The sequence below is a fragment of the Paraliobacillus sp. PM-2 genome, from assembly GCF_001368815.1.
Taxonomy (GTDB): Bacteria; Bacillota; Bacilli; order Bacillales; family Amphibacillaceae; genus Paraliobacillus.
The window spans coordinates 115,343-173,013 of sequence record NZ_CTEI01000001.1; the positions used below are offsets into that span (position 1 = coordinate 115,343).

The 57,671-nt window shown below is 35.4% G+C and carries 52 protein-coding genes and 1 riboswitch (2 of these 53 running past the window's edge); of the genes, 37 read left to right on the forward strand and 15 right to left on the reverse strand.

What is annotated here, in order from left to right; translation table 11 throughout:
* Window positions 1–681, forward strand: partial view of a site-specific DNA-methyltransferase gene (locus BN1058_RS00525; protein WP_090851307.1) — the 3' portion only. 627 nt of this gene lie to the left of the window's left edge; only the last 681 of its 1,308 coding nucleotides appear in the window; its start codon lies beyond the left edge, outside the window; it ends in the stop codon at window positions 679–681.
* Window positions 682–718: 37 nt separating this feature from the next.
* Here BN1058_RS00525 and BN1058_RS00530 read toward each other — a convergent pair whose 3' ends face one another.
* The gene (locus BN1058_RS00530; protein ID WP_090851310.1) at window positions 719–1,591 is read right to left on the reverse strand and encodes a hypothetical protein; all 873 of its coding nucleotides are present in this window, start codon (window positions 1,589–1,591) and stop codon (window positions 719–721) included.
* A gap of 295 nt (window positions 1,592–1,886) precedes the next feature.
* Here BN1058_RS00530 and BN1058_RS00535 point away from each other — a divergent pair, with 295 nt between their 5' ends.
* From BN1058_RS00535 to BN1058_RS00570, 8 genes are all read left to right on the forward strand, one after another.
* Window positions 1,887–2,321: a hypothetical protein gene (locus BN1058_RS00535; protein WP_090851313.1), complete on the forward strand. Its 435-nt coding sequence runs from the start codon at window positions 1,887–1,889 to the stop codon at window positions 2,319–2,321.
* A 125-nt stretch (window positions 2,322–2,446) separates the two neighbouring features.
* Entirely contained in the window at window positions 2,447–3,979 is a 1,533-nt protein-coding gene (istA, locus tag BN1058_RS00540; RefSeq protein WP_141652093.1) for an IS21 family transposase, read from the forward strand.
* A 1-nt stretch (window position 3,980) separates the two neighbouring features.
* Window positions 3,981–4,748, forward strand: a complete 768-nt coding sequence (gene istB / locus BN1058_RS00545) for an IS21-like element helper ATPase IstB (protein WP_090851316.1) — start codon at window positions 3,981–3,983, stop codon at window positions 4,746–4,748.
* Window positions 4,749–4,785: 37 nt separating this feature from the next.
* Window positions 4,786–4,977 (forward strand): hypothetical protein, encoded by a 192-nt coding sequence (locus BN1058_RS00550; RefSeq protein WP_141652094.1) that lies wholly within the window; start codon window positions 4,786–4,788, stop codon window positions 4,975–4,977.
* Window positions 4,977–5,189, forward strand: coding sequence for a hypothetical protein (locus BN1058_RS00555; RefSeq protein WP_090851322.1), 213 nt, complete (start codon window positions 4,977–4,979; stop codon window positions 5,187–5,189). Before BN1058_RS00550 ends, BN1058_RS00555 begins: the two co-directional genes overlap by 1 nt.
* An 80-nt stretch (window positions 5,190–5,269) precedes the next feature.
* On the forward strand, window positions 5,270–5,788 hold the full coding sequence (locus BN1058_RS00560) for an HGGxSTG domain-containing protein (RefSeq protein ID WP_090851325.1): 519 nt from the start codon (window positions 5,270–5,272) through the stop codon (window positions 5,786–5,788).
* A 471-nt stretch (window positions 5,789–6,259) separates the two neighbouring features.
* A complete protein-coding gene (locus BN1058_RS00565; protein WP_090851328.1) occupies window positions 6,260–7,408 on the forward strand; it encodes a phage/plasmid replication protein, II/X family in 1,149 nt (382 codons plus the stop codon).
* 129 nt (window positions 7,409–7,537) lie between these two features.
* Complete coding sequence (locus tag BN1058_RS00570) at window positions 7,538–8,323, forward strand: recombinase family protein (RefSeq protein WP_090851331.1); 786 nt, start codon at window positions 7,538–7,540, stop codon at window positions 8,321–8,323.
* Here the strand turns inward: BN1058_RS00570 and BN1058_RS00575 are convergent.
* Window positions 8,288–9,399, reverse strand: a protein-coding gene (locus tag BN1058_RS00575; protein WP_255306921.1) for an IS3 family transposase whose coding sequence is annotated in 2 segments (ribosomal slippage) — window positions 8,288–9,117 and window positions 9,117–9,399 — 1,113 coding nt in all. Because the reading frame shifts where the segments join, the coding sequence is not laid out codon by codon here. The two genes, BN1058_RS00570 and BN1058_RS00575, sit on opposite strands and share 36 nt — an antisense overlap.
* A gap of 162 nt (window positions 9,400–9,561) precedes the next feature.
* Between BN1058_RS00575 and BN1058_RS14410 the strand changes: the two genes are divergently transcribed.
* The 3 genes from BN1058_RS14410 to BN1058_RS00585 all read left to right on the forward strand — a co-directional run bounded on the left by BN1058_RS14410 (window position 9,562) and on the right by BN1058_RS00585 (window position 12,188).
* Window positions 9,562–9,684, forward strand: coding sequence for a hypothetical protein (locus tag BN1058_RS14410; RefSeq protein WP_255306922.1), 123 nt, complete (start codon window positions 9,562–9,564; stop codon window positions 9,682–9,684).
* Between the two features lie 51 nt (window positions 9,685–9,735).
* Window positions 9,736–11,271, forward strand: coding sequence for a recombinase family protein (locus tag BN1058_RS00580; RefSeq protein WP_090851336.1), 1,536 nt, complete (start codon window positions 9,736–9,738; stop codon window positions 11,269–11,271).
* Window positions 11,272–11,396: 125 nt separating this feature from the next.
* Window positions 11,397–12,188, forward strand: coding sequence for a DUF2935 domain-containing protein (locus BN1058_RS00585; RefSeq protein ID WP_090851338.1), 792 nt, complete (start codon window positions 11,397–11,399; stop codon window positions 12,186–12,188).
* 134 nt (window positions 12,189–12,322) lie between these two features.
* Here BN1058_RS00585 and BN1058_RS14240 read toward each other — a convergent pair whose 3' ends face one another.
* A complete protein-coding gene (locus tag BN1058_RS14240; protein WP_176694402.1) occupies window positions 12,323–12,490 on the reverse strand; it encodes a hypothetical protein in 168 nt (55 codons plus the stop codon).
* Between the two features lie 493 nt (window positions 12,491–12,983).
* On the opposite strand from BN1058_RS14240, the gene BN1058_RS00590 reads away from it, so the two are divergent.
* Both BN1058_RS00590 and pntB read left to right on the forward strand, forming a co-directional pair.
* A complete protein-coding gene (locus tag BN1058_RS00590) occupies window positions 12,984–14,531 on the forward strand; it encodes a Re/Si-specific NAD(P)(+) transhydrogenase subunit alpha (protein WP_090851341.1) in 1,548 nt (515 codons plus the stop codon).
* Between the two features lie 3 nt (window positions 14,532–14,534).
* Entirely contained in the window at window positions 14,535–15,941 is a 1,407-nt protein-coding gene (gene pntB / locus BN1058_RS00595; protein WP_218054207.1) for a Re/Si-specific NAD(P)(+) transhydrogenase subunit beta, read from the forward strand.
* Between the two features lie 225 nt (window positions 15,942–16,166).
* On the opposite strand, the gene BN1058_RS00600 is transcribed toward pntB, so the two are convergent.
* The 3 genes from BN1058_RS00600 to BN1058_RS00610 form a co-directional block, all read right to left on the reverse strand.
* On the reverse strand, window positions 16,167–17,027 hold the full coding sequence (locus BN1058_RS00600; protein ID WP_090855833.1) for a YitT family protein: 861 nt from the start codon (window positions 17,025–17,027) through the stop codon (window positions 16,167–16,169).
* Window positions 17,028–17,250: 223 nt separating this feature from the next.
* Entirely contained in the window at window positions 17,251–18,861 is a 1,611-nt protein-coding gene (locus tag BN1058_RS00605; RefSeq protein WP_255306923.1) for an amidohydrolase, read from the reverse strand.
* Between the two features lie 141 nt (window positions 18,862–19,002).
* Window positions 19,003–19,899 carry a glycine betaine ABC transporter substrate-binding protein gene (locus BN1058_RS00610; protein WP_090851347.1) on the reverse strand — a complete coding sequence of 299 codons (897 nt, stop codon included), beginning with the start codon at window positions 19,897–19,899 and terminating at the stop codon, window positions 19,003–19,005.
* A 616-nt stretch (window positions 19,900–20,515) separates the two neighbouring features.
* Here BN1058_RS00610 and BN1058_RS00615 point away from each other — a divergent pair.
* Window positions 20,516–22,615: a tetratricopeptide repeat protein gene (locus BN1058_RS00615; RefSeq protein WP_090851350.1), complete on the forward strand. Its 2,100-nt coding sequence runs from the start codon at window positions 20,516–20,518 to the stop codon at window positions 22,613–22,615.
* 151 nt (window positions 22,616–22,766) lie between these two features.
* On the opposite strand, the gene BN1058_RS00620 is transcribed toward BN1058_RS00615, so the two are convergent.
* Window positions 22,767–23,957: an MFS transporter gene (locus BN1058_RS00620; RefSeq protein WP_090851353.1), complete on the reverse strand. Its 1,191-nt coding sequence runs from the start codon at window positions 23,955–23,957 to the stop codon at window positions 22,767–22,769.
* 74 nt (window positions 23,958–24,031) lie between these two features.
* Window positions 24,032–24,129, reverse strand: a riboswitch (purine riboswitch).
* Between the two features lie 312 nt (window positions 24,130–24,441).
* On the opposite strand from BN1058_RS00620, the gene BN1058_RS00625 reads away from it, so the two are divergent.
* Both BN1058_RS00625 and BN1058_RS00630 read left to right on the forward strand, forming a co-directional pair.
* Entirely contained in the window at window positions 24,442–25,443 is a 1,002-nt protein-coding gene (locus BN1058_RS00625; protein WP_090851356.1) for an LLM class flavin-dependent oxidoreductase, read from the forward strand.
* 236 nt (window positions 25,444–25,679) lie between these two features.
* Window positions 25,680–28,559: a DEAD/DEAH box helicase gene (locus tag BN1058_RS00630; RefSeq protein WP_090851359.1), complete on the forward strand. Its 2,880-nt coding sequence runs from the start codon at window positions 25,680–25,682 to the stop codon at window positions 28,557–28,559.
* Between the two features lie 13 nt (window positions 28,560–28,572).
* On the opposite strand, the gene BN1058_RS00635 is transcribed toward BN1058_RS00630, so the two are convergent.
* The 4 genes from BN1058_RS00635 to BN1058_RS00650 all read right to left on the reverse strand — a co-directional run bounded on the left by BN1058_RS00635 (window position 28,573) and on the right by BN1058_RS00650 (window position 31,891).
* A complete protein-coding gene (locus BN1058_RS00635; RefSeq protein WP_090851362.1) occupies window positions 28,573–28,986 on the reverse strand; it encodes a (deoxy)nucleoside triphosphate pyrophosphohydrolase in 414 nt (137 codons plus the stop codon).
* 293 nt (window positions 28,987–29,279) lie between these two features.
* Window positions 29,280–29,780 (reverse strand): hypothetical protein, encoded by a 501-nt coding sequence (locus BN1058_RS00640; RefSeq protein ID WP_090851365.1) that lies wholly within the window; start codon window positions 29,778–29,780, stop codon window positions 29,280–29,282.
* Between the two features lie 202 nt (window positions 29,781–29,982).
* Complete coding sequence (locus BN1058_RS00645) at window positions 29,983–30,717, reverse strand: hypothetical protein (protein ID WP_090851368.1); 735 nt, start codon at window positions 30,715–30,717, stop codon at window positions 29,983–29,985.
* Window positions 30,718–30,979: 262 nt separating this feature from the next.
* Window positions 30,980–31,891: a hypothetical protein gene (locus BN1058_RS00650; RefSeq protein WP_090851371.1), complete on the reverse strand. Its 912-nt coding sequence runs from the start codon at window positions 31,889–31,891 to the stop codon at window positions 30,980–30,982.
* Between the two features lie 169 nt (window positions 31,892–32,060).
* Between BN1058_RS00650 and BN1058_RS00655 the strand changes: the two genes are divergently transcribed.
* The 7 genes from BN1058_RS00655 to BN1058_RS00685 all read left to right on the forward strand — a co-directional run bounded on the left by BN1058_RS00655 (window position 32,061) and on the right by BN1058_RS00685 (window position 40,340).
* A complete protein-coding gene (locus tag BN1058_RS00655; RefSeq protein ID WP_090851374.1) occupies window positions 32,061–32,741 on the forward strand; it encodes a response regulator transcription factor in 681 nt (226 codons plus the stop codon).
* Window positions 32,738–34,093, forward strand: coding sequence for a sensor histidine kinase (locus tag BN1058_RS00660; protein WP_090851377.1), 1,356 nt, complete (start codon window positions 32,738–32,740; stop codon window positions 34,091–34,093). The genes BN1058_RS00655 and BN1058_RS00660 overlap by 4 nt, the downstream gene beginning before the upstream one ends.
* 7 nt (window positions 34,094–34,100) lie before the next feature.
* The gene (locus BN1058_RS00665) at window positions 34,101–34,700 is read left to right on the forward strand and encodes a PepSY domain-containing protein (protein WP_090851380.1); all 600 of its coding nucleotides are present in this window, start codon (window positions 34,101–34,103) and stop codon (window positions 34,698–34,700) included.
* Between the two features lie 463 nt (window positions 34,701–35,163).
* Entirely contained in the window at window positions 35,164–36,339 is a 1,176-nt protein-coding gene (locus BN1058_RS00670) for a M20 metallopeptidase family protein (RefSeq protein WP_090851383.1), read from the forward strand.
* Between the two features lie 100 nt (window positions 36,340–36,439).
* Window positions 36,440–37,615 (forward strand): M20 metallopeptidase family protein, encoded by a 1,176-nt coding sequence (locus BN1058_RS00675; RefSeq protein ID WP_090851386.1) that lies wholly within the window; start codon window positions 36,440–36,442, stop codon window positions 37,613–37,615.
* A gap of 209 nt (window positions 37,616–37,824) precedes the next feature.
* Complete coding sequence (locus BN1058_RS00680; RefSeq protein ID WP_090851389.1) at window positions 37,825–39,054, forward strand: MFS transporter; 1,230 nt, start codon at window positions 37,825–37,827, stop codon at window positions 39,052–39,054.
* A gap of 89 nt (window positions 39,055–39,143) precedes the next feature.
* Window positions 39,144–40,340, forward strand: coding sequence for an MFS transporter (locus BN1058_RS00685; RefSeq protein WP_176694403.1), 1,197 nt, complete (start codon window positions 39,144–39,146; stop codon window positions 40,338–40,340).
* A gap of 54 nt (window positions 40,341–40,394) precedes the next feature.
* Here BN1058_RS00685 and BN1058_RS00690 read toward each other — a convergent pair whose 3' ends face one another.
* On the reverse strand, window positions 40,395–41,042 hold the full coding sequence (locus tag BN1058_RS00690) for a TetR/AcrR family transcriptional regulator (protein ID WP_090851395.1): 648 nt from the start codon (window positions 41,040–41,042) through the stop codon (window positions 40,395–40,397).
* A 297-nt stretch (window positions 41,043–41,339) separates the two neighbouring features.
* On the opposite strand from BN1058_RS00690, the gene BN1058_RS00695 reads away from it, so the two are divergent.
* The 7 genes from BN1058_RS00695 (at window position 41,340) to BN1058_RS00725 (ending at window position 48,809) form a co-directional block, all read left to right on the forward strand.
* The gene (locus tag BN1058_RS00695) at window positions 41,340–41,717 is read left to right on the forward strand and encodes a GntR family transcriptional regulator (RefSeq protein ID WP_255306925.1); all 378 of its coding nucleotides are present in this window, start codon (window positions 41,340–41,342) and stop codon (window positions 41,715–41,717) included.
* Between the two features lie 3 nt (window positions 41,718–41,720).
* On the forward strand, window positions 41,721–42,833 hold the full coding sequence (locus BN1058_RS00700; protein ID WP_255306927.1) for a DUF1648 domain-containing protein: 1,113 nt from the start codon (window positions 41,721–41,723) through the stop codon (window positions 42,831–42,833).
* Between the two features lie 323 nt (window positions 42,834–43,156).
* Entirely contained in the window at window positions 43,157–44,410 is a 1,254-nt protein-coding gene (codB, locus tag BN1058_RS00705; RefSeq protein WP_090851400.1) for a cytosine permease, read from the forward strand.
* A 3-nt stretch (window positions 44,411–44,413) separates the two neighbouring features.
* Window positions 44,414–45,676, forward strand: a complete 1,263-nt coding sequence (gene codA / locus BN1058_RS00710) for a cytosine deaminase (RefSeq protein ID WP_090851402.1) — start codon at window positions 44,414–44,416, stop codon at window positions 45,674–45,676.
* Window positions 45,677–46,088: 412 nt separating this feature from the next.
* Window positions 46,089–47,165: an ethanolamine utilization protein EutH gene (eutH, locus tag BN1058_RS00715; RefSeq protein WP_090851405.1), complete on the forward strand. Its 1,077-nt coding sequence runs from the start codon at window positions 46,089–46,091 to the stop codon at window positions 47,163–47,165.
* Between the two features lie 36 nt (window positions 47,166–47,201).
* Complete coding sequence (locus BN1058_RS00720; RefSeq protein ID WP_255306928.1) at window positions 47,202–47,690, forward strand: hypothetical protein; 489 nt, start codon at window positions 47,202–47,204, stop codon at window positions 47,688–47,690.
* Between the two features lie 198 nt (window positions 47,691–47,888).
* Window positions 47,889–48,809, forward strand: coding sequence for a DMT family transporter (locus BN1058_RS00725; protein ID WP_255306929.1), 921 nt, complete (start codon window positions 47,889–47,891; stop codon window positions 48,807–48,809).
* Between the two features lie 84 nt (window positions 48,810–48,893).
* Here BN1058_RS00725 and BN1058_RS00730 read toward each other — a convergent pair.
* Both BN1058_RS00730 and BN1058_RS00740 read right to left on the reverse strand, forming a co-directional pair.
* Window positions 48,894–50,452, reverse strand: a protein-coding gene (locus BN1058_RS00730; protein ID WP_090851412.1) for an IS3 family transposase whose coding sequence is annotated in 2 segments (ribosomal slippage) — window positions 48,894–49,810 and window positions 49,810–50,452 — 1,560 coding nt in all. Because the reading frame shifts where the segments join, the coding sequence is not laid out codon by codon here.
* Window positions 50,453–50,805: 353 nt separating this feature from the next.
* Window positions 50,806–51,525: a MurR/RpiR family transcriptional regulator gene (locus BN1058_RS00740; protein ID WP_090851418.1), complete on the reverse strand. Its 720-nt coding sequence runs from the start codon at window positions 51,523–51,525 to the stop codon at window positions 50,806–50,808.
* A 90-nt stretch (window positions 51,526–51,615) separates the two neighbouring features.
* Here BN1058_RS00740 and BN1058_RS00745 point away from each other — a divergent pair, with 90 nt between their 5' ends.
* The 6 genes from BN1058_RS00745 to BN1058_RS00770 all read left to right on the forward strand — a co-directional run bounded on the left by BN1058_RS00745 (window position 51,616) and on the right by BN1058_RS00770 (window position 56,776).
* Window positions 51,616–52,227: an AAA family ATPase gene (locus BN1058_RS00745; protein WP_090851421.1), complete on the forward strand. Its 612-nt coding sequence runs from the start codon at window positions 51,616–51,618 to the stop codon at window positions 52,225–52,227.
* 143 nt (window positions 52,228–52,370) lie between these two features.
* Entirely contained in the window at window positions 52,371–52,709 is a 339-nt protein-coding gene (locus BN1058_RS00750) for a PTS sugar transporter subunit IIB (RefSeq protein ID WP_090851424.1), read from the forward strand.
* A 15-nt stretch (window positions 52,710–52,724) separates the two neighbouring features.
* Window positions 52,725–54,035 (forward strand): PTS sugar transporter subunit IIC, encoded by a 1,311-nt coding sequence (locus BN1058_RS00755; protein WP_090851427.1) that lies wholly within the window; start codon window positions 52,725–52,727, stop codon window positions 54,033–54,035.
* Between the two features lie 96 nt (window positions 54,036–54,131).
* Window positions 54,132–54,455, forward strand: a complete 324-nt coding sequence (locus tag BN1058_RS00760) for a PTS sugar transporter subunit IIA (protein WP_090851430.1) — start codon at window positions 54,132–54,134, stop codon at window positions 54,453–54,455.
* A complete protein-coding gene (locus BN1058_RS00765; RefSeq protein WP_090851433.1) occupies window positions 54,452–55,297 on the forward strand; it encodes a Cof-type HAD-IIB family hydrolase in 846 nt (281 codons plus the stop codon). The genes BN1058_RS00760 and BN1058_RS00765 overlap by 4 nt, the downstream gene beginning before the upstream one ends.
* 213 nt (window positions 55,298–55,510) lie before the next feature.
* The gene (locus tag BN1058_RS00770; RefSeq protein ID WP_255307030.1) at window positions 55,511–56,776 is read left to right on the forward strand and encodes an NCS2 family permease; all 1,266 of its coding nucleotides are present in this window, start codon (window positions 55,511–55,513) and stop codon (window positions 56,774–56,776) included.
* Between the two features lie 530 nt (window positions 56,777–57,306).
* Here the strand turns inward: BN1058_RS00770 and mnmH are convergent.
* On the reverse strand, window positions 57,307–57,671 hold the 3' portion of the coding sequence (gene mnmH / locus BN1058_RS00775; RefSeq protein ID WP_090851439.1) for a tRNA 2-selenouridine(34) synthase MnmH. The gene runs 658 nt beyond the window's last position; only the last 365 of its 1,023 coding nucleotides appear in the window; the start codon falls outside the window, past its right edge — the gene reads right to left on this strand; it ends in the stop codon at window positions 57,307–57,309.

Below are 57,671 nucleotides of genomic sequence, written 5' to 3' on the forward strand. Positions count from 1 at the left end.
GCAATGAAAAGAGAATATCAATATATAGAAGAAGAGACGGGGAGAAGATATAAGAAAGTTCCGGTACATGCTCCCGGTGTAAGAAATGGTGCAACAGGGGGCAAATGGAAAGGTAAATACCCTCCGAAAGGTAAACATTGGCAGTACACTCCAGAAAAGCTTGACGAATTAGATGCCAAAGGAGAAATTTATTGGTCTCCAACAGGTAATCCAAGGAGAAAAGTTTACTTTGAAAATAGTAATGGACTGCCTGTTCAAGACATTTGGATGGACTTTAAAGATGCACATAACCAGAATATTAAAGTAACAGGATATCCAACAGAAAAAAACATTGATTTACTGGATAGGATTGTATTGGCATCCTCGAATCCAGGTGATATTGTACTTGATTGTTTTGCTGGCTCTGGTACTACTCTTGTATCTGCTGAAAATAACGCGAGAAAGTGGGTTGGTGTGGATTCAAGTTTCCACTCCATAGAAACAGTAGCTAAGAGGTTTGCAAAAGGTTCAAAACCCATGGGGAACTTTGCAGAAAAAGAAATTCAAGAAGAGCAACTCTCATTTATTGAAGATGATTCTGATAAATCGGTACTGAAGACATCATTAGAGTTCTTTTCTAAAGAGAATGAATTAAGCGATGAAAAAATCAGGGAGTTTAAAGACCTATTTTATGTTAAATAAATTATTAAGGCGATGGAGTTTATCCATCGCCTGTTTTTTACTCTTCTATCCAGTCCTTTGTAACCCTCTCTTCTAGCATTTTAAGAGTGACCACCCTAACGTTTTCTTCACCGTAGTCCTCGAGACTAGAATAATCATCCCACATCGAGCCAAGTGTAAGACCTGGTCCGTCATTTAGTAAAAGTACTTTCAATGTTTTATTGGTATCCCTAGAATATTTAATCATTTCAGTGACATTATCTCTATTACCTTTTATTCTATCGTCTTCTTGGGATCCCCCTCTATCTGAGTCGTATCTAGCAAAACCGACTACTTTAGGCTCTTTTGTATTTTTATTTCTTATGAGAAAATCGGCAGGTACTTTGTTACTAAAGCCTTCAAGATATTCACTAAGTATAATATCTCTACCAGCCTTTATCGGACCTAGAATTTCATACTCATCTCCAAATTTTTCTTCAAACCAGTTAAAGAAAGCTTCGGTAAGCAAGTATCCTTTTTCACCTCGATTAGCATATTCAAAAAACATTGCGGCAAGTGTTTCATCAGGAAAAGGTCGAGAATTATACCTTTCTCTTACAAGCTCTAGTTCTCTAAACCTATCTCCGAAATCTCTTATAATCTCTGGTATTTTGGTCTTCTTTTTTAGCATTTCGACTGAAGTATCTGGTGAAACAAATTTTCGAAATACTCTCATAAGCTGAGTTCTAATTGGATTTGACTCTTTTCCAATCAATTCTAATAAATTGCTTGAGTTTTCAGCTTCTTCTAGCAATTCTCCAAATTGCTCAAATACGGGTTTATATACCTGTAATGCTGCTTCAAGGTAGTCAGGATAGTATTCACTATCAAAAAAAGTTATGTACTGGGCATTATTTTCTTTGATTTTGTAATCCCTGAATTTTTTTGTCATTTTACCACTCCTATTGTCTAGTATGCGTAATCACCATTATAATTCTTTGTTACCATAAAGTGAACCATTTGGTGGAAGAATATCGGCCATAATAAACTATAGAAGTAGCGATTTAATAAAAATATATTAACAGACTCACAATAATGTGTTACTATATAACTGAAGTTGTAATTTTCAGAAAAATTACCGATCTTTCATCCACTTAATACTTTCAAACTTATAAGCCTTATCTCGCTTTATTGCATCGCGAGGTAGGGCTTTTTTTATTTTTTATATCATACTAGGAGGTTTAAAAGTGGCAAAAAAGAAAAAAAGTAAAATTCAAGTTGCACAGGAAGAAGTACAGAAAATTAAAGAGAGAATTGATGTTAATACAAAAGAGTATAAGCACCTATGGGATAGGCATGTAAAGGCGTTGGATAAAGGTGATGTTCTAGAAGCTAAACAGTTAGAACACCGTTATTATTACCTGCAGAGTACAGTAGCAGATCAGTTAGATCGAGAACGTGTTGAAGCACTTAATGTATTAGAAGGCTTGTTAGGCTATAAAGCACGGCTAGAACATAAACTACCACGTGAAAGGCGTAGCTTAGAACGTAAAAAAGGAGAGTTGGAGTCTGTTAAGGAAGAAGCAGACCGCATGATACAACACCAGAGACAACTAATTGTTAATGCAGAGCAGGTAGTAGAAGACACAGAACGCCAATTAGATGAATTAGGTGAAGGATAATGTCTATGAGTGTATATGGTAACTTAAAAGTGAGCCACATTATTAATTGAAAATAGAGCCACTCTGACGGAAAATAACCCTAATATACTATGAAAATATTAGGGGGAATTTTAGGAGTGATCACCTTGAACAAGAAACAGGAAATATTAAAAAGATATTTAGATGGTGAGAGCCAACGAAGTATTGCGAAAGAATTAAAAGCTTCTAGAAATACGGTGAGGAAATATATCGAAGTATTTGAGAAGAGTAAGCAACAAGACGTACGGAAATTACCTATACCTGAAAATATGATAAGTGCACCTCGCTATAAACCGAGGCTAAACCCAAAAAGAGTATTAACGAAAGAAATTCAGAAATTATTACAGCAATATATTGCGGAGAATCAATGGAAACAACAACATTACATGGCAAAGCAACAGATGAAAATCATAGATATGCATGAAGCTTTATTAGACAAAGGGTACACCATTAGTTATACGACAATAAGGAACTATGTAAATAAAGAAATAGTGAAGAAAAAAGAAGTATTTATTCGAAAGTATTGTGAGCCTGGTGCCGAGATCGAGTTTGATTGGGGAGAAGTGAAGTTAGAAGTGCAGAGGAAAATAAAAAGTTTTTCATTAGCTGTTTTCACATTACCTTATAGCAATTATCGGTTCGCAAGGTTGTATGAGTCCGAAACACAAATATGTGTTTTAGATGTTCATACCAAATTAGTAGACCACTTGGATTTTATTCCAGAGGTGTTCACATATGATAATATGCGAACAGTTGTCAAATCATTTGTTGGTAAGGAAAAGACTATCACCGAGCCAATGAAACAACTAGCTGACTATTATCAATTTCGTATCCGGTTATGTGAGATAAGAAAAGGAAATGAAAAGGGACATGTGGAAAGGAGTGTAGAATTCGTTCGGCGAAAAGCTTTTTCCACCGCATATAAGTTTCCAAACATACAAGAAGCCAATCAGCACCTAATAACAGTTTTAGAGACTCTTAACCAGCGTTTTCACCATGAACACAAAATAAAACATGTGGACTTAATGAAAAAGGAAAAGGAAGCAGCAGGACCAACATCCTTTCAACCATTTGATGTGGCAGAACTAATCGAGTGTCGTGTGGATAAATACAGTACGGTTGTCCTTAAACAGAATCATTATTCTGTCCCAGAGGGACACGTGGGGAAATATATACGTGCTAAAGTAGGAGCAGAGCACATTCGGTTATTTATTGACGGAGAATACGTAGCAACACATTCCCGAAATTGGGGACTTCACCAATGGGAAATGAATATCTACCACTATTTACAAACATTTGAAAAGAAAAAGGGTGCCATGATCCAAAGTCAATGTTTGAAACAGGCACCAACACATATAAAAAATATCTATCATCAATATTATATCGGAAAAGAGAAAGAATTCATAGCATTACTCCATTATATAAAGGAAAATAATAACCTTCAGGATGTATTAAAGGCGATCCATCAATTAAAAAAAGTGCGTTCCAATTATGTTTCGCTCGATCGAATCCAGTTTATCTGTGATCAACAGGAAGAGGAACCTATGGTGGATGAGCGAGATGATATAACGAAGCAAGCTGAATCGAATTTACAAGCCTATCAAAAACTATTTTATCTGACAGAAGAAGGAGTAATGTAATATGGATCAACAAACGCAACTTATTCAATTATGTAAAGAATTAAGATTGCCAACTATTCGCAAAATGGTTCAGGACCAAGATGCATTCAAACAACCGAAACAAGCTTATGATGTATTACTACAAGTTTTAACACAGGAAAAAGAAGATCGTATGGTTCGTGCAAAACAGACTCGCATCCGGGCTGCAAATTTCCCCCAGAAAAAGCTGTTGGAAGAATTAATAGAAGAAGCATTACCAGAACAAGCAAGACAAAAGTTACCTCAATTAAAGACATTATCTTTTATTCAGGAGGGTCAAAATGTTATTTTGACAGGCCCTCCCGGCACGGGAAAATCCCATCTGGCTATCGGATTAGGGATGGAAGCATGCTTAGCTGGTTATCGTGTGTTTTTCGCAACGGTTCCCTCTTTTATTAATCAATTAAAAGAGCATCGCTCGGAGCGTACGTTACGGTCATTCGAATTAAAGTTTGAAAAGTATGACCTTGTCATTTTAGATGAATTGGGCTATATATCTTTTGATAAAGAAGGAGCTGAATTATTATTTTCGCATTTATCGCTACGAGCAGATAGAAAATCTACGATTATTACTAGTAATTTATCTTTTTTAAAGTGGCAAGATATTTTTCATGATGCCGTACTAACCGCAGCTTTAACAGATCGCTTAACACATAAATCTCATGTTTTAAACATGAGTGGAGCATCTTATCGAATGAAAGAAACAGAAGAATGGATGAGAAATAGTAATGATCAAGTGGCTCTAAATTAAATTGCGATATGGCTCACTTTTCACTTGCGAAATACATATGAGTGAAAAGGCTAAAGAAGCAAGGCGTAAATATATGCGTGAGTATTTAAGACAGTGGCGGCAGAAACCAGAAAACAAAGCTAAAATACGTAAGTACCAAAAACGCTACCAAAAAAGTGCAAATGGCTTAGAGAAACAAAAGCAAGCAGAAGAAAGATTCTATCAACGAAAAGCTGAGGAGGAAGAATAATGTCAAAAACAGTTGAACAACTAGAAAGAGAATTAGCACAATCTAATGAGGATTTTGAACAAGTAGCTGGTATAGCAGAAAGGCGTTTTTTGTCGTCTTTAGCATTTAGAGCATTTCTAGGGAAAAAAGGATTAACTGAAGAATTTGAAAAATATGAGAAACAATTTAGCGAAAACATCCAAGATTATTTGAATGGGGATATAGAAATCTAATGTTTTAACAAAGGGGGAAGATTAGTTCCCCCTTCATTTGAAAACGATACTCTATGCACACGAGGTAGGAGGGGGAATTGATGGAGCAAAAAGGAATCTGTGGGGCTAGAAAGAAAAAAAGTAAGGAGCCTTGCAGAAATAGACCTCTTGAGAATGGGCGTTGCAGATTTCACGGTGGCTTAAGTCGTGGCCCAATAGATAAAGAAAAACATCGAAAGAGCTTGGAAGGTAATAAAAACGCTATAAAGACTGGAGAATATGAAACAATCAGCTATGATACATTGACTGAGGATGAGAAGGTATTGTTTGAAATGGTTCCTGAAGATGTGGAAAAGCAAGTTAAGGGACGGTATAAATTACTTGAAATACGGACTAGGCGATTAATGAAACGTTATAACGAAGAATTTTTAAAAGCAAAGCCTAATTACAAATTTATTGACCGCTTAGAAGAAGCCTTAACTCGTATAGACTCCAGAGCATATGAATTAATAAGGGAGAATAGGGAGTTTTCAGCTAATGAATCAGAAGGTGATACAAGCTCCTTGGATAACCTAGTTTATATTATCTCTAAAGCAAGGGAACAACGACAAAAGTCATAAACAGGTGATTTTGGCTTTTTTAGTCTATGAGGTGTCAAACTACTCACATTTAAAGATAAACGCGCACACGAAGGGACAACCACTAAAAATGGTTGTTCTTTTTTATATTTTTACTTAAAAAACAGTGGATTTAATTTATATATCAAACGTAACCGTTAATCACGGAAGATAAACGAGGTGATATTTAGAAAGGGTTCGTTAGTATTACGGTACAAAACTATGTTAAAAGAACAGATTTTTTTTAATTCTACTTAAAAAGGGTGCAATTTTATATATACGTATATGAGAGCACTTTTAAGTAGCTTGAAATGATCATTCTAGCAATTTAAAGACTACTTAAAATTTACAAGAGTTTCTATATAAGTCGTATGTAGATACTTTGCTTTCAATTAGTACAAGGGGGTGCTCAAATATGTGATAGCACATAAAGGTTACTGCGAAACCAATTTATAAATACAAGGAGGACTTATTATGGCAATCGACACTGTTACACTACGTTCACCATTTATAGATGAAGATATGGCAAAACGTATAGAAGAACAGAGCATTAAAAGGCAAGGATTGGATATGAAATCAGGAGAGCTTTTATACTCTCTAACAACTGCAAGGTTACAAGGTTCATACGATTCTCGTATTTCGGTAAAGATAGAACGAACACAAAGAGGCTTTGAGAATGGTATGCCTTACGAGAAGTCATGTAACCCTTATATAACATTGGAATGTAGTGTTCACAAAGCATTGGTGGGTCATAATGTCTTTGGAGGACCAGAAGACTTTATATCTTCTATTAAATGGCTTATTGATTTTACTGGCGGGTTATTAGGAGTAGAGCTACCTTATGCAGAGTTATGGCAAGTGAGAAGAGTTGATATTGCTGAAGTATTTGAGTTTCAAGATAAGAGCGAGATATTTAATTGGTTTAGTGGTTTGCAAATTAACGGTCTCAGCTATAAACACAATGTAAATAGATTTGGCTCGCACGGTATTCAGCTCAAAAAAGCTGCCACACGAATCAAATTTTATCATAAAGGGACAGAGTTCAAGAAACATGACATGAAAAGGCTGGGTAAGTTCATGGATCGATTTGATTTAATGGAGCTAGAATTTAAAGCTGATTATTTATTGCGTGGCGAGGTTGAGTTAAAAGCAAGAAAACTAAAAGAAGACTTCGGTCAAATACCTAAAGTGTCTGAAATATCAAATGAATATTTAGAGCGTTCTTATGATATACAAGTCGAAAAGTTTTTAATGGAGTCTGGTGATAACTATAAAATTGTCAGAAACATTAATACAGTTCAAGAAAGGTTGTGCATTGTGTACGGTGCGAGAAGGTCTATAGGTTTATTTAGCACCTGGAACTTACTTGCGACAATTGGGGAGGACTTTGTTAAGAAAGTGCTTCAAATATCAACTTTTTATGAGCACAAAAGGTTATTAAGAAGAGCTGGTTGTTCTTGGCATAATACAAATATAAATGGCGAATCTGCATTTCCAGAAAGTTTTACACCAGTTAGAAGTGACAAAAACAGACTTAATGAAAAATTGCATTCTGTTTCAAATAAATTGAAATATTATAGATCTGACTCAAAAATCCTGAATGAAGAAGAAAGCTTACTTTAAACAATATTGCCTGCGTTACAAAAATATATAGTGTAGCAGTTGTAAGCCCTATAGGGAAGGTCGTATAGTGTTAATCACTTTAATAACGTTACACAAATTAAAGTTTTTGTAACGCAGGAGGTATCTTCAATGGAAAAAGTGGTCGGTTATGTCCGTGTATCTACCAAAGGACAGGTGAAAGATGGCTATAGCTTGGATTATCAGGTAGAAGAAATCAAGAAATTCTGTAAAACACAGAAGTTAGAGCTAGTTCACATCTATCAGGACAAGGGCATAAGTGGAGCAAAAGTTGATGAAGAAGCAATGACTATTGAAAGAGACGGGTTACAACATATGCTTTCAGATTTAGAACACCTTGACACAACAAAGGTAATTGTATTAAACACTTCTAGACTTTGGCGATCGGATATTGTAAAGGTGCTGATTCAAAGGGAGTTAAAGAAAAACAGGATTGACATTAAATCTATAGAACAGCCGAATTATAGTATTTTCAACCACGACCCAAGTGATTTTTTCATTAACGGAATGATGGAACTGTTAGACCAATACCAACGGTTGGAAATTACTCTTAAATTAAGCAGAGGTAGAAGACGGAAAGCGCAAAACGGTGGTTATGCTGGCGGTAGAGCTACTTTTGGTTATGACTCTAAAAAAGGTAGTAAGCAATTACGATTAAATGATAAACAGGCTAAATCTGTACGTGAATTGTTTAAATTAAGGAATGAGTATCCAACGTGGTCGCTATCTGATCTAGCCGATGCTTTAAACGATAAGGGCTACTTAACCAGACAAAATAAAAAGTTTACGAAAGTACAGGTTAAAAGAATTTTAGATAAAGAGAATTTTTATTGGTATGTCAACACTAAATTGGACACATTTTTAAAGGTTAACCGACTTGTATTCAGTAGGTGTTAAGTAATCTAGGGATCCATGAATTCGAATATGATTAAACCAATGAACATAATCAAACAGTTCAAGGTCAAGTTCGTGTTGGTCAGTAAAATAAGCCCCTTTGACAAACTCTGTTTTGATAGTCTTGAATGTAGCTTCTGCAACGGCATTGTCATACGGCGTTCCTTTCTCGCTCAAAGAACGCTCAATACCAAACGTTTCTAACGCTTGGTCAATCAGCTGGTTTTTAAATTCGCTACCTCTATCCGTGTGGAACAATTCAAGGTGATGAAGATTGTACGGAACGGATGCAAAGGCGCGTTGAACTAAAGCAGCACTTTTATGAGGTCCTGCACTGTGACCAATAATTTCACGATTATATAAATCTACTAAAACGCAAATATAATGCCATTTCTGCCCAACCTTCACGTAGGTTAAATCGCTTACAATTACTTTTAATTCTTCATCTTGGTCAAATGCTCGATTGAGCGTGTTTCCAACTACTGATTCATTGCACGATGATTTGGACGGTTTAAATTGAGCGACTGTATATTTTGAGACAAGTCCTTGTTCTTTCATGATTCGTCCAATTCGACGTCGTGACACAACCCAGCCAAGTTTTTTTAACTCAACCTTAATCTTTCGTTGACCATAGTTATGACGACTTTTCTTAAAAATAGCAACAATCAGATCTGTTAATTCTTGATTCTGATCATCACGAATTTTTGCTTCGTAATAATACGTACTTCGGGCAATTTGCAGGACGTCGCACATTGCTGATACCGAGTATTTGTGACGGTTATTTCGGATCACATCTACTTTCGTCCCATGATCAGCGCGGCCTGCTTTAAAATATCATTTTCCATGGCCAACTTTTGATTTTCTTTACGAAGTTTGATTAATTCTTCTTGTTCCGGTGTGCGATTATCTTTTTCCTGAAACGATCCACTATCATGATACTGACGAACCCACTTATCAAAGGATGAAGGGGTTAATTCATAGTCTTTAATTATTTCGGCACGGGGTTTACCAGATGCATGCAATTGTACCATCTGTTCTTTGAATTCTTTAGAAAAGCTTCGTCTCATTCTTCTGGTCATTTATAAAACTCCTTGGCTTTTTATTTGAACCAAGTCTAACTGACCTTAACTAACTTGTCCAACCAAGTGTAACCGATTCATATAGAGGATTCTACGAATATGGAAAAGTAGCATCAAAAGGTCAACACGAAAAAATACTTGATACAAAATGAGGTGAAGGTAGTGGAAGAAAAAGAAAGTAGTGTGCTAATACCTAGTGAAACAGAAGCTAAGAAAAGCGAAGCTATTATGCTTATAGCAGAAATGATAAAAAAACACAGTCAATATGTAGACTTTGGAAAATAAAAGCTAGGATGAGGGGGGCCCTCTCCTAGTCATCAAAAAGGAGAAATGAAAATGGGTAAAACTGCTGGGATTTATATAAGAGTATCTACAGAAGAACAGAAGAATGGTTACTCTTTAGATGCACAAGAAAAGACTCTAAGAGAATATGCAAAGAATAAGGGATATGATGTTTTTGATGTGTACAAGGATGGTGGATATTCTGGTAAGGACTTTAATCGTCCTGAAGTGCAACGGTTGTTTAAGGATTTAAGCGCTGACAAAGTAGATGTAATTCTAGTATGGAAAGTAGATAGGTTATCACGTAATAATGGCGATGTAATGTCACTAATCGATAACGAATTAAAACCTAATGATAAAAATTTAATTATAACTTCAATCGATATGGAATCATCTACAACGATTGGACACATGTTCATTTCCCTTTTAGGAACCTTTGCTAGTTATGAAAGAGCAACAATAATAGATAGGGTTAATTCAGGCATGAGACAACGAGCCGAACAGGGTTATTGGAATGGCGGAATTATTTTAGGTTATGATTCTGTAGATAAAAATCTAGTGATTAATCAAGAGGAGGGTGAATTAGTAAAAGAAATATTTGAGTTAAGGTCAATTGGTAAAGGTTACAAGGTAATTGCCAACATACTTAATGGAAAGGGACACAAGACAAAGAAGGGAAAGGATTTTAGTATAGCCGGAATAAAAGCAATATTACACAATCATGTGTATAGGGGTAAACTTGTATGGAGGAAACACGCTGAGTGGAGTACCAAAAGAAGAAAAGGAAAAACTGAACCGATAATCGTGCAAGGTCATCATGAACCTATTATAACTGAAGAGTTGTGGAACAAGGTGCAGTCAGTAAATGAAGCACAAAAGAAGTCGTTTACCACTAATCGTAATTTTAATGGCAATTTATTTTTAACAGGAATATTAAAGTGTCCTAAGTGTGGAGCAGGAACTGTTTTAAGCAAATCAAAAGGAAGCAAGGGTTATTTGTATTACTACATGTGCCAAGCCTTTCACACAAAAGGGAAGTCTGCTTGCCGATCTAATCTAATCAAAAAGGAAGTGATAGAACCAAAAGTATTGGGGACTATTAAGCAAATGATTAACAATAAGCTTTTTGTAGAGAGTGTGGTTAAGGAAATAAAGGACAAAAATAATGATGAGAACAGCTTGTACTCCAAAGAAATAAAAATTTTTAAACGACAATTACAGAAGCTATTTGACAAGAGGTCTAAGCTAGATGAAGATTATTTTAATGATAATATAGAGGCTAGTACTTATAATAGGCTAATAGAAGGGTTGCAAAGTAAAATTCATGAATTAGAACAAAGCATTAGGACATTAGAAAGTAAACTAGAGAGCCAGGGTGTAGAATTAGATGAAGACATGATAATTTATGTCTTAAGAAACTTTGAACAGCTATTTGAAAAAGCTGATGATAAAGATAAAAAGCTATTAATAAGGTCGTTGATTAAGGAAATACACGTTAAAGAAAACCGGAAGGAAATCGAGAAGATAACCTTCTGGTTTTCTTCTGTAGATGTTTTACCACCTAATAAAGTGCGAAGAACCGTACCATAAGTAAAAGAGGTTTTTAAAAAATAGCACCAACTCAAAAATAATCCCAAAAATTTTAACGATTATTAGTCATATAGTTTGCATTAGTCGAATAGAATCTAAAGGATGACTATACTAGGGGTGAATATATGGCTAATGCATTTGTTTCACGTTCACTAGATGAAATTCGTTTCTGGTCCAGAATAATGAAAGAGCATGCTTTATTTTTAAGTCTTGGATTTAACTATAATGATACAAAGTTAATTCAAGAAGCGCAGCAATTTATTGATTTATTTGAACGAATTGAACAAGAATTAAGTAGCTTTTCCGAAAACTCCGAACCTGAACGAATTAAAAATTTCAATATCCAAGTGTATCAAGCTGCTACTTCGATATGGGCATATAAACGAAAACTTTTAGGATTATCATTACGTTGTGAAATTGTATCCAACAACTATCCGTTATTACTTGATCACACAAGCCGTGAAGCAGCATATTTTGCTAATCGTTTAAAGGAGTTAAATGAAGGGAAGTTAAAACCGCTGCCAGAAACCATTATAAAAGAGAATGTTTTCTTTCTAAGAATTATGGCAGATCATTCTAAATTCATCGGTCACCTCCTTGATCCTTCTGAAAGGAAGTTAGTTGATCAAGCTCGAGAATTCAGTCATGATTTTGATCAATTAGTATTTCAAGCATTAGATATGGACTCCATGCGGCCTCAATCAGAAACAGTACCACTTTTAGACCAGTTCTTAGATCAAAACCGTGTTTCAGTAACCTCTTTACGTGATTTTAAGAAAACCGCAAGTGAATTAATAGAGGAATGTAAAATTAAAAGTAATATTCATCCACTTCTTGCAGACCACGTATTCCGCGAAGCTGACAGGTTCCTGCACATTATTGATATGTTCGATGAAAGCCTCACCCAGAATAATTAGTAGGTTACTAGCTAAACTGGCTTAGTAAAGAATCGGGCGCGTTTGTTTGATAACGCGTCTTTTATTTTGGCCATTATTAATGAATATAATCAGAAAAGTACTGAAGTTGACTGCACTTTAACCTCTCCTACTTGTTATTGAAAGATAATAAATTGAATTGTGAATATGATTAGAAAGATTACACCTACAACTAGTAAACCTATATGAACAAATTTTTGAGGAAATGTTTCTGCTTTCACTTTTTTTATTGTTACTAGCGTAAACAATGTTAATAAAACACCAAATAATAAAATTATATCCAATTAAATACCCTCCAATTGAATTGTGTTTTTATATTAAATAATATTTTCTAGTAGTAAACAAAATGACTAGATGGCATAATTATTTAAAAGATGAATATTATGCATATACAACTAAATATAAAATAAGGATAGGAAAATTACTAGTCTGTTAGATTTACCTAAAACAAAAACATGGATGGAGAACTTAAAACAAAAGTAGATTACTTAGATGTATCGATAGAATGACGGTTGATGGATACGTGAATGGCTATGCATATTTATGTAAATTAAAACGAGTATAACTGAATAAATGTAGTAGTTCAAACAACTGACATAAAATATCTATATACATATGCAACCATTTTGAATATACTGAATTTATAGAAATTTTTCACTAATCTAATATGGTAAAGGAAAAATAGTTCCTAATCCATAAAAAAGAACATCACGAGGATCAATAAACACACTAATGTGAAATACATCACAAAACAACAGAGCTGAAAGGAGTATAGGTATGAAAATAGGGATACCAAAGGAAAGTTATACTGGGGAAACCCGGGTTGCTGCGATTCCTAAAACGGTGGAACAGCTAAAGAAATTCGGTTTTGATATTTTGGTTGAAGTTGGGGCCGGAGAGCAAGCTAGTTTTACGGATGAGCAATATCAAAAGGCAGGAGCGGTCCATGCAAGTCCTGCTGACGTTTGGCAATCGGACATCATTTACAAAATAAACCCGCCAAGCGAGGATGAGATCGCAAAGATGAAAGAAGGCGCGACGTTAGTAAGTTTGATTTTTCCGCGTCAAAACGAGGAGTTAATTGATCGACTCAATCAGAAAAAAATTAATGTATTAGCGATGGATATGGTGCCACGGATTTCTCGCGCACAGTCTGTTGATGTCTTGTCTTCTATGGCCAACATTGGCGGATATCGAGCGATAATGGAGGCGTCACATGCCTTTGGTCGTTTTCTGAATGGACAAATCACTGCGGCGGGTAAAGTGCCACCTGCGAAAGTATTTGTTATTGGTGCTGGAGTAGCTGGTCTAGCTGCAATTGGTACTGGTCGTTCGCTTGGAGCGATTGTTCGAGCGTTTGATGCGCGTTCAGAAGTGGCGGAACAAATTGAATCCATGGGTGGAGAGTTTTTAAGAGTAGACATCGATGAAGATGGATCTACCGACTCTGGATATGCAAAAGAAATGTCAGAGGCTTTTATCAAAGCGGAAATGGACTTAATAGCAGAACAGGCGAAAGAAGTAGATATCATCATCACCACCGCATTAATCCAAGGGAAACCAGCACCGAAGCTTATTACTAAAGAGATGGTAGATAGCATGAAGCCCGGATCAGTAATTGTGGACATGGCTGCCCTTACAGGTGGTAACTGTGAATATACCGTTCCTGATGAATTAGTTGTAACAGAATCTGGCGTGAAAATTATTGGATATACCGATCTTCCAGGACGCATGCCGGGGCAAGCTTCTGATATGTTTGCAACCAACTTGGTTAATTTAACAAAGTTGTTATGTAAAGAAAAAGACGGAAATATCACTATTGATTTTGATGATGTGATTTTACGAAACATGGCGGTTACGCGTGATGGACAAGTAACCTTTCCACCACCTGAAATAAGTGTCTCTGCTGCTCCAGTAAAGGAAGAAGAAAATCAACCGGCATTAGAAACAAATGTAAAAGAACCGAAAAACCGCGCTGGTTGGAAATATGGTTTTGGTATAGCTGCTATGCTTTTATTCGGTTGGGTTGGGCAAGTATCACCGCCAGAATTTTTATCTCATTTTACGGTTTTCTTCCTTGCGATCGTGGTAGGCTATTACGTGATTTGGAAGGTAACATCAGCTTTGCACACGCCGCTTATGTCCGTTTCAAATGCGATCTCAGGTATTATTGTAGTTGGTGCATTATTGCAGATTACTAGTGATATATTGGCAGTTAAGATTATCGCTTTTATTGGTATTTTAATAGCGTCTATTAATATTTTTGGTGGTTTTATGGTCACACACCGTATGTTAAAGATGTTTAGAATGGATCAGGAGGTGTAAGGAATGGGAATGTCTCAAGGTTTAGTTACTGTCGCATATATCATCGCTGGTATCCTATTTATCCTTAGCTTAGCTGGTCTATCGAAACAAGAAACCGCTAAAAATGGGAACATATATGGCATGATTGGAATGGTTATTGCAATAGTTGCCACTATTTTGAGTATAAATCTTGATAAGGAAGCGTGGATCTACGTTATAGTAGCAGTGCTGCTTGGTGCCTTAATCGGTATTTTTTCAGCAACAAAAGTAAAAATGACGGAAATGCCACAACTGATCGCAGCTTTAAATAGTTTTGTAGGCTTAGCTGCTGTGTTAGTTGGTTTTAATAGTTTTATAAAAATATATACACATGTGCCAGTTCGTGATGTTCATTTAAACATTGAATTAATTGAAGTATATGTTGGTGTACTTATTGGTGCGATTACATTCACTGGATCTATTGTCGCTTTTGGTAAATTGCATGGCATGATTGGATCAAAACTCCTTTCCTATCCGTTTAAGGGAGCCGTGAATGTCATCCTTATAGTCAGCTCTGTTGTTCTCATGTATTTATTTATTGTCGAGGGAACTTCGTTAAACGCACTTATTTATTTAGTCATCATGACCGTGTTAGCACTGTATTTAGGTTGGCAAATGGTGATGTCCATTGGTGGGGCAGATATGCCGGTTGTTATCTCGGTGTTGAACTCTCTATCTGGGTGGGCGGCAGCAGCGGCCGGATTCTTGCTATCAAATGACCTGTTAATAATTACTGGTGCTTTGGTAGGTTCATCTGGTTGGATTTTATCTTACGTAATGTGTAAGGGGATGAATCGATCAATCGTTTCTGTTATTGCAGGTGGATTTGGTGACCAAGGATCTAGTGCATCAGCTGCTGGAGAAGCGGGTGAGCACCGTGAAATAAGTGCAGAAGATGTAGCAGAAATGTTAAAACAATCAAGCTCTGTTATCATTACGCCAGGTTATGGCATGGCTGTCGCACATGCACAATATCCCATTGCAGAAATGACAAAAAAATTACGCAATCAAGGGGTAACCGTTCGTTTCGCGATTCATCCAGTTGCAGGTCGCTTACCTGGCCATATGAATGTGCTTTTGGCGGAAGCAAATGTACCATATGACATTGTGTTGGAAATGGATGAAATCAATGATGATTTTCCTGAAACAGATACAGTGCTTGTTATTGGTGCCAATGATACGGTGAATCCAGCGGCACAAGATGATCCAACTGGTCCAATTGCTGGCATGCCCGTTTTGGAAGTGTGGAAAGCAAGAAATGTTGTCGTGATGAAACGTTCCATGGGTGTAGGTTATGCTGGTGTTCAAAACCCGCTGTTCTTTAAAGAAAATACAAGTATGTGTTTTGGAGACGCAAAAGAGACAACGGATAAGATATTACATTCGATATAAGATAACGATGAAAAACCCTCGTAAATGCAGAAATCGGCCTGCATTTACGAGGGTTTTCATATCAGTACTATCACCCTAAGAGTAGCCCATCCTTGTTTAATCCTAATAGCCAATATTTTAATAATGCATCCATTGTAAATGAGTATTTAGGTATATTATATTGTTAACTTCAAGAAATCCTAGAAGGCGTTACTTTTATGAGACCAACAAAATTACAAGGATCTTTTATCGCCCTCCCTTATAGCCCTCTCTTAGTATTTCTTGTACGCTATGGACAGTTACATAGGCATTTGAATCAATATCTTGGATTATTTTTTTTAATTGGACAATTTCTTGCTTATTAATTACAATATACAAAACCTCTTTATTTCTATTAGTATATCCACCTCTTCCTTCTAAAACAGTTATACCTCGAGTCATCCTGTTTGTCACCTTATCCAGAACTTCATCGGGAAAGCTTGAAATAATTAAAACAGCTGTACGTTCATTTGTTCCTTCCACCACAACATCAATTACTTTAGCACCAACGTAAACGGAGATTAGTGTATACATGGCTTTTTCTTGTCCGATGATGAAAGTAGAACTTGCGATAACCGTAATATCAATAACGAGCATCCCTTTTCCGATACTCCAACCCCATAACTGATTTGCCAGCCTAGCAGGAATTGAAGCTCCACCAGCTGTTCCGCCTGCACGAAATGTAAGTCCAAGTCCGATACCAACCATCAAACCGGCGAATAAGGCAGCTAATAATGTATCCCCATTTATTTCTTGTCCCCAACCGAATGTAAAATGTAAAAAGAGTGAAGAAAAAATGATGGAAATCACGGTATAAATAGTTACACGTCTATCAAAAAATTTGTAACCAACTACCAATAAAGCTGAATTAATGACAAAGTTGACAATACCAGGAGACCATTGGAATAAATAGTACGTAACCACGGTGATCCCAATTGTACCACCCTCTGATAAGCGGTTGGGAATAGCAAAATAATTAATACCAATAGCAAAAATAAATGATCCAACAATAACAAGAAGTACATCTTTAATTGTTCTATTCACTGTTTTCCTCCTTTCATTTAACATCAGATTATGGATGGGAAGTATACATATTTTTAAATGAGTCATCAAGAATTTTTCGTATAATAATAAAAAAACCTTATAATTAAATTTGACAGTCTTGTCCAAATCTTTAATTATAAGGTGAGTACAAATAATCTTCATTGATTATGTACCTATACTATAAAGGTTGACAAACTCTATATTAGATTTATTTTATAATCATCATTGTATAATGTTATAACTTGTATCAATAATGAGAGCTTTCCTTTTCAAAAACTATTTTTCCTCCAATCAAAGTATAAAGAATAGAAATATCTTTAATTTCAATGGGATCTATTTTTGTAGGATCTTTTTCTAATACAGCGAAATCCGCATGTTTCCCTATTTCTATACTACCTGAATTTTCTTCATCAAAGTTAAGTTGTGCACCATATATAGTCATGGCTTTTAAAGCAGTCACTACATCACATCTCTGATCTGGACCAAGTATTTCTCCTTCCCTTGTGACCCGGTTAACTGCTGACCAAACTGAGAAAAGTGGAGAAATGGGAGTAATTGGACAATCGGAATGTAATGTAAACAACAATTGTCGATCAACTGCATCTTTTATTGGACTAATTCGACTTGCTCGTTCTGGACCTAAAAATAATTTTTGGTGTCTGTCACCCCAATAATAAACGTGATTAATAAAAAACGATCCTGCTAGTTGAAGGTCTTGCATTCTATCTAAGTCCTTGAGTGTGGCGGTCTGTACATGCTCAATTCTGTGACGATGATCGATACGTGGTGTTTTTTCTAAGGCAAATTGAAAACCATCTATAATTGACTCGATGGCTCGATCCCCGTTACCGTGGATAGCTATACGAAAACCGCGGTTGTGCAAATCAAAAATCTCTTCATTGAAAGCCTTTTGTTCATGAAATAATTGTCCATATAAGTTAGGTTTATTGTGATATGGCTCTCTTAATGCACCGGTAAGTCCCTGAATTGATCCATCTTGAAACATTTTTGCACTATCTAACCGAACTAGGCCTTTGGATCTTTCTTGCATTTCTTGATCCAACTTCTTAGCATTGTACCCTGCAAATACAGCTCCCGGCCTGAAAAAATCATGCATTATCATTAGTTTTGATCGCAATGGATTTATACCTAGTGCTGCTGCTTTAAGATGCACCTCATATTCTATTATTCCAGAATATGACCCGACAGCTGCATCTGTACTTGTTGTTATTCCTTCGGCCATAAAATCTTTAGCAGCTTCTCCAAGCATATCGATCATTTCTTTCTCAGTTGGATCAGGAATTTTTTCATTAAAGGGATCCAATGCTTGCTCATACAACACACCATTAAGTTTTCCATGATTATTTTTTCCAAAGTTATCATTGGACACGCATTCATCTATTCCAACCAATTCAAGTGCCTTTGAGTTGACAACAGCTAAATGGCCACTTATATGAGTGATAAAAACTGGATGGTTTGGAGAAACCTTATCTAAGTCAAATCTAGTAGGGTGTCGCTTTTCTGAAAGAAGTGTATCATCATAACCATACCCTACAACCCATTCCCCTATAGGAACATCCATTGTTCTTTTCGAAATTGCTTCTAAAATATTGTCAATACTTTGATTTGGAGGACTACTGCAATTAACCCTATTACGAGCTTGAGAATAGTCTATAATATGATTATGCGTATCAATAAAGCCAGGGAGCATTGTGGCTCCCTTTAGATTTAGAATTTTGGTATTGTCAGAAATATTAACTTCACCACTCGGCGGCTCTGATTGAAACCATATATCACTAATCTTTCCATTCGTAACTGCCACTGATCCTGCAATAGTATTTTTTGAATCTAGTGTCAAAACGTTAGCATTAGTAATTAATAAATCTACTTTATTCAGAATTCATCACTCCTCTATACTGGGTCATATGTTTAACGTGATAGCCAATGTTTTGTATCTACAGTTCCTCTTTTATAAATGAGACTGTGAATTTTATCTTTTTTATTTCTCTATCATTTCTTCAACTTTTTCTTGGTTATTATCAATCCACTCACGTGCAACTTCTTCTGGTTCATCACCACTATCAATCATTGTAATCATCTCTTCAACATCTTTAAGCGATATGCTCCAATTACTTAAAAAATTGTAAACATCAGAATCGTTTTCTTTCAACTCCTTATTTGCTATGACATTAACAGTAGAAGCATTAAAGTATTCTGGTGTTTTTTCATTACTTATTATTTTAACGTTATATTTATTAAACATTGTATGGGGGCGCCAACCATAAAACATAACTGGCTCTTCTTTTTTCATCATACGAACTGCTTGAGCCATCATAGCACCTTCAGAAGAGTTAATTTGTACCATGTCTAAATCATAACCTTCAATCACTTTGTCGATATTCTTTGTTGCTGGATCCCCTTCTCCGACCGAATATATTTCATTATTAAACATATCCTCTTTGCCTTTTATGTCTCCAATATCATTGATATCTTCCATATATTTTGGTACAACCAAACCGGAATCAGCGTCATCATAACTTAAAGCAACTTTTTCAATCTTATCAGAAAATTTTTCTAAATAATTACTTTGTCCCGGAAGCCATGAATCCATAAACACATCAATATCTCCACGTGCAAGACCAGCGTAGACACTTCCAGCTTCTGCTTCTATTTCTTCTACTTCATACCCCATATCTTGTAAAATAAGGCTTGCAATCTTAGTTGGAGGTACTGTACTTGTCCACGGAGTAACACCAAAAGTTATTGTTTGACCTTTTTCATCACTATCTTTTGCTTCCTCTTGATCTGCTGTAGCATTCGATTCCTCTTCTGATGAACAACCAATAATAAATACTAAAAATAATACTGCCAATAGACCTAATAAAGCTTTTTTCACTGTGACCTCTCCTTTTATATTTATGATTTTGTCTTAAACCGTGAGTCTCCCTAGCAAAAACCCCAAGAGAATATAAATACATGACATTGTTACTATTAATTCTATAATTAGGTATTTTGCATCTAAGCAATACCAGTCAATTAACGGAGTTTATCTAGCGAATATTCAGACCAGTCTGACAATTTGTTTGATTACGTTACGTACTATACCATCCAGACGGTTGTGTTTGCAAACATTCTATAATAAAAAGTACTAATATTCATCTCATTAGAACATTTACCTTACCACTCAACCCTGCACAATGCTGGTGTTTCTATTCATTTAAGGAAAAATACACAAAAAATTTAATGAAATCATAAAAATATCCTCTTGGTGGTACCCCCCCTCAGTACCTACCAATTTTTTCATGCTGTTTTTTTATTCAAAGTAGTACATAGATCCCCCATAAATAAAAGATCCCACTCGTATAGTATAAATAGTTATACGAGTTTTTCTGAGGTATATGTAAATAACACGATGCAACGAATGAGACAAGCATGATCGGAATACGAATAGATGTATGCTGAAGTAATCAGGTGCATCGCATCATAAAAAAATGACAATGTGAGGGATTAGTGTGACAACCGAGAATGAACGAATTAGTAAATCCTATTATCAAACGATTATAGATGAAAGCAACAAACAAGGACACGCAGTCAAGATATTGGGTGACATGTACATAGAAGAAATGCAAAAACAACAGCCGAACCTATCATCGATTCGCTTCGCCCAAGGGGAAGTTTATTTCTTGAATAATGATTATGAAGCTGCCATTTTTAAATGGAGGCAACCTCTAGAAGAGGAGCTTATTCCATGGGGACAGAAGAATATAGCAGATGCTCACATGGAATTAGGATTATTGGAAGATGCAGAAGAACTTTACAGGCAAGTCAACACGTCATCACTTGCCCTACAATCGGAGGTTTTCTTGCAGCTACTTTCCTTGCATGTACAACAAGGCAATCAAGCAAAAGCAGTTAGCACTATCAAGGAAGCTGTTGCGTTAAATCCTGATTATCCTCGCCTAACAGAGATAGCCCAGACCTATTTGGAGGATATTAATGATTGGGATCATGCTATTGAACTAGCAGTTGGTGAGGCAATACGAACACAATCGGTCTATTGGGTTGATGTCTTATCAGGATATGTTCAACAAGGGTTGAACGTTAATCATCCACCAGACTATTTTAATGGTCTACTGATTGATTTACTGCAGTTGGACCGTGACCGTTTTGAAAGCTTTACAGAAGTATTATGGAATAGCTATCGGCAAAGCGCTTATTATTTAGAATGGCTGAACGTGATGAACCGGCTGCTTTACGATTTGCAAAATGAACTACCTTTTGTGTGGGAGAAGCTTCCGAATTTATATCAAGAAGCATACTTCGACTTAATTAGTGGTGACTTTTTAATCAAGGATATCTCTGATTTGGTACAAAATCATTTAGCGAACTGGATAGAAATAACGTCAGAATCAGATGCGTTGGTTTCTTCCACGGCCATCCTTGCATGGGATGAAACCTTCCCTTCGACGCTTGATGCAGATCTAATTAGTAAAGCCACCTACCTGTATGAAAATGCAACACCGAATCAAAATGGAAGAAAAGATGGGGTGAAGCTTTTTCATGCTATTAACGATTGGGCAAAAGAAGAAGGCTTGTTAGAAGCGTTAACGGAGCATATAGAGCCGATGCTAACGGGTTACAATATAGAGGTGGCGAGTCCGTCAAGCATCCATCAAGTGGTTAAAGCTTCGATAGCTTTCCTGCTGCAACAAAGAGTAGATTTGGAAAAAGGCATAGAGGAAGATATTCACTGGAATGAAGCATTACTAGCTAGCTTACAGCATAGCCACCAACAGCTTGGAACGATGGAGAAGGAAGCGGCCTATGAGATGACAGATGCGTTCCGTAAGATGAAAAATTCCTTAACGCAACGTGTGTTGACTGATCTGCCTAAACACTTACAAGCTAGTTCCAGTATTATTCAGGAGGACAGTGATTTTTCCACGATCCATGAAGACTTAAATGAAGAAATGAATCAACGTATTGTTACCTTCATGAAAAAATTTGTGAACAATGACGTGAAACATGCGGTACAGCAGTGGGTTGAGGATTCTAAAACGGAATTCCAGAAACACCAAGTAGCATGTGACGAATTAAGTGAGACAATTAATAAGCAATTTGGTGAAGAAAAGATTGTCCTGCAGGGTGACTTTAAAGTGATCGATGATTGGCAAAGAGACTTGGAACGGATATCCCGCGGATTGCTGCGTTTTGAAAAAATAAATGTTTTGCGCCGTAATACCCCTTCCCAGTTATTTTTAAAAGGAGCGGGCAAACTAATTGGTTCCTTCTCCAAGAATAACGACATGCTTTATAGTAAATATATAAACTATGTTGAAAATGAGGATTATAGTGAGACAGTTAAGGATATCATCACCCCATTTATGCAGCAATTGGAATTCTTTGAGGGATCGATAGGGTGGGACGTTAGCAGGTTCTTCTCCAATCCATTGGAAGTATTGAATATGGAAATGGAGAAGGTTGAAACAGATATTCAAAGCCATACACATGTCTTACAAAAAATGCACGACAACCCTGAAACCTATCGCGATCCACTGACCTTGTTCGAATTGAGGTTGAGTCAGTATGAGTTGATGCATATGATTGGTTAAGTGTAGAAGCAATAAAGTAATATAAAAAGCTGTGTGATTTCTAAGTAGGATATGCAGTGAACTTCATCATGACTAAAATATATTGTTAGCAAAAAACAGCACCACTCATGGTTATTGAGTGGTGCTGTCTACTTCTATTCTAAATCCCAAATCACCCATTACTCTCCGCAGTCAATCCAACTTTCCCATTCTCCTCCAGACCAGTTTTCCTAGTCAAAGAAAATACTGCGCATAGCAAGGAAATGACCACTAGGATGCCACCGAACCAGGCCATGTTAGAAATGGAACTAGAGAAATTCAACACGACGCCACCATAGGCTGATCCAAGTGAGATACCGATTTGTAATGCTGAGTTATTAAAGCTTTGCTGAATGTCGGATGTCACAGGGTCTGATTGAATCAGATAGCTTTGTTGTGGTGGTGCTAGACTCCAGCTTAATCCAGCCCATATCATCATTACCGGTATAAACACCACAATGGAGAACGTAGTGAATGGCAAGATGAATAGGACGGCAGCGAATGCAACGATAACGGCAATAATACTTTTTGGTGGTCCGATTCGATCGGAAAGAATACCACCGAATGCGCCACCGCTTACTGCTGCAACCCCAAATAATAGATAGCTAATGCTAATCCAAGTAGAGTTCAAGCCAAGCTCTGTCTCTAAAAATGGTGTGAAGTATGCATATAACGTATAATGTCCTGCTAGCATAAACATCGTTGCAAGGTGGGCACTTCCTAACTTGAAGCTACTCACTGCTTTTAACTGTTGTTTTAATGGAACGGTCTTTTCTCCAGGGATCCGCTCTAAAAAGATCGAGATTAGGATAAAGGAACCGATGGATAAAATAGAAATACCGAGAAAAATAATGCGCCAGCCAAATTGTTCGGAAATTAGAATGCCGAGTGGCACACCCATCACAAGGGAGGAGCTAATTCCCATATAGATAAGTCCTAGTGCTTTAGCTCGGTGTGCTGGTGCCACAATTTTCGATGCGATCGTTAAGGATAATACAACGATCAGTGCGGTACTCATGGCGGTTAATATCCTTGCGATCATCATTAAGGTAAAAGTTGGACTGAAATAGGTCATCATATTACCGATGAAGAAAGCGAACAAGGATATAAGGTATAGCTTTTTTCGTTCCATTTTGCTAGTTAAGACTAGTAACACAGGGCCAGCAATGGCATATATAAGTGCAAAAATTGTGATTAGTTGTCCTGCGGAGCTTAAAGTAATATTTAAATCATCTGCGATAGCTGGTAGGATGCCTCCAACGACTAATTCAACGAGTCCAACTGCTACGGTTGATAATGCGAGTATAAAAACTTTTATATTCATAGTCTGTTTTTCTTCCTTTCTACTGTATCGATGTTGTCTATATTTTTAGGAATAAAAAAATCCTGATTACAAAAAATGAACAGTTCATTTTCTGTAATCAGGATTTTGTGGTTCCTGGTAGAGACCCTCAGCCATATTCTGAGGTTATACAGGTAATTTATTTGATAAACACTAGAATAGTTTACTAGCTTTTGTTGAGTTTATCAAGTATTAAATAATTCAATGACGACACCATGAGCCTAGTACGAGTGTTTTTAGTAAGTGGGCATGTCGACATCGTTTAACCTACGCTTCAAAAATATAAGATCTCCATATTCACTTAAAAGTTTATGCAGAGGTGTCCTTACGTTTTTTAATAGACTAAACTGAGGTAAATTAGAATAAAAAAGAGTGAACAAGCAAAAAAATTTACTTTCTAAAACCAATATTTTAAACTAAACCGAACAATGCTCATCCATAGTAGTCTGGAAAGGATGTTATATAAATGAAACTTAGTATCTTAGATCAAGCCCCGATTACGAGAGGGAATGATGCAACAGATGCATTAAAAAAAGCAGAAGAACTAGCCGTTTTAGGTGATGAACTAGGCTATCATCGCATGTGGATGGCAGAACATCATGCCAGTCGCGATGTAAATGTGTTTGCAAGCTCTGCTCCTGAGATTTCAACAGCCTTTCTAACAGCTAAAACAAAGCATCTTCGTATCGGAACAGGTGGTGTAATGATGATGCATTACTCTCCACTTAAATTGGCTGAAGTATTTAAAACCTTAAATGCCTATGTGCCGGGCCGAATTGACTTTGGCGTTGGCCGAGCCCCTGGTGGAGATAATCACGCCATTTATGCTTTATCTGAAGGACGGCAACCAATGATAAACAATCTGTATGAAAAATTTGATACGACCTTACAGTTGCTTCATGACGAAGTACCTGAAGATCGTTTATATCAGAAAACAATCGCAACACCAAACGACATTGTTTTGCCAGAAGCATGGTTATTAGGTTCAAGTGGTAACAGTGCAGTTGAAGCGGGCCGTAGAGGTGTCGGTTATTCTTTTGCACAGTTTTTCAATGGGGAAATGTCGCAAGAAATCTTAGATGCATACAGAAACCATTTCCAACCTTCTGCGTTTATGCAAAAACCTGAAATAAATGTTTCATATATGGTCACAACAGCTCAATCAAAAGAAGAAGCTGAATTCGAAGCAAAACCGCAAGATATTTGGCGTTTGTTATTTATGCGAGGGAAAGTCACCCCAGTCATGACACCTGAAGAGGCCCGTGATTACCCATTGACGGAAATGGATCGAATGATTATTGAACAGAATCGTAAAGTCCATTTAGTTGGAGATGTAAAAGAAATCGCAACAACGTTACAAGAAGAGCAAGCCTATTATGGTTTTGATGAAGCGATGATCTGTAGCATTCCCCACTCACAAGAAAAACGTTTAAATGTGTATCGGCTATTGGCTAATGAATTGATTTGAAGTATTGAGGTTTAAGGAAATATGTCATTAGTCGAATTTTACAAATAATATTAGTAAAATACTTTAGACTGCCTATATGCTGACGATTCACATTGTTAGTTTATAGGCTTTTAATTTTGGTTATATATGATGAAACAGTTAGATTTGTAACCAGTTTACCAGGTCAAATATTCTATTATAGAATAGAGTATAATACTAACTATGCATATAAATATTTTAATTTGGGAGATATTAACATGTCTAACTTCATTTATCAATTGCAGCAGTCCTATGAAAAAGGATTTATTAATAAGAACAATAAGTATAAAGGGAAATTTAAGCCAGAGTTATTGTTAAATAATCAACATAAAAAGCAAAACGTACTAACAACGTTAATAGATGAGTTGAAAGATTGTCGATCTTTCTTATTTTCAGTTGCTTTTATTACAGAAGGTGGGTTAGCAACTTTAAAGTCCCATTTGCTAGATTTGCATCATAAAGATGTCAAAGGATGTATTCTTACTTCAACTTATCAATATTTTAATCAACCTAAGATATTTAAAGAATTACTTAAGTTAAAAAATGTAGAAGTGCGTATATCGGATGTAGAAGGTTTTCATTCAAAAGGTTACATTTTCCAACACGACAACTATTCTACATTAATTGTAGGAAGCTCAAACTTATCTGCCAATGCTCTAAAGGTGAACTATGAATGGAATATTAAATTAACCTCACATGATAATGGCGAATTACTTCATTATTTTCAAAAGCAATTTAATGAAATGTGGGGGCATTCGACAACGTTAACATATGATTGGATTGAACAATACCAAAGTCAATGTAAACAGATTCAACACACAAAGGTTGCTGAAATGGCTCCTAGTTACATAAGTAATAAAATGGAGCAAGCGCTAACCATTGAACCAAATAAAATGCAAGTACAAGCTCTAAAGGGAATTCAGGCTATTAGAAACCAAGGTCAGGATCGAGGACTAATCATCTCCGCTACTGGTACTGGAAAGACCTATTTAGCAGCATTTGATGTAAGAAACGAAAGGCCAAAACGTATGTTGTTCATTGTTCATCGGGAACAAATTTTGCAAAAAGCAAAACAAGACTTTATGAAAATATTAGGTGGAAATGAAAATGATTTTGGAATTTTAACAGGTAGTAGTAAGCAAATTGATCGGAAATATGTTTTTGCAACGGTCCAAACAATTTCTAAAGAAGAAACGTTGCAACAACTTAACGAAGATTCTTTTGATTATATATTAATAGATGAGAGTCATCGAGCTGGTGCTAATTCCTATCAACGTATTATTAATCATTTTAGTCCAGAATTCTTATTAGGTATGACTGCTACACCAGAACGAACCGATGGGTATGATTTATTTCAATTATTTAATTACAATATAGCTTATGAAATTAGACTACAAGAAGCATTAGAAGAAGATATGCTGGTACCTTTTCATTATTATGGTGTGACCGACCTTGAAATTGACGGAGAGGTTAAAGATGTTGCACTCTTTAATCAATTGGTTTCTGATGAGCGAATAAAGCAGATTATTGAAAAAATTGAATATTATAGTTATTCAGGTGATAAAGTTAGAGGTTTAATGTTTTGTAGCACAAAAAAAGAAGCGAGTCATTTATCTGCGTTATTTAACCAACATGGTTTAAAAACAGTTGCATTAACAGGTGATGATCCACAAGAAACTAGACAATATCAAGTGAATAGACTTGAGAATGGATACCTAGATTACATTATCACGGTTAATATTTTTAATGAAGGTATTGATATACCAGCAATTAATCAAGTAGTTATGCTTAGACAAACAGATTCTAGTATTATTTTTATCCAGCAGCTAGGCAGAGGATTGCGAAAGCATGAGTCGAAGCAACATCTCACAGTGATTGACTTCATTGGAAATTATCAAAATAACTTCTTAATTCCAGTTGCTTTATCAGGGGATAATTCACAAAATAAAGATTCTATCCGGCGTAAAATGATTGATACAAGCTATATCAAGGGTACATCAACCGTTAATTTTGAAGCGGTTGCAAAGCAGAGAATCTATGAATCTATTAAAACGGCCAATTTAATGCACATGAAAGTATTAAAGGATGCCTATCAAACATTAAAAATGCGCATTGGACGTATGCCATTATTAGAAGATTTTTATGATTATAATTCAGTAGATCCTACCGTCATTGTAGATAAGAAAAGCAATATGTTAGTCTTCTTACAATCTATTAAGGAAGAAGTAAGTGATATACCCAAGCATGCTGAACAAATTTTGACCTTTATCTCTCAGGAGGTACTACCAGGAAAACGAAAACATGAAATTATTCTGTTGCAAACGTTGCTAGAAAACGTTTCACTTAGTAAACATATGTTTATGGAAATACTCGCTTCAAAAGGTTTACCGATGGATGATCAAATAGTAAGATCCGTTGAAAGAATAGTGCAGCTGGAATTCTTCACAGCACCAGAACAAAAGAAATATGGAAGTGAACCGATTGTTAATGTACGAGATGATAAGTATGAGATGCCAGAAAAATTCCAACAATATCTAACGCAGTCATGGTTTAAAAAATTAGTACAAGACGTATTAGCCGTGGCGGAAAAAAGATCTCGTCGTTTTGACAAAGAACAGTCCTTAACAAGGTTAGAAAAATACTCACGTAAAGATGTTTGTAAGTATTTAAATTGGGATAATGACGAAGGTTCTACAATGTATGGATATAAAACAAAGCATGGAACTTGTCCTATTTTTGTTACATATCATAAAAAAGAAGATGTGGAAGCTAGCGTCAATTATGAAGATACTTTTAAGAGTCCTGAAGTATTACATTGGTATACAAAAAGTAGACGTCGTAAGACCTCAAAAGAAGTAATAAATATAATTGAAGCAGAAGAAAGAAACATAAATATACATTTGTTTGTTAAGAAAGATGATGATGAAGGTAATGACTTTTATTATTTGGGTGAAGCAACACCTGATCAGGCAACTGTAGAAGAAACTACAATGATTGGTAAAAATAAAGAAGAACTTCCAGTGGTTACGATGGATTTACATCTAGATGAGACAGTAGATCAAGCAATCTATGATTATTTGCATGAAAATATTATATAATAAGAAGAGCACATCAGTATTTATGTGCTCTTTCCGTTTGTTTCATTATCGTTTCTACAGCTGGAATATCTGCAGGAGCCCAAACAATTGAATTGAGGTTTTCCTTTGGCAACCAAATTAATTTTGTGTGTTCACTTGCTATCGGTGTGCCAGAGATAAGAGTTGCTTCAAGTGCAATTAATTGAATAATAAAGTTATCATATTCATGTGTATGATCATGGATCACATTACCAGCTTGAATTACACAATCTAATTCCTCTTGAATTTCGCGTTCCAAAGCTTCTTGTAAATTCTCTCCTGCTTCTACTTTTCCGCCAGGAAACTCCCACTTGTTTGGTATAGACATATCGAGCGAGCGTAAAGCACATAAAACTTCCTCTTTAGTATTCTGCATAACAGCTGCTACTACTTTTACTTTCTTCTTCATGTGAAACCTCCGAATTATCGTAGTTATTATATATTCTAGCATTTAAAAGATGGACCAGCTAGATTTTTGGATCTTAAGATTAGATATTGTACAGATTTGAAAACGAAACTGTTTGGTGAGATAAGATGTTAGTGAAAATGAATAGAATAGTTAATTTAAAGTTTTTACGGGGCGTCACTGTGACAAAAGATCATTTAATAAGGTAAAGCATTTTGATAATTATTGAAAAGAAGCATAGGAGGAACAATTAACCCATTATGTTAGTTGTTTCTCCTATGCTTCTTTATAGAATACTATTTTCTTTTGCTTGCTAACTTTTCTTTGATTTTTTGATCAATCTCATCAATTGGTGTTTCTAAAGACGGGTAATCCTTATTGTGTCCTGATGCATATCTTAAAGCCTTACCTTTTATAATGTTAAATTTGCCTTGATGAGCACCAACTACACCATAATACGCTTCATCTAGTACGTTTAAGTCTCCATTGGCTCCAAACAAGATCACTTTTTCATTGGGTTTCATATTTGGAACGCCATCAAAGTGGGCATAAGCTGATGAGCCATATGATCCAGTTTCATAAAAAGATTGCTTTTCAGCGAATGGCTGAATTTCTTGACTTTGTTCAGTAAGATTAACATCTCCATACTTTTTCACAAATGCTGTGTCTTCTGAATTAAATTCTTTTCCGGTTTCATATTTTTGATTGATTTCATTAAATCGTTGTTGAATCTCACTTTCTGTTAATTTAGTATTACCCTCTTCAGCCCCTACTAGAATAGGAACAAGAAACCCCATAGATAAAAAAACAAGGTACTAACAATAATTTTCTTCAAAACTATCAACCCTTTCTTTTTTTAAATTTTGGCATCAATGGTTATAATAGTACATTGTTTATTAAAAAGTGTAAATAGAGAGAGTAAATTACATTTCTATTCTGTTATTTTATAAAAACGGTTAGAAGGAATGAAAGTCTAAACAAATTTAACGTTCCTTAGTACTACACTGGATCACCTAAAATTGTAAAAGAACCGTCTAACAGTTTAAAATCTACATATGTATTAGTTGCGGAATAAGCTACACTACCTCTATACTCAACCGATCTTGAAAAGAATATTGAGTTTTGATTTGTGACAGAATCACTAAGAGTTTTTGAATACACAATCCCAATGCCCCCACTTCCTATTGTTCCGTAAGCTGTATGAGTAACATAAGCTGTGATTTTTGAAGGTGTAATATCATTAGTATCTAATTTTCCGGCAGTTATGGCTATACTATAAGAGTTTTTGAAGACTCCATGTTCTGAACTAATTGTTCCTTCTAAGTATCCATCAAAACTATCAGAAGAGTTATATGATTCAGTTTCATAGAAAGACTTTGTTTCCAGTAATGGAATTTCGATTTCTTGAATTGTCTCAGGAATATTATGATCATCTCCATACTTTTTCACAAATGCTGCATCTTCCAAATCAAATTCTTCTCCCATTTCATATTTTTGATTAATTTCATCAAAACGATGTTGGATCTCACGTGCTGTTAATTCTGATTCTATATTTTTAGTACTTACTAAAATGAAAATTGAAAATCCTATTAACAAAACTAAGATCAAACTAAAGAAACCAATAGTTATTTTTTTAAAACCTTTCAATCTTTTAATGACTAAGACTATTAAAACTATTATGCTTATTGTAAAAATTAAGATAAGCATTCCGATTAAGTTGTAATTATCTAACATTCTAGACATCCTTTTTCAATTGTATTTTTATGGATTTCACAATAACTTTATCATGCATCTTACAATTTAAAAAGGGATATTAAAATAGAGATTCTTTTTCTAACAAGTAAAAATACCGATTGTAGTGGAGCCCCCCTTTCTATCTTAACAGAAGAAGATGTAGAGAATAACGAAGATTATTTTACTTTAATAAACAGAAGCATTAAAAGGATAACTATGCTTAAAAAAGAACCGGATAGTCATGCTACCCGGTTCTTTTCCTTTACTTAATGATTTGATTAAAAACTTCGCCATTGTTCAAGTCAACAATTTTTAATCTGTTTGTATCTTTAATAAAAATACTTTTATATTGTTTTTGACTGTCTTCACTATTTACGAACATCACACGTTTATGCTGGTTATCTTCTACAATGCATGCATGATCGTCATCAGCATCGATTTGTGCTTCTAGTGTATCAAATTCATAAAAATCATCTACATCAACAGCTGATTCATTTTCTTCTTCAGATTCGTTATCATCGTCATCTGCTTCTGGTTTGTCTGTATTTGTAATCACTTGATTGAAAACTTCGCTATTGTTTAGGTCAACAATTTTCAATCTGTTTGTGTCTTTAATAAAGATACTCTTATATTGTTTTTGACTGTCTTCGCTGTTTACGAACATCACGCGTTTCTGTTGGTTATCTTCTACGATGCGTGCATGATCGTCATTAGCATCAATTTGTGCTTCTAGTGTGTCAAACTCATAAAAATCATCTACATCAACAGCTGACTCATTTTCCTCTTCTAATTCATTGTCATCATCTGCTTCTGGTTCATCTGTAGGTGTGATCACTTGATTTAGAATTGGACCTTTATCCAAGTCAATTACTTTTAGTCTGTTTGTGTTTTTAATAAAAATGCTTTTGTATTGCTGATTATTGTCGGTAAGTACAAGGACACGTTTTTCAGCATTGTCTTCAACGACTTGCACGTTGTAATCTTCCACATCATCAATGTACGCTTCTAACACCTCATATTCGGTGAACTGTTGTAAATTATCACCATCATTTATCTGATCATGAACATACGATTGTCCTTTCATTTGATCAGTTGCATCAACACTTCCCGTCCCAGCAAAACCTCCTGTGAATAATAATGCACCTGCCATGGCAGTTAAAAATAATGTTTTCATACGTTTACCTCCTTGTTTAACTGAATAATTCCATTATATCGATGAAAGATAATAGCATCTTTAGAACAAAATTAGAATTTGATTAGAATAGCTTTAAAAAGTTATTTCTTAAATGTCTAATGATATAATGAAAGGAGAATAATTTAGACGGTCGAAAGAAGGGAAGTAAATGACACGGATACTGATTGTGGAAGATGAAGCATCTATTGCGCGTGTATTAGCGTTGGAACTGAAGCATGAAGGATATCAAGTGATAACTGCTGAGACAGGTGATGAAGGTTTAATGCGTGCGGAAAGCGAATCTTGGGATTTGCTTTTGCTAGATGTGATGCTTCCAGAACGTAGCGGTATGGATATTTTACGCCGTTTGCGATCTGGGGGTAATGCAACTCCGGTTATTATGCTAACAGCACGTGATGCAGTACCAGATAAAGTTTCGGGGCTTGACCAAGGTGCGAATGATTATGTCACAAAACCTTTTGATATGGAGGAATTATTGGCTCGGGTACGTGCTTGCTTACGCCAAGGTCATACAGCGGTCGAATCTGAAGTTTTCACCGTTGCAGATTTATCTGCCAATGTTCAAACGCGTCAAGTTACACGTGCAAACCATCCAATTGAATTGACACCACGCGAATTCGACCTGTTAATTTATTTATTGCGCAATAAAGACATCGTATTAACACGTGATCAACTCCTTCATAACGTTTGGGGGTTTGATTATGCGGGAGAAACGAATGTTGTCGATGTTTATATTCGTTATCTACGGCAAAAAATTGATCATAATTATACAGGAACGTTGATCCAGACGGTCCGGGGCGTTGGCTATGTATTGCGTGAGGCCACATGAAGTTAAAGACAAGGATTCAGCTATTAACAACGGGATTACTCGTTGTACTGTTGTTGGCAGCACATGTCGGTATTTATGTTGCATCTAATCATTTACTTGTAAAAACAGTGACCGATCGATTAGACGATCAATCAGAGGATATTTTACAAGCCTTGCAAAAGAGTGATGGAGATGAATCAATAGCACAGCTAATTAAAGCATCTACCCCAACGAATGGCATGGTCCGCGTTATTTCTGACGGTGACACTATACTATCCATAGGTACCCGTGTTCCCGAATTACGGGAATTGGAACCTTCTTACGCTGGAAAGTATCAGACAGCTGTACGTGACACATCGGTTGGACGGGCAGCGTCTGTTTTCTTTCCACTAATTTGGTCTGATGGTCAAGTCGTAACGTTAGAGATCACGGAAAGTTTGGCACAGGAAGAAAAAACATTAACGGTATTGCGTGGGGTTTTGCTCGTTAGCGCACTATTTATCTTGCTACCGGTGGTTTTCGGAGCCCGACTGCTTGCAGGATTAATTACCAAACCTATTGGAACACTGATCACGACGATGGATGATATTGAACGAAGTGGCAGTTTTCAAACCATTTCTAAAAAAAGACGCACGAATGATGAACTTAGCTTATTAACTCAAACGTTTAACCGGATGATTAATCGTTTGGAGGGTAATTTTTCGCGTCAGCAGCAATTCGTTTCTGATGCTTCGCATGAACTCAAAACCCCTTTAACCGTTATTAATAGTTATGCGAGTGTATTGTCACGTTGGGGGAAGAGTGATCCTGCCGTTCGTGATGAAGCGATTGAAGCCATTCAATCCGAAACAAACCGGATGCAGCATTTGGTGAAACAGTTACTGGATTTAGCTCGGGAAGACCAGCAAGGTGAACTAAATCTAGAGCAACATAATATTATACATCTAAGTAGACAAACGGTTCAGCGTATGAAGCAAATAACCAATAATGAGATGACAGTGAGCGGACCGGAACTAACGGTATTCATTGATGCAGAAAAGTATCAGCAGTTACTGTTTATTCTTCTAGATAATGCGATTAAATATGGAGATGATCCGATTTCCGTTTCAATAACAAAAGATGAGCAAGCGTTCATACTGACGGTAGCTGATCATGGACCTGGTATTGATCCGGCAGAGTGGGATCGGGTTTTTGATAGGTTCTTCCGAGTTGATAAAGCGCGCAGTCGAAATAAAGGTGGTACTGGGCTTGGCTTAGCGCTTGCCTATCAGATTGTTAAGGCTCATGGTGGGACAATTCAGGTGCAGGGCAACGAACCTCAAGGCACCAAGTTCATTGTTTGTTTACCTTTGGAAGTAATAGAGAGGAGGTAGTTGGAAAATGTTTAAGCGTATAAGTATTATATTAGGAGTTGGTACTCTTTTAATCATCTGTCTCATTTACTTTTGGCCATTTCAAACAGAATCGCTTTCTACGGAAGCAGCAAGTCAGCGTGCCCAAAAGCTGTACGGTGGAACAATTGAAGATACGACGAAGGCTGATGGTTATTATGTTGTCAGACTTATTAAAGAGGGGCGAGTCTACGAAGTCAAGGTGGATGACGCTGATGGGGCAATTATAAACATGGCTGCACTTGAAGAAGTTGCACAATCAGATGAATCCAATGAACAAAAGGAGCCCTCCAACGAGGAAATACAACAGGAAGATGACCAGCGTACAGATGAGAAACAACCACAACCCCAAAACCCCGAGGATGAAAATGGCGGATTAATCACGGCAGTTCAAGCCAGTGATATTGTATTAGAACGTATGGATGGCAATGTGAAAAAGTCAAATATTGAATCGGAACTTGATGAAGATGATGATCGCTATATATATGAAGTAAAGATAGAATTGACGAACGGGAGCGAGGTAGAAGCTGAGGTCGATGCTGTTACCGGAAAAGTGTTGTATTTTTATACCGAGGAAGCAGAAGAGTAACACGAGATCCTTTTGAGCGACACTATAATGTATTCAAAGTTTCCGTTCAATTGTGTAGGTAGAGACAGGCAGTCTGGCTTTTACGACTTATTACTACTCTACTCGCGCTATGTATTACTTTAGATTCATGACGATCAATCCTTCTAAACCTTTTCTATCTTACATTACTCTCGGGCCTTATCTAAATGATAAGGCTTTTTTTTGTTTGTCATTACTAATAATTAGTTGTATGCGAAAGTTTAAGATGTCATAAATTGCATTTAGAAAATAGACTGGTTAAATCTAATATAACCGTCACACTATTTTCATATTTAAAACCAAGAAACTATTTAAAGTTTTCTGGTTTCCTGTTATTATTTATGTATGGAGAAGGAAATTAATAGTTGGCCAAGTAAAAGAGACTACTTCCTTAAATTCAAGTTTTTAATTTATAAACATTTATAAAATACAGGAGGAAAGTAAAATGACACAATTAAATTGGCATGATCTAATTCCGAAAGAAAAGATTATTGAATGGAGAAGGCATTTACATCAAAATCCTGAATTGTCATTTGAAGAGTATAATACATCACAATTTATTTATGATACATTGGCAGTTTTCCCGAATCTTGAATTAAATCGTCCGACTAAAACAAGTGTTGTTGCAACTTTAAAAGGAGGCGCCGGCGAAGGTCGAACCATTGCACTTCGGGCTGATATGGATGCTTTACCAATTCAAGAAGAAGCAGATGTTCATTTCCCATCGCTTAATAAAGGTGTCATGCACGCCTGTGGACATGATGCACACGTATCCATGCTTCTCGGTGCAGTTCAAGTCCTCTCACATATGAATGATAAACTCGCTGGCACTGTGAAGTTTATCTTCCAACACGCTGAAGAACTTGTACCTGGTGGTGCACAGGAGTTAGTTGATGCTGGCGTTTTAGAAGATGTTGATGAAATTTATGGAATTCATATTTTTCCTACATTTAAAAAGGGCACCATTGGGATCGTAGATGGTGCGGCAACAATTGCAGCAGACGGTTTTTTTCTAAAAATACAAGGTAAAGGTTCACATGCATCAACACCCGAGCTGGCAATTGATCCAATTATTGTTGGTAGTGAAATAGTTTCAGCATTACAAACGGTTCGTTCAAGAAGTGTCAAATCAAGTGAAAATGCCATTATTAGTGTTGGGGAATTTGTAAGTGGACAAGCACCTAATATCATTCCTGATACGGCTAAGCTTAGCTGTTCAATTCGTTCTTTTAGTGAGGAAACACGTAACTTAATTGAAACACGTGTGAAGGATATTATTGAACATGTCACAAAAGCGCATGGCGCAACTTATGAACTTAATTATATTCGTGGTTATTCACCCGTCATTAACAATAATGAGCAAGCTGTTAAAGCAAAAAGAGCTGCAACAAAAGCATTGGGTGAAGCGTTAGTATATGATGCTGAAACGTTAATGGGAAGTGAAGATTTCTCTGCTTATACAAAAGTCGTTCCTGGCTGCTTTATGTTTTTAGGTGCTGGAACTGAGGAGGATAATTGTAGTTATTTTAATCACCATCCAAAATTCAATATTGTTGAGGAAACAATGTTTAATGGAACAAAAGTAGAAATACAGCTTATTCTTGACTTGATTGGAAGATGATGAATCATTCATGCAATAGCACAAAATAGCTTGTTACCAATTCAGTATGACGTAATAGGTATGTGCGTTTAAATAAAGTATAAGAGGTGGAGTAAATAATATGATAACAGATTGGAATAATTTAGTTCCGAAAGAAAAGATTATTAAGTGGAGAAGACAACTGCATCAAAATCCTGAATTGTCATTTGAAGAGTATAATACCTCTCAGTTCATTTTTGATACGTTAGCGACTTTCCCTAACTTAGAATTAACACGTCCTACTGAAACAAGTGTAGTTGCAACTTTAAAAGGTGGTGCAGGTGAAGGACAAACGATTGCGCTGCGTGCTGACATGGACGCATTACCAATTAAAGAAGAAACAGATGTTAAATTCAAGTCCAAAAACCAAGGTGTCATGCATGCATGTGGCCATGACACACATGTTGCCATGCTTCTTGGTGCGGCGAAAGTACTAACCAGTATGAAGGATAACCTTGCAGGAACAGTCAAATTCATTTTTCAACATGCTGAAGAACAAGTACCAGGTGGTGCACAGCAAATCATCGATGCTGGCGTTTTAAAAGATGTTGACGAGATATATGGTATACACATACTGCCAACATTTAAAAAAGGTTCAATAGGCATTGTTGATGGTGCAGCTACAATCGCAGCTGATGGATTTTACTTGAAGATACAAGGTAAAGGCTCACATGCTTCAACACCTGAGTTAGCAATTGATCCAATTATCGTCGGTAGTGAACTCGTCACGGCATTACAGACTATTCGTTCCAGAAGTGTTAAATCGAGTGAAAATGCAATTATTAGTATTGGTGAATTTATTAGTGGACAAGCTCCGAATATCATTGCGGATACAGCAAAATTAAGCTGTTCTATTCGTTCATTCAATGAGAAAACACGTGATTTAGTTGAAAAACGTGTCAGAGAAATTGTTGAACATGTGACAAAAGCTCATGGTGCATCTTATGAGCTTAATTATATCCGTGGCTATTCTCCTGTCATAAATAATCATGAATTAGCTGTCAAAGCAAAACAAGCAGCTATCAATGTTTTAGGTGAAGAGTTAGTTTATGATGCAAACACACTAATGGCAAGTGAAGATTTCTCTGCGTACACAAAAGTGGTACCTGGCTGCTTTATGTTTTTAGGAGCAGGCACAGAAGAAGATGGCATTAAATACTTTAACCATAATCCGAAGTTCGATGTTTTAGAAGAATCGATGTTTAATGGGACAAAAGTAGAAGTACAAGTAATACTAGACCTACTAGGTAGATATTAAACATATAAAACAGCTAATTGTCTTAATTTTACTGTAATTAATTGCGCGTTTTATTGCTACTTTAAGCTTTTATTGTCATATCATTACAAGCATATTATTCTGCAAATACAAAAAAAGCCAAATGTAAATATAGGTAAGACATATAAAAAACGCAATATTTTAAATTGTAAACATTATTACACAAAAATTTTTTAGGATGGTGAATAACAATGGCAAAAAACAAGAAAATCTTTTATGGTTGGTGGATTGTTGTCGCATGCTTCATCTCAATGACGACACTATTTACACCAATTGTAAACTTAATATCATTATTTACAGACCCTGTTTCTCAAGATTTAGGCATTAGTAGATCTCAGTTTAATTTATATTTTACAATTGTTACTTTTTCAGCAATGATTGCCAGTCCATTTGCTGGTCGCTTAATGAAAAAGTTTGATATAAGGGTTTATTTAACATTCTTTACTATCCTAGCAGCTATATCATATATCGGTTTTTCATTCTCAACGAACATCATTATGTTCTATTTTTTCTCCATTCTTCAGGGGATTGCTTTAATTGCTGGCTCTATTATTCCGGCATCTGTTTTAATTACAAACTGGTTTAATGAAAAACGTGGTTTAAGCTTAGGGATTGCATTGTCTGGTAGTGGTTTCGGTGGAATTATTTTAAGCCCTGTGATAAATACACTAATCACACAATTGGGATGGAGAACAACGTATCTAATTATTGCGGGTATTATTTTAATCACAATTCTTCCATTTACTATATTTGTTGTTCGGTTTAGACCTGCAGATTTAGGCTTGGCGCCATTGGGGGAAACGACTGTAAAGGATCCTAAAGAAGCAAAAGAGTTGAAGGGTTTAATGCAAGGGCAAGCAATCAAAACACCTTCATTCTGGTTGTTGGCATTGGCAATAATTATTACAGGTATTGTTGCCAATACGATGATCATTAACTTAACACCTTACTTGACAGATATAGGTGCTACAACCCAACGAGCAGCCTTTTTACTAGCCTTTGGTTCAGCTACAGTGTTGATTGGTAAGTTGGTTGTTGGCCGCTTGTTTGATAAAGTTAATTTGGTAACAGCCTTAATAATTTTAAGTGTTTGTAATATCCTCAGCTTTGTTTCATTATTGGGTGCGGATAAATTAATACCTGGCTTGCTTTATGCGACATTTACCGGTGTTGGTGCTACAGCATTAACAATTGCGCCATCTTATGTAACAGCTAAGATCTTTGGTGAAAAAGACTTTAGTTCCATTTTTGGCGTTGTTTCAATATTTTCATCTCTAGGTACAGCACTTGCAGCAGTTGTATCTGGTGTTTTGTACAGCATTAATAATTCATACATCTTAGTGTTATATACACTTATGGTGTTAGCTGCTGTTAGCTTTATTCTATATGCTTTAGCTGTTAAAACAAAACCAAAATATTAATTTAAAAAGGATAACTTCAAATTAAATTGTATTTTGAAGTTGTCCTTTTTTAAAATTACTTGGTCCTTTGATTTAGGGAGATAATGAATATGAACTATACACAACAACAATGGAAAATAGCATTCACGTTATTTCTAATAGGTACGCTTGTTTATATCGATAAAAACTTAATATCTATTACGATACTTGCATTAGGACAAGAATTCGATTGGGACACAAGCCAAACAGGCATTATTCTTAGTTTATATTATATCGGCTTTATCTTAATTACCTTACCGGGCGGTTGGTTTGTTGATCACTTCGGGTATAAACGATTTATAGTCATTGCTTTATCTATTGTAGTCATTTCTTCTATATTGTTTAGCTTCGGTACATCCTTATGGTTACTTGCTATAATTAGAATTGGAATTGGGGCCGGTCATGCCGGATACACAAATGGGAGTCCTAAGGTGATTAGTGAGAATTTTGAAGGAAAGCAACGTACAGCACTTCAATCTAAAATCCTAGCCACCTCTGGTATAGGGGGGTTAATTGCTTATACAGGGGGGATAAAAGTGATTGGAATCAATTGGCGATCCGCATATTTGCTGTTAGCAATATTGGCAGTACTTGCATTAATTTCTCTTATCCTCTTTGTTCCTGATAAAAAGCCAGAAAAAAAAGAAGTTTTTTTAAGTCGTGCCTCGATATTTATTGCTTGTAGAAATAAAAGTGTTTTGATTATTTCAATAGGTATGTTTTTCGTTAATCTAGTGACTGTTGGCTTGATGTCATGGCTTCCGGCCGTGTTGAAAACAAATTTCTCTGTGTCTAATACACAATTAGGTGAATATTTAACAATTAATTCTATTGTTATGTCTGCTGCAGCGATGAGTGCTGGTTTTATCATCATGAAATTCTTTGCCAACTATGAAAAACAATTTATCGCCATTTTTAGCACAATTGGTGCTATTAGTTTAATTGTATTTATTTATTCAACACATATCATTGCAGCCATTACATTATTGTTTCTTATTACGGTCTTTTCAATGTTTGTATTTACAGCTTTTTTAATAGTTCCATATAAAATCATTCCATCAGTGATTATCGGATCATCATATGCCGCTATTAACATTGGTGCTTTTATCGGTGGGAGTGTTTCTCCACTTATAATTGGTAATTTAATTACCATTTCAGGTGGTTCTTTCAAATTGGCCTTTATAATCATGGCAGTATGCTTATTATTGGCTGGGGTTAGTGCAATATTGCTTCAAATAGATATAGATGTTGGGGAAAATGTGAATTAATCACAATTATAAAAGTGGCTACAGTCTCCACAGGAAGCTGTAGCCGCTTGTTATTCAATCAGTTTTTAAGAGGTGAAGGAGATTGGGAAAATCGACCGTTTGCTGTGAATCGACAAGAAACATCTGAATAATTAATTTATATGAATGAATTAGGACTGTATTAATATCAAATTCATAATCAGTTAAGTCAGTTTCAATGGCTTGGTCGATAATTGCCGATAACAAAAAAATTAATAAATCAACCGTATGTTCTTCTTGTAACTTCATTGGCGAATTAGGGATATTTGTGATTTTTTTGATAAAAACCCCTTTTTCTACCCCTTCAGTGTAAATGCGTCTGACATAATCTCGACGATTTACACTGAATCTCTTAAATTTCTCCCATTCGTGTGGTAAAAACTGTCTTAACTCATTCATATACTGTTTTCTGAGCATTTTAATATTGTACAAAAAGAAAACAGCCTGCATTTTTTCAACATAATTGTCTTTTTCATCAATTAATCGTTTCATTTCTGTAAGATCTTTTTCAATAATTGAATTAATAATTGCACTAATTAAGTCATCTTTACTTGAAAAATGTATATAAATCGTTTTTTTGCTGATGCGTAGCTTTCGTGCTAACTCATCCATTGTAAATTTGCGAAAACCTTTTAACTCTATTAGTTTTTTACCTTCTTCAATAATTTTTTGGTTAACGTCCATTGGCTTCACCTTTTATCATTTGTCATAGCATAAAATATAGCACGATTATTTTACTTACTTTTCTATAAATATATCATAATAGACTAGATTTTACAATTGAGTAAGCCCTATATTGGTACTAATTACCAAAAAAGGACCTATCTTTATTTTGTGCATAAAACTCTATAATTGCAACAGATTTAAGTAGTCAATACTAATTCAAATGTTGTTATAGACAATATAGAACAGATTTGTTATAGTATATATAGAACAGATAAACTTTTCTATAAAATGAGTATAGATCGGGGGTTCATATCGGTGATCAGTTTAAATCATGCATTAGATATTCCTCTGTATAGGCAGCTTAGCACGCAAATCATGGAGAGCGTGGTGCGCGGGGAGCTATTAGCTGGTGACACACTGCCATCAGTCCGTGCACTAGCAGGGGACTTAGGTGTAAATATGCATACCGTGAATAAAAGCTATCATGAATTGGAAGCAAAGGGGATCATTGAGATTGTCCCAAAAAAAGGTGCTGTTATCAAAGCAAAAGAACAAAAGATATCTACCAAGCGTTTGGAAGGCTTATCTGATGAATTTAGGCCCATTGTTGTTGAAGCGTTAATTAATGGTATGAATCAAGAGGAGATCTACATGTTAATTACGAATATTATCTCTAAAGTTAGGGAGGATTAAATCATGGAATTTGCTATTTTGATTATGACGATCTTATTTGTTAGTTTATTTCAGATTGGTGTACCATTTTTCGTGAAACGTACGGTTGTTTTTGGGGTAACCATTCCTTATGAACAAGCGAGACATCCTAAAGTGATGCACTATAAAAAGCTTTATGCCATGTTAACAACGATTGTTGCGTTTGTTGCAATAGTTGGTTTCTTCATCTGGAATCAAGCAAATCCACTCGATGAAACAAAACTGGTGCTTATCGGAAGTATTGCTCCATTCGTTATTTTGCTAACAGGTCTAGCATTCTATTTCTATTTTCATTATAAAATAACAAAGTTAAAGAAAGCTAAAAAATGGTTCGGTGAAGTAAAACAAGTCCGTGTTGCTGACTTGACTGCTCGCGCAAAAGATGAAATGTTATCCTCATTTTTTCATTTTATTCCTACAGTCATCGCAGTAACCTTAATCATTTTATCCGTTAACTTGTTTGACCAACTACCAAATCAAATTCCAACGCACTGGGGTCCGGATGGTATGCCTGATGCGTTTACTGATAAGAGTTGGTTGTCTGTGTTGAATTTACCGATTATGTTAATTGTGTTGCAAGTGATGTTTTTTGGTATTAATTTTTTCACCAAGCGATCCGGTATTAAAATCAATGCAGGGAATATGAAATCTTCTAAACTACGCCAATTACGTTTGCGAAAATATACAAGTTGGTTCTTGTTTGTGACAAACATCTTAATGACTTTATTGTTTGCCTTCCTACAACTGAATCTTCTTTACGAGAACTTGTTTAGTCATGCGTTACTAGTTGTGTTTCCTGTTGGTTTTACAGTAATTATGTTAGTGGGTGCGCTTGTTCTAGCGGTCAAGGTCGGTAGTGTGGACTCTGATTTGGAAGGAAAACTTGTAGTAGATCAATCAGGGAAAACCAAAACAGAGAGTATAGACGAGGATAGATATTGGAAGGGTGGATTAGTTTATTTCAATCCCAATGATCCGTCTGTCTTTGTCGAAAAGCGTTTTGGTATTGGGTGGACATTGAATTTTGCTAATCCAATTGGTTACTTTGTTCTTATTCTGCCAATTGTGCTGATTTTCGTTTTTTCTTTTCTCATTTAAGAAATACCGATATGAAATAGTATAGATCATCAAAGAGAGATTGTGTATTGACAAACCAATACAATCTTGAGATAATAAGTCCAATTAAATATTGGTACCTTTAATTCAGTCCCGTGAGGCTGACAAGGATAACGGATTTGAAAATAGAGAACAGATGTGTAGGTGTAACCATTTGTATCTATTTTTCAAAAGCTTCTTGTCGGTCGGGCAGGAAGCTTTTTTAATGATAAGATGATAGGGAACTTCATCTAGTAGTATCCTATTCTATCATGAAAAAACCTGCTCGACGCTGGTACCAGTAACCAGACGAGGAGGAAGAAAGAATGGATAAAGAATTTTCACTAAAGGCAGTACCTCAATCTTATCGAAATAGTTTCTTAAAAATGTTTGTGGTGATGCTTGGGTTCACCTTTTTCTCTGCAAGTATGCTTTCTGGAGGAGAATTAGGTCTTGGATTAAGCATGAAGCAATTTATTTGGATCGTTTTACTTGGTAACTTGATTCTCGGATTATATACAGGTGGGCTTGCTTACATGGCAGCAAAAACGGGCTTGTCTACACACTTACTGGCTAGATACGCATTTGGTGAGAAGGGCTCTTATCTAGCTTCGTTTCTATTAGGTGCCACACAAGTAGGTTGGTTTGGTGTCGGATTAGCAATGTTTGCTGTCCCTGTTCATAAGGTAACTGGAATCGATATGTTAACATTAATTATTATCTCAGGGCTTGTAATGACAGGTTCTGCATTCTTCGGTATGAAGGCTTTAGCAATATTGAGTTTTATCGCAGTACCTTCGATTGCAATTCTAGGAAGTGTATCGGTTGGCGTTGCTATTAATGATTTAGGCGGCATGGCAGAACTCTTTGCTTATCAACCGGAAACTTCAATGGGTCTTGCAGCTGCATTAACGATTTGTGTGGGCTCATTTGCAAGTGGCGGAACATTAACACCAGACTTTGCTCGTTTTGCAAAAACAAAAAAGTCGGCTGTTATTACAACATTAATTGCCTTCTTTATTGGAAACACGCTTATGTTCCTATTTGGTGCAGTTGGTTCGATCGCAACTGGGTTAGGTGACATTTCAGAAGTAATGTTTGTTCAAGGATTAATCGTACCAGCAATTATTGTTTTAGGATTAAATATCTGGACAACAAATGATAATGCGTTATATGCATCTGGATTAGGGTTTTCAAATATAACAAAAATAAAGAAAAGTAAAATGGTTATTTTCAATGGGATTGTTGGGACGATCTTTGCGATGTGGTTATATAATAACTTCGTTGGTTGGTTGACACTGCTAGGAGGCGCATTGCCACCAATTGGAGCGATCGTGTTAGCGGACTTTTTCATACTAAGAAAGGGACGTTACCCAGCATTAGAAGAAATGACGTTTCAAGCGGTTCGTTGGCCGGCGATTATTGCTTGGGTTGGTGGGTTTGCGGCAGCACAATGGTTACCCGGTATTCCACCACTAAACGGAATCTTCAGCGCAATTGTATTATTCGTCAGCTTTACGCTACTAACAGAAAAAGTAGTAAGTACGGAAAAAAGGATGGCATTAGGAAAAGAGGTATAGAACATGATTATTACACATACGGCATTGCCAAAACGAGAAGGGCTTTGGAACATTCATATTGAGGATGGCAAATTCGCTAAAATAGAAGAAGCAAAAGCCGTAGAAGGAGCAATAGATGTAAAAGGGAAGCTAGTAAGTGCTCCATTTATTGAACCACATGTCCATTTGGATACCACGTTGACTGCAGGCGAACCAAAGTGGAATGAAAGTGGTACCTTGTTTGAGGGGATTGCTACGTGGGCGGAACGAAAAAAATCTCTGACGATAGAAGATGTGAAACAAAGGGCAACTAAAGCACTGAGATGGCAAATTGCCCAAGGCATTCAGCATGTTCGTACACATGTGGATGTCTGTGATCCATCACTTACTGCAATGAAAGCATTGTTGGAAGTAAAAGAAGAAATGAAAGATTATGTTGATATCCAATTGGTTGCTTTTCCACAAGAAGGTTATTTATCCTATCCAAATGGTAATGGTACGGAATTAGTAGAGGAAGCATTAAAAATGGGCGCAGATGTAGTCGGAGGCATTCCACACTTTGAGTTTACGCGAGAATATGGTGTAGAATCGATGAAAATTGCCTTTGACTTGGCGGAAAAATATGATCGGTTAGTGGATATTCATTGTGATGAAATAGATGATGAACAATCTCGTTTCATTGAAGTGGTTGCTTTAGAAGCATATAAACGTGGTTTAGGGAATAAAGTAACAGCTAGTCATACAACTGCTATGCATTCTTACAATGGTGCGTATGTGTCAAAGTTAATGAAATTATTGGGACTATCCAATATTAACTTTGTTGCCAACCCACTGGTAAACACACATTTACAAGGTCGTTTCGATGATTATCCGAAGCGTCGCGGGATTACCCGTGTTAAAGAGTTAAAAGAGGCTGGATTGAATGTTTGCTTTGGACATGATGATATTTTTGACCCGTGGTACCCACTTGGAACAGGCAACATGCTGCAAGTGTTGCATATGGGAATTCATGTAACGCATTTGATGGGATATCATCAAATCGTAGATGCTTTTGATTTTATTACGGATAATAGTGCGATTACACTAGATATTCAAGATCGGTATGGCATTGAAGTAGGTAAACCAGCAAACTTCATTATACTAAATGCTACGAATCGATATGATGCCATTCGTAAACAGGCAGAAGTCCTAGCTTCGTATCGAAATGGTAAGAAATTAGCAGAAACGAAACCAAAAGAAACATCAGTATATTTAAATGAAGCAATAGAAATTGATTTTGAAAGATAAAAGATTTAACATTGGGATTACTTACAGGAACAGTATACGCCACCGTAATCCGTAGATACTTCGCTTTCCGCAGGCACGGCTTCAGCTAACTCCTTAAAGCAAAAAACGCTTTAAGGAGTGGATCTTCAGCTCGTGCTGTTCCTGCAGGACAAGGAAGTTTTCGGCAGCGATACATCGCACGAAGAAAATTGCACTTTATTTTCGAGGAGTCTACGTATCTATGGATTACTTTGTTTTGGTTATTTCCCTTTTTAAATAAACGATATTACACAAATTTATACTATGAGTATGGTATTTAAATATGTTTATACGATCAAATTGTGATTAAGCATATGTTAAAATAAAACTTGCTACTTCTATGATTGGAGGTAGCAAGTTCTTTTATTTTTATTAAGTAATAGGAGTTAAGCAGATGGGGATCAATGAAATAATTGTATATATAGTTATTGGCTTCTTATGTCTAGGAGCAATGGATAAATTATTGGGGAACAAGTGGGGGATTGGAAATAGATTTACAGAGGGGTTTATGGCGATGGGGTCTCTGACACTTGCTATGGTTGGGATTATATCATTAGCTCCTGTGCTCGCAAGTATCCTAACCCCTGTTATTGCTCCAATATATCGTTTGATAGGGGCTGATCCTGCAGCTTTTGCCAACACCATCTTAGCACTAGACATGGGTGGGTACTCTCTAGCAATGGAGATGTCTCAAACAGAAGAAGCGGGCGTATTTGCATGGGTTTTTCTAGGGACGATGATGGGACCGACATTAGCATTTACGATTCCGGTTGCACTAAATCTCATTAATAAAGAGGATCATCCTTACTTTGCCAAGGGTATTCTACTCGGGTTAATTACTGTTCCGGTTGGTTGTTTGATAGGTGGTATTGTTGCAAACATAAACCTGATAGTTATTGTGAAAAACCTTATTCCTACTATCCTCTTATCTATTATGATAGCTATTGGACTGTTTAGATATACGGATAAGATGATCGCTGGTTTTTCTGTTTTCGCTAAACTAATTGAAATGATGGCGGTAGTTGGTTTAGTAGCGATCAGTGTCGAGACAGTAACGGGCATTGTCATCATTCCAAATATGACTCCTCTTGTTGAAGGGGTAGAGATTGTAGCAATGATCGCTATTTTTCTTGCCGGTGCTTTTCCGTTGGTTGCTTTTATTTCTTTTCTTTTAAAAAAGCCACTGAACAAAATCGGTGCGCTATTAGGTATGAATGAAGTTGCTACGGCTGGGATTATTGCAACTTTAGCTCATAACATTCCGATGCTGTCTTTACTAAAGGATATGGATCAAAGGGGTAAAATAATTAACGTAGCTTTTGCTGTAAGTGGAGCTTTCGTATTTGGAAGTCACTTAGGCTTTGTGGCCGGAGTGAACCAAGACATTGTGTTTGCAATGATGATCGGAAAATTAGCGGGAGGAATGAGTGCCGTTCTACTAGCGATTTTTGTTACAAGAAAGTCGGTTTAGTAAATAGTCATTATCGAGATGAAAGGAGAGGATAGCTTGAAATTATTTTTATTTGTAATTCTGTTTCCACTTTTACTTATCGGTTGTAGCAGTCCGAACACAATGGAAGAAGTCTTTCATCATAAAATGGAAAATAATAAAGAAATCGAATCCTATGAGCTAGTGGAAATGGTAGAGGAAGATCAGGTTATTATTTTCACTGCTTACACAGAGGAGGATGACAATAAAGATCAACCAATGCTTGCGTATTTTACAAAACCCAATGACAAGTGGACATGGACAAGGACAAGCAGCTGTTCATCGGAATGGAGTGGAAATGTTGGGAGCGAACCATATTTATGGTGTGGAACAGTAACGGAACCAAAGTATGAAAAAGTTATTGTAGGCGATACAGAAGCCAAGTTGATTGCTATGAATGATGGGACGAAACGTGTTTGGTATCAGTTAAGTCAAAACAAGAACGAGGAAATAAAAGCGATATTAACAGATGGATCAGAGGAATGGCTTAAAGAAGTGGTCCATTAATGATAGACCTTTACTTGTTAAGGATGCATGTATCTTTCTTATTCTGTACATCTTTGATATGATTAATTTTGTCTGTTTGGCGTAACCTTAAATAAATTTTTATCAAAATACGTTGATATAAGAATAAATAAGCAGCTATTTGCTATTTTATCGAGAAGATTTTGTGAGAATGTAGACAGAATGAGGAGATGACAGGTGTTGAATAAGCTATTAATGAAGCCACATATAGCGATTATGATCGCTATTTTTTGTTCGATTCTTTGGGGAAGTGCTTTCCCTGTTTTGAAAATAAGTTACAGTGAATTACAAATGGCACCAAATGATGTGGTAGCTAAAATGGTGTTTGCTGGCTTGCGTTTTTTACTGGCAGGAATCATGGTGCTTGTGTTTCTTGCATTTATGAATGTGAAGAAACTAAAAGTAACGAAAAGGCAGTTACTCGTTCTAGTTTTATTAGGTGTGATTCAAACAGCACTTCAATATTACTTTTTCTATAATGGATTAGGTGCAGTATCTGGGATGAAAGGTGCGATCCTTTCATCGAGTGGGATATTTTTTACGGTATTATTAGCGCATTTTTACTATAAGAATGATCGTTTAAATCGAAGAAAGTGGATTGGCATTACAGCAGGCTTTATCGGTATTATTTTAGCTAACTGGGGAGAGGCTTTTCAGTTAACTTTTCAATGGACTGGTGAAGGATATATGATTATGGCGGGAGTGACGAGTGCTGTTGCAACAATTATGGCAAAAGAACTGGCTGTTGGTATTCATCCTTTTGCTATCACGGGGTGGCAACTAACAATAGGAGCTATCGTGTTACTTGTGATTGGATTTCCGCAATTACAGGCGGATGCGATTCAGTTTACACCACTTGGCACAGGATTGTTACTATATTCTGCTTTATTATCAGCTGCAGCTTTCGCTTTATGGTATTCTCTATTAAAGTATCACCCAGCTAGTAAAATCAGTATGTACAAATTTATTGTTCCTGTAACAGGGGTGCTGTTATCGACCATATTTATTCCGGGCGAACAGTTAAATGTGATGATTATTGGTGCGATTGTAATGGTTGCATCAGGTATTGTGGTAGTTAATTATAGAAAAACTCCGAAGTAGCATCGGTTATACAATAAATGGCGTTTGTGAGCTTAAAATGAACTGCCCCCTGTCAAGTAGACAGTGGAAATAATAAAATGTAGCCTAAGCGGCTTTAGTTCTGTATTCAACAGGACTTAGGCCGTTTAGTCTTTCTTGATATCTATCATGATTATAGAAGTAAATGTATTCATCAATTGCTTTATAAAGGTTTTCAAATGTATCATACTTGTGTAAATAATATTTCTCACATTTCAGTGTTCCCCAAAACGACTCGATTGGTCCGTTATCAATACATTTTCCTACGCGAGACATACTATGTCTCATTCCTTCTTGATCTAACCTTCGTTTAAAACCGTGAGAAGTGTACTGGTATCCTTGGTCACTATGAATAAGTGGGTGTTCTCCATCTAATTGACTAGTGGCTTTATCAAGTGTTTCAAATACAAGTTTATTATTATTGGAATGTCCTAAAACATAACCAATAATCGAACCATCGTACAAATCTAGAATGGCACTTAAATAAGCCTTCCGTGATGATCCATATTTGAACTCGGTAACGTCCGTTACCCATTTCTCATTTGGTTTTTTAGCTGAAAATTCACGATTTAATAAATTCTCCGCAATGTGTTGAGGATTGGTACGTTTATATTTCATTTTCTTTATTCGTATTACAGATTGAATCCCTGCAATATTCATTAGCCTAAAAATACGTTTATGATTATATTTATGATTAAATAATCTATTGATATTTAAGGTCATTCGACGATACCCATAAATACCCTCCACTCTTTTATAGAGCTTCTTCATTTCCTTTAGGATTTCTTCGTTCTCAAGCTCTCTAGTAGAAGGCTCACGTTGTAACCATTTATAATAAGCAGCACGAGAAATATCTGCGATATCACACAATAAAACAATACTCAGATTCTCTTTTTTATGTAATTCTTTAATTGCGACATACCTATCTTCGTATCTTACTTGGTTTATCTTCGCCTCCTTTCGATCTCCTCTAACTTTTTTAGAAAGGCATTTTCTGCACGCAAACGCTCATTTTCTTTTTTGATTCGTCGCACCTCTAACTTCATTTTCTCTTCAGACGTCAGTTCCTCGTCTCCTTTAGTACGTCCTCGCCTATCCTTTAATGCATCCCAACCACCATTTTCAACTTTACGAACCCATTGATACACTTGTTGATAAGACACTTTGTAATTATTCGCTGTTTGTTGATAATCCTTTTCGTGAACTAAAGCATCTTGTACAATCTCAATTCGTTCTTTCCAAGTTGTTTTTCTTCCTTTAGTCATAGAGCTTGTTCTCCTTTTTTCCGAATCTTTTAATTCTCTATGACCATTATACTTCTTTATCCAATGACGAAGGGTAGAATCACTTGGAATTTCATATTTTCTAGTAACTTGTAGTAAAGAGTACTCCCCACTCAAATAATCCATAACTGCTTTCAGTTTAAGTTCCTTAGAATACTTCTTCCAAGACGATGACTCTTTTAATCCTTTGATTCCGTATTTTTTATATTTGTATACCCAATCATAAATTGTTCTATCATATACATGATAAATAGATGCTAACTCAGAAATAGTATGAGTATGATTTTCAAGAGCTTTTACTATCTGAACTTTTTCTTCTAAAGAACGTGCTCTTTTAGACATAAAAACATCCCCCCAAAGTATACAGATTTTTATTTTTTAACCTGTCTACTTTAGGGGGAGCATATCAAAGCTTACTGACGTCATTTTCTTTTATTATAAGACAGTAAATCATCAGGTAGAATGAGGGTTTAAAAATCAAATTCTGTATAGTCTTTTGAGTAATTATGATTTCTCTAACAGAATAAATCATAGTTAAAAAATGCCAGGTTTTCAGAGTGAATCCTTGATTCCTTGATATATCAGCTTTGTATTCGCATTCATTTGAAAACATGTTTTTTAAAATGAAATATGTTTTCAAAAGCTCCACATTCTATATTATTTTTATTTGGCCTCCTGTATGATGTAGTTAATTATTAGTTAGGAGGTTGATTAAGAAAGTCACTAAACAAATGTTCAAAAAGAAGAAGTATTTCAGCAAAAAAAGTATTAGGAGTATGTTTTGGTTGATCTAATTTTTTGTATCGATTTATAACAATAGGCAATGAAGAATAATTTAAAACAGGCGAATTTGGATTACCTAAAAAGGAAATGATATCTATTTCATTTTGATGAGCATTCTTTAAGATTTCGACAACTCTGGGCGTTTCACCTGATTGGGAAATTATTATTAATAGAATACGTTCTTTAAAATGCTTGGATAAGAGCTGGAGATGGGTATTTGAAGTACTGTTAAAGTCTTGAATTAACAACTTTTCATTAATATAGTCGGCTACCAACTTTGAAAATCCTAGTCCAAATATCACAATTTGTTTATCTTTATACTTTGTGAAAAGCTCTTGAAATTTATTTTGGCATTCTAAAAGTTGATATTGCATTTCGGATGACAAATCAGGAACATTGAAATTTAGCTCTTTATTTTTGGAGTACATGATGTGATAAATCATATCAGTATATCCTTCGAATCCTAATTTTTTAGCAAGTTTCATAATTGTTGCAGCAGAGGTATTATTTTCTTTAGCAGCAACACGTATACCAAGCTTATTTATTGGTTCTGGATGGGATAGAAAATACATTAATATTTCTTTTTCAAGGTTGTCTAATTGGTGTTTATCACTTAGATGTTCAATATTCAAAGTTTGTCCCTCCCAGTTAAGTCTGATCAATATATTATAATATCATTTGCCTATTAGAAAATCAATTAACTATTAAGGAGAGAGTTTACAATGAACAATTTTACTGAAGATCCATGGGCAAGAATTACAACACGTAATGGTTATGCGTCTGATGAGGTCATTTCAAGTTTGCAAAAACTAATTAGAAGAGGAAAAGAAGAAGCGGCTTGTGAATTTGCTTATGAGCTATACATAACTTCTCCTCAAGCTGAAGAAAAGTTATGGAGAAGACTTATTACAATTTCTGTTGAAGATATAGGAATGGGGGATCCAACAGCAGCTACTCTAATTAATAACTTACATGAAATGAGTAAAAAGTTTATGTATGGAGATGGGGATAGGACACTTTTTATAATTCATGCTATTCGATATCTATGTTCTTGTGAAAAAGATCGATCTAGTGATCTTTTGAAAAATATAGTTACTAAGAACTTTGCAATGGGATACCTACCAGAAGTGCCAGATATTGCACTAGATAAACACACAACTAGAGGTAAAGAGATGGGAAGAGGATCTAAACACTTTTTAGAGGAAGCAAGTTACGTAACTCCTCAAAAAAAGGTTAATAACAATTACAAGCAGCGTTATAAAGAAATTTTAGAGACTTATAACCCTGAAAGCGTAGTTGAATCAGCATTTAAATCTAATAGTTGGCAATATTAATATTCACTATTTTTTCATTTATGGAAAGCGTTCTCTTTAATGCAATGACACAAATTAAGATTTATCTATAAAGAGATCCTACATCCACAATACTATTATAAACTATTTATAAAACTAATGATGGATCGAAAGGGAGTATATAAATGAATATCTTGCTAATATGTGAAGCCGGTGCTTCAACTGGAATTTTAGTTAATAGAATGAAGACCTTTGTATCTGAACACGAGAAATTAAAACATAAGGAAATAAATATTAATGCCACTTCAGTAAATTCCTTAAGAACTGAACTAGAAACAGGAAAAGTTGATGTAGTCCTTGTAGCTCCTCAAATCCGTTCTAAAGAAGATGATGTGAAGGAATTATGCCAGTCTAAATCTGTTAGTTCTGGTACTATAAACTCAGTTGATTATGGAAGAATTGATGCACCTGCTGTAATTAAATTTGCAATTGAACTTTATAAAAATATTTCTAATGAGAAGTAAGGAAGTGAGGTTTTCATGGTGGTAGAAGAAACTAATAGTAAATTTCAAAAAGCACTACAAAAATTTCTTGTTCCTGTAGCAAAAAAATTGGAAAACCAAGTCCACATTCAAGCTATTAAAGAGGGTATGATGAGTATTGTTCCGCTTATAATCATAGGATCTTTTTCATTACTTTCATTAGCGCTTTTAAATATGTTGTCTGAGGGAAATATAATACACTCATTTATCTTAGAAAATTTAAACTATTTCATGTTAGCTTCAGATTTTACAATGGGTATTATCTCAATTTACTCAGCATTTTTTATAGCACAATCTTTAGCTAGTAAATATGAGCTGAATTCTATAGAAGTGGGGATTACCTCAGTTATAGTTCAATTTATTTTATGTGCTAAAGTTGTGGAAAATGGGATTAACACAAGCAATTTAGATGCCCAAGGGATATTTGTAAGTATTATTGTTGCACTTTTAGTTGTAGAAATAACTAGGTTTATGAATACTAAATCTCTAGTGATTAAACTTCCTAAAGAGGTACCTAGTATTGTAGGTAAAAGTTTCAATAACTTGTTACCAATGGTTATAAGTGTAGTTTTGTTCACTTTAGTATCAGCTCTTTCTTTTGAAATTGCTGGGAAGTCATTTCCTGAACTAATAATGGGTATATTAGCACCGGCAATTCAAAGTATTGATAATGTTTATGCAGTGGTAATAATTTTGTTACTGACTCAATTATTATGGTTCTTTGGATTACATGGTGCAGCAATTACATCCAGTGTGTGGCTACCAATTGCTACAACCTATATGGCAACTAATGCGACAAATATAGCTTCCGGACTAGAGCCAACACACGTTTTTACAATGGGCTTTTATTATGGCATTCTCCAAGTTACTGGATCTGGCTTAACCTTAGGATTAGTTGTTTTTATGATGAGAAGTAAATCAAAAACACTTAATCCAATTGGAAAAGCATCAATCATTCCTTCACTCTTTGGAATTAATGAACCAGTGATATTTGGAGCACCAATTGTACTTAATCCGTTTTTATTTATTCCTTTTGTTTTTGGTCCACCTATCATTGGCGGGATTAACTACTTTATGTTCTCTAGTGGAATTATAGGAAAACCAATTGTAGAGCCACCCGGTTTCTTACCACCTGGAGTTGGGGCATTTATAATGACGTTAGATTGGAAAGCGATTATAGCGGTAATAGTTAGTTTAATAGTAATGACACTTATATATTATCCATTTTTTAAAGCTTTTGAAAAAGATGAACTTAGAAAAGAAGAGCGCCAGGAAGATACTCTTTCAGACGAAAGTTTTAATTTTTAAAAATAACTTAATAACTAATTACTTATTCATTCATATAAAGGTATTCATTTCTATATGAATACCTTTTAAAAAAAATAAGAAAATGGGGAATTCACTATGTTGGATAAAAATAATTTAGAAAATATCGCATTTCAGATCATTTCACTAGCTGGAGATGCGAAAAGTGAAACGTTAATTGCTTTAAGAGAGGTTAAAAGTGGGAACTATAAAGAAGCACGTGAATTATTAGAGAATGCCGGTAAAAAACTAGAAGAAGCATCAAATGTACATCTCAAACTTTTAGCTGATTCAATGGATGAAGGTAATTCTAATATACCTTTCTTAATCATCCATGCAGAAGATCATTATTCTATGGCTTCTTACTCACATGCTTTAATAACAGAACTAATTGATGTTTTTGATGTGGCTGAGAAGAGATGAAGTTAATTGCTATTGATTTAGATGGAACACTTTTAAATGGAGATTGTGAAGTTAGTGACAAAAATATCGATGCAATACATAGAGCAATTAATAAAGGAATCGATATTGTTATTGTAACAGGAAGGCCATTTATAGCTGCAAAATCTTTGCTAAATAAGGTTGGGTTATCATTACCAATTATTAGTTTAAATGGAGCCGTGATTTATTCTAATAAAGAAGAAGTAATAGAAATAACTCCAATGAATTTGAGTATCAGCCAACAGATACTTACTATTTTCCAAGAAAATAAAATTTATACTGAAATATATACAAATAAAGGTACTTATTCAATTAATAAAAAAGATGTCATAAATAACATCATGGTAAGAGCTAACAGTCACATTGAAAAAAATGTTGCATTACAACGAGCTAACCAAAGAATTGAGGTAGAAAAAGTTAAGTTTATAGAAGATTATAATACTTTAATTACTTTAGAAGACATTTATATATATAAAATTCAAGGTTTTTCACTTAAGCAAAAGTTATTGAGAAGGATGTGTAGTCAACTAAATACGGAGGATATTATTATAACTTCATCTGGAAATATAAGTATTGAAATCAATCATGTAGATGCACAAAAAGGAATAGCTTTGTGTATGTTTGCAAGAGATAAGGGAATTCAAATGAAAGATACCATGGCAATCGGGGATAACTTAAATGATATTTCAATGTTAAATATAGTTGGACAAAGTGTTGCGATGGGAAATGCTGATAACGAGATTAAAAAGGTATGTCATTATACAACAAAAAATAATAACGAAGATGGAGTAGCTTTTGCTATTGAAAAGGTGTTATCAAAATAAAAATCCAAGGGGAATCTTGTCTAAACTAATTGTTAAGGTGTTTCTAAAATAATTTTTGCTAATTTAATTTTAAAAATAGAGTTTAAATGAAAACAGCTGGATGTATTCATCAATATCTAGCTGTTTTAATCTAGGAGTGAATTTTAGTTGAATATACAACAGGGAAGATTGTCCAACAAGAATGGATTTAATCTATATGATAGGCTAGAAAAGATATTTTGTATTCAATCAGAAGGAGCAATTGTAAAGACAGAAGTGATTGCTGGTTTAACATCGTTTATGACTGTAGCATACATAATTGCTGTCAATGGTTTAATATTAAGTTCGGCAGGCATGCCCTATGAGGCAGTTACTATTGCTACGGTAATTAGTTCATTTTTAGGATGCATGTTGATGGCGTTCCGCGCAAACTCACCACTTATTATCGTTCCAGGGATGGGAGATAACGCCTTTTTTGTTTTTACATTAGTTGTTTCTTTGGGATTGACGTGGCAGCAGTCACTAGCTGCTGTTTTATTGGCTGGTATAGTTTTTATGTTACTAACGGTAACAAAGGGTGCGGTTTACTTATCAAAAACTATTCCAAAATCTATGATTAGTGCAATGACGGTAGGGATTGGTTTTTTTATTGCGTTTTTAGGTTTGAAAAATGGAGGATTGATTGTTCCCAACGAAGGTTCATTCGTAACCTTGGCAAACCTTAGTAATCCTGAAGCTCTAACAACCCTTCTTACTTTACTTATTTTGATACCATTGTTTTTAAAAAATGTGAAAGGAAACTTCTTAATTGGTATTTTCTTAGGGACAATTATAGGAGCCTTTTTAGGAATAGTAGATTTTTCAATATTACGAGATTTTAACTTATCCTTATCTGGATATGAAACAATCTTTTTTGCTTTTGATTTCAGTGCTATTAGTAAATTAAATTTTTGGACAGCGGTATTTTCATTATCAATGGTAATTGTTTTTCAAAACATGGGTACTCAGATTGGAATGCTTCCTGATAAATCAAAATTTAAAAAGTCTTTTCAAGCAAACTCCTTTTCGGTTATCAGTGCAAGTATTTTAGGTTGCAGTCCTACAACGACAGCGGCAGAGTCAGCCACAGGAGTTGCTGCTGGAGGAAAAACTGGATTAACTTCATTTACTACTGGACTTCTATTTATACCTGCATTATTTATTATTCCAATATTTCAAGTTATACCGAATAGTGCCATTTCCCCTGTATTAATTATTGTGGGTTGTCTTATGATTCAAAATATAAAAGATATTCCTTTTGCAGAATTTTCGGATGCTTTTCCTGCTTATTTAATGATAACTATTATGCCCTTATCTTTTAATATTGCCAATGGAATAGCGTTTGGTTTTATAGCATATCCCATTATAAAAGTTATTACAGGAAAAAAGAATGAAGTTTCTAAAACAATGTATATTATTGCATTTTTCTTCTTACTTTACTTTATCTTAGGTGGAATTTAAATTTTAGTAACGATTAAAGGGGATTTTTCTAAAGCCTAAAATGCTTTAATCGTTCTCTAACTAGAAATAGCTGTGAAAAGGAATGATAAGTGTCTATAATTATAAGTGATAAATATCAGCAGGCTGGGACAAATACGAACATAATAACCCTTTTGAGATTAGCACTTTGTTGAAAAAAATAATTAAGTAGTAGTGGAAATATACAACACTCATCGAAAATAAAAAGTTATTTTCTTCGTGCAATCGTTATTTGTCTTATGGGGATAATGCTGATGATCTCGCTTATTAAAAAAAGGTGTTAGACTAACCGTCCTGTCTAGTTTTAACATCTAACTGACTCACCAGATGTAGCCCAAAACCGTGATTGAGAGAGATAGTATATTTCCACTTTTTAGTAATATAATAATGTTTTGTTCTAAACTCTAGGCTCTATTTATTTTATTAGTCTATAAAAGACATCCACGTAATGAACAAAATTAAGCGTTTTAGTATTTTTTATAAGTTATACTCGATATGATGAAATTCATTAATTAATGAATTTCCTGTTTGATTTTTTCCATCGCATCTTCCGCGTTTTCCGCTTCAATAAATGTTTGTTGGTTTTCTGGATAAACCGTTGCATAATCATAACGTGGATCATAATAATGCACTAATAATAACTCTACAGCCCTAGTAAATGCATTGGTTCCCAAAGATTGCTCAATTTCCTGGGCAATCGGTGTGTGAATTCGTCGTTTTAAGAGACGAAAAGCTTCAATGAATTTTTCTGGATTATCCCATGGTTGATAATCTTCAAGGATATGTGCGATGCGTTGTTCCATTGGTAGTTCAATAAACAGTTGTCTACTCGATTCTTTCTTTTGATACAACTTTTCGGGTAGGGTTACCTTACCAA

Coding starts and splice junctions, on each gene's coding strand:
- BN1058_RS00765 (WP_090851433.1), top strand. CDS start 54,452: ATGAAGTTAATTGCTATTGATTTAGATGGAACACTTTTAAATGGAGAT.
- BN1058_RS00585 (WP_090851338.1), top strand. CDS start 11,397: ATGGCTAATGCATTTGTTTCACGTTCACTAGATGAAATTCGTTTCTGG.
- codA (WP_090851402.1), top strand. CDS start 44,414: ATGATTATTACACATACGGCATTGCCAAAACGAGAAGGGCTTTGGAAC.
- BN1058_RS00745 (WP_090851421.1), top strand. CDS start 51,616: ATGAACAATTTTACTGAAGATCCATGGGCAAGAATTACAACACGTAAT.
- BN1058_RS00630 (WP_090851359.1), top strand. CDS start 25,680: ATGTCTAACTTCATTTATCAATTGCAGCAGTCCTATGAAAAAGGATTT.
- BN1058_RS00650 (WP_090851371.1), bottom strand. CDS start 31,891: ATGAAAACATTATTTTTAACTGCCATGGCAGGTGCATTATTATTCACA.
- BN1058_RS00625 (WP_090851356.1), top strand. CDS start 24,442: ATGAAACTTAGTATCTTAGATCAAGCCCCGATTACGAGAGGGAATGAT.
- BN1058_RS00760 (WP_090851430.1), top strand. CDS start 54,132: ATGTTGGATAAAAATAATTTAGAAAATATCGCATTTCAGATCATTTCA.
- BN1058_RS00555 (WP_090851322.1), top strand. CDS start 4,977: ATGTCAAAAACAGTTGAACAACTAGAAAGAGAATTAGCACAATCTAAT.
- BN1058_RS00570 (WP_090851331.1), top strand. CDS start 7,538: ATGGAAAAAGTGGTCGGTTATGTCCGTGTATCTACCAAAGGACAGGTG.
- BN1058_RS00670 (WP_090851383.1), top strand. CDS start 35,164: ATGACACAATTAAATTGGCATGATCTAATTCCGAAAGAAAAGATTATT.
- BN1058_RS00700 (WP_255306927.1), top strand. CDS start 41,721: ATGGAATTTGCTATTTTGATTATGACGATCTTATTTGTTAGTTTATTT.
- BN1058_RS00550 (WP_141652094.1), top strand. CDS start 4,786: ATGAGTGAAAAGGCTAAAGAAGCAAGGCGTAAATATATGCGTGAGTAT.
- BN1058_RS00565 (WP_090851328.1), top strand. CDS start 6,260: ATGGCAATCGACACTGTTACACTACGTTCACCATTTATAGATGAAGAT.
- BN1058_RS00680 (WP_090851389.1), top strand. CDS start 37,825: ATGGCAAAAAACAAGAAAATCTTTTATGGTTGGTGGATTGTTGTCGCA.
- BN1058_RS00655 (WP_090851374.1), top strand. CDS start 32,061: ATGACACGGATACTGATTGTGGAAGATGAAGCATCTATTGCGCGTGTA.
- BN1058_RS00665 (WP_090851380.1), top strand. CDS start 34,101: ATGTTTAAGCGTATAAGTATTATATTAGGAGTTGGTACTCTTTTAATC.
- BN1058_RS00645 (WP_090851368.1), bottom strand. CDS start 30,717: ATGTTAGATAATTACAACTTAATCGGAATGCTTATCTTAATTTTTACA.
- BN1058_RS00530 (WP_090851310.1), bottom strand. CDS start 1,591: ATGACAAAAAAATTCAGGGATTACAAAATCAAAGAAAATAATGCCCAG.
- BN1058_RS00750 (WP_090851424.1), top strand. CDS start 52,371: ATGAATATCTTGCTAATATGTGAAGCCGGTGCTTCAACTGGAATTTTA.
- BN1058_RS00560 (WP_090851325.1), top strand. CDS start 5,270: ATGGAGCAAAAAGGAATCTGTGGGGCTAGAAAGAAAAAAAGTAAGGAG.
- BN1058_RS00590 (WP_090851341.1), top strand. CDS start 12,984: ATGAAAATAGGGATACCAAAGGAAAGTTATACTGGGGAAACCCGGGTT.
- BN1058_RS00675 (WP_090851386.1), top strand. CDS start 36,440: ATGATAACAGATTGGAATAATTTAGTTCCGAAAGAAAAGATTATTAAG.
- codB (WP_090851400.1), top strand. CDS start 43,157: ATGGATAAAGAATTTTCACTAAAGGCAGTACCTCAATCTTATCGAAAT.
- pntB (WP_218054207.1), top strand. CDS start 14,535: ATGGGAATGTCTCAAGGTTTAGTTACTGTCGCATATATCATCGCTGGT.
- BN1058_RS00620 (WP_090851353.1), bottom strand. CDS start 23,957: ATGAATATAAAAGTTTTTATACTCGCATTATCAACCGTAGCAGTTGGA.
- BN1058_RS00635 (WP_090851362.1), bottom strand. CDS start 28,986: ATGAAGAAGAAAGTAAAAGTAGTAGCAGCTGTTATGCAGAATACTAAA.
- istB (WP_090851316.1), top strand. CDS start 3,981: ATGGATCAACAAACGCAACTTATTCAATTATGTAAAGAATTAAGATTG.
- BN1058_RS00640 (WP_090851365.1), bottom strand. CDS start 29,780: ATGGGGTTTCTTGTTCCTATTCTAGTAGGGGCTGAAGAGGGTAATACT.
- BN1058_RS00600 (WP_090855833.1), bottom strand. CDS start 17,027: ATGTTAAATGAAAGGAGGAAAACAGTGAATAGAACAATTAAAGATGTA.
- BN1058_RS00660 (WP_090851377.1), top strand. CDS start 32,738: ATGAAGTTAAAGACAAGGATTCAGCTATTAACAACGGGATTACTCGTT.
- eutH (WP_090851405.1), top strand. CDS start 46,089: ATGGGGATCAATGAAATAATTGTATATATAGTTATTGGCTTCTTATGT.
- BN1058_RS00755 (WP_090851427.1), top strand. CDS start 52,725: ATGGTGGTAGAAGAAACTAATAGTAAATTTCAAAAAGCACTACAAAAA.
- BN1058_RS00580 (WP_090851336.1), top strand. CDS start 9,736: ATGGGTAAAACTGCTGGGATTTATATAAGAGTATCTACAGAAGAACAG.
- BN1058_RS00690 (WP_090851395.1), bottom strand. CDS start 41,042: ATGGACGTTAACCAAAAAATTATTGAAGAAGGTAAAAAACTAATAGAG.
- BN1058_RS00685 (WP_176694403.1), top strand. CDS start 39,144: ATGAACTATACACAACAACAATGGAAAATAGCATTCACGTTATTTCTA.